This is a genomic window from Mesorhizobium sp. M1182, from assembly GCF_040318335.1.
Lineage (GTDB): Bacteria > Pseudomonadota > Alphaproteobacteria > Rhizobiales > Rhizobiaceae > Mesorhizobium.
Map to the genome: position 1 here is coordinate 1 of NZ_JAMYMD010000025.1, position 54,672 is coordinate 54,672.

At 63.0% G+C, this 54,672-nt stretch carries 62 protein-coding genes, 1 tRNA gene and 1 pseudogene (1 of these 64 only partly in view); 34 read left to right on the plus strand and 30 right to left on the minus strand.

What is annotated here, in order from left to right; all coding sequences use genetic code 11:
- Positions 1-307: 307 nt before the first annotated feature.
- Positions 308-808 carry a protein-export chaperone SecB gene (secB, locus tag NKH33_RS23820; protein WP_023675917.1) on the minus strand — a complete coding sequence of 167 codons (501 nt, stop codon included), beginning with the start codon at positions 806-808 and terminating at the stop codon, positions 308-310.
- Positions 809-921: 113 nt separating this feature from the next.
- Positions 922-1,413, minus strand: a complete 492-nt coding sequence (locus tag NKH33_RS23825) for an FxsA family protein (protein WP_023675916.1) — start codon at positions 1,411-1,413, stop codon at positions 922-924.
- A gap of 199 nt (positions 1,414-1,612) precedes the next feature.
- Here NKH33_RS23825 and NKH33_RS23830 point away from each other — a divergent pair.
- From NKH33_RS23830 to NKH33_RS23845, 4 genes and pseudogenes are all read left to right on the plus strand, one after another.
- Positions 1,613-2,320 (plus strand): annotated as a pseudogene (locus tag NKH33_RS23830) (Tim44/TimA family putative adaptor protein).
- 23 nt (positions 2,321-2,343) lie between these two features.
- A complete protein-coding gene (mltA, locus tag NKH33_RS23835) occupies positions 2,344-3,450 on the plus strand; it encodes a murein transglycosylase A (RefSeq protein WP_352500824.1) in 1,107 nt (368 codons plus the stop codon).
- On the plus strand, positions 3,447-3,983 hold the full coding sequence (locus NKH33_RS23840; protein WP_352823293.1) for a Smr/MutS family protein: 537 nt from the start codon (positions 3,447-3,449) through the stop codon (positions 3,981-3,983). Before mltA ends, NKH33_RS23840 begins: the two co-directional genes overlap by 4 nt.
- A 53-nt stretch (positions 3,984-4,036) precedes the next feature.
- Positions 4,037-4,405, plus strand: a complete 369-nt coding sequence (locus NKH33_RS23845; RefSeq protein ID WP_023675912.1) for a helix-turn-helix domain-containing protein — start codon at positions 4,037-4,039, stop codon at positions 4,403-4,405.
- 9 nt (positions 4,406-4,414) lie between these two features.
- On the opposite strand, the gene NKH33_RS23850 is transcribed toward NKH33_RS23845, so the two are convergent.
- From NKH33_RS23850 to NKH33_RS23860, 3 genes are all read right to left on the minus strand, one after another.
- Positions 4,415-5,032 (minus strand): transglutaminase-like cysteine peptidase, encoded by a 618-nt coding sequence (locus tag NKH33_RS23850; RefSeq protein ID WP_352473987.1) that lies wholly within the window; start codon positions 5,030-5,032, stop codon positions 4,415-4,417.
- 211 nt (positions 5,033-5,243) lie between these two features.
- Entirely contained in the window at positions 5,244-6,521 is a 1,278-nt protein-coding gene (locus tag NKH33_RS23855) for a polyhydroxyalkanoate depolymerase (protein WP_352921752.1), read from the minus strand.
- A 255-nt stretch (positions 6,522-6,776) separates the two neighbouring features.
- Positions 6,777-7,136: a septal ring lytic transglycosylase RlpA family protein gene (locus tag NKH33_RS23860; RefSeq protein WP_352473985.1), complete on the minus strand. Its 360-nt coding sequence runs from the start codon at positions 7,134-7,136 to the stop codon at positions 6,777-6,779.
- Between the two features lie 305 nt (positions 7,137-7,441).
- Here NKH33_RS23860 and NKH33_RS23865 point away from each other — a divergent pair, with 305 nt between their 5' ends.
- A complete protein-coding gene (locus NKH33_RS23865; protein WP_352473983.1) occupies positions 7,442-7,627 on the plus strand; it encodes a hypothetical protein in 186 nt (61 codons plus the stop codon).
- A gap of 59 nt (positions 7,628-7,686) precedes the next feature.
- Here NKH33_RS23865 and NKH33_RS23870 read toward each other — a convergent pair whose 3' ends face one another.
- From NKH33_RS23870 to tauA, 4 genes are all read right to left on the minus strand, one after another.
- Positions 7,687-7,875 carry a hypothetical protein gene (locus NKH33_RS23870; protein WP_352453651.1) on the minus strand — a complete coding sequence of 63 codons (189 nt, stop codon included), beginning with the start codon at positions 7,873-7,875 and terminating at the stop codon, positions 7,687-7,689.
- Between the two features lie 19 nt (positions 7,876-7,894).
- On the minus strand, positions 7,895-8,758 hold the full coding sequence (locus tag NKH33_RS23875) for an ABC transporter permease subunit (protein WP_352473980.1): 864 nt from the start codon (positions 8,756-8,758) through the stop codon (positions 7,895-7,897).
- Positions 8,755-9,528 (minus strand): taurine ABC transporter ATP-binding protein, encoded by a 774-nt coding sequence (locus NKH33_RS23880; protein WP_352686551.1) that lies wholly within the window; start codon positions 9,526-9,528, stop codon positions 8,755-8,757. The genes NKH33_RS23875 and NKH33_RS23880 overlap by 4 nt, the downstream gene beginning before the upstream one ends.
- A gap of 108 nt (positions 9,529-9,636) precedes the next feature.
- Entirely contained in the window at positions 9,637-10,650 is a 1,014-nt protein-coding gene (tauA, locus tag NKH33_RS23885) for a taurine ABC transporter substrate-binding protein (RefSeq protein ID WP_352921755.1), read from the minus strand.
- A gap of 197 nt (positions 10,651-10,847) precedes the next feature.
- Between tauA and NKH33_RS23890 the strand changes: the two genes are divergently transcribed.
- The 4 genes from NKH33_RS23890 to NKH33_RS23905 all read left to right on the plus strand — a co-directional run bounded on the left by NKH33_RS23890 (position 10,848) and on the right by NKH33_RS23905 (position 13,859).
- Positions 10,848-11,180, plus strand: coding sequence for a hypothetical protein (locus NKH33_RS23890; protein WP_352453655.1), 333 nt, complete (start codon positions 10,848-10,850; stop codon positions 11,178-11,180).
- A 147-nt stretch (positions 11,181-11,327) separates the two neighbouring features.
- Positions 11,328-11,780 (plus strand): RrF2 family transcriptional regulator, encoded by a 453-nt coding sequence (locus NKH33_RS23895; RefSeq protein WP_023675902.1) that lies wholly within the window; start codon positions 11,328-11,330, stop codon positions 11,778-11,780.
- A gap of 49 nt (positions 11,781-11,829) precedes the next feature.
- The gene (locus NKH33_RS23900; protein ID WP_352921757.1) at positions 11,830-13,176 is read left to right on the plus strand and encodes an FAD/NAD(P)-binding protein; all 1,347 of its coding nucleotides are present in this window, start codon (positions 11,830-11,832) and stop codon (positions 13,174-13,176) included.
- 329 nt (positions 13,177-13,505) lie between these two features.
- Positions 13,506-13,859: a winged helix-turn-helix transcriptional regulator gene (locus NKH33_RS23905; protein WP_352921759.1), complete on the plus strand. Its 354-nt coding sequence runs from the start codon at positions 13,506-13,508 to the stop codon at positions 13,857-13,859.
- A gap of 114 nt (positions 13,860-13,973) precedes the next feature.
- Here the strand turns inward: NKH33_RS23905 and NKH33_RS23910 are convergent, their stop codons facing one another.
- Together NKH33_RS23910 and NKH33_RS23915 are read right to left on the minus strand one after the other, a co-directional pair.
- The gene (locus NKH33_RS23910; RefSeq protein WP_352818069.1) at positions 13,974-14,621 is read right to left on the minus strand and encodes a cysteine hydrolase family protein; all 648 of its coding nucleotides are present in this window, start codon (positions 14,619-14,621) and stop codon (positions 13,974-13,976) included.
- A complete protein-coding gene (locus NKH33_RS23915) occupies positions 14,618-14,947 on the minus strand; it encodes a hypothetical protein (protein ID WP_352458586.1) in 330 nt (109 codons plus the stop codon). Before NKH33_RS23915 ends, NKH33_RS23910 begins: the two co-directional genes overlap by 4 nt.
- Before the next feature lie 157 nt (positions 14,948-15,104).
- On the opposite strand from NKH33_RS23915, the gene NKH33_RS23920 reads away from it, so the two are divergent.
- The 8 genes from NKH33_RS23920 to NKH33_RS23955 all read left to right on the plus strand — a co-directional run bounded on the left by NKH33_RS23920 (position 15,105) and on the right by NKH33_RS23955 (position 24,862).
- On the plus strand, positions 15,105-15,692 hold the full coding sequence (locus tag NKH33_RS23920) for a RidA family protein (RefSeq protein ID WP_352921761.1): 588 nt from the start codon (positions 15,105-15,107) through the stop codon (positions 15,690-15,692).
- Complete coding sequence (locus NKH33_RS23925; RefSeq protein ID WP_352542812.1) at positions 15,689-17,113, plus strand: pyridoxal-phosphate dependent enzyme; 1,425 nt, start codon at positions 15,689-15,691, stop codon at positions 17,111-17,113. Before NKH33_RS23920 ends, NKH33_RS23925 begins: the two co-directional genes overlap by 4 nt.
- Positions 17,110-18,291, plus strand: coding sequence for a cystathionine gamma-synthase (locus NKH33_RS23930; protein ID WP_352818075.1), 1,182 nt, complete (start codon positions 17,110-17,112; stop codon positions 18,289-18,291). Before NKH33_RS23925 ends, NKH33_RS23930 begins: the two co-directional genes overlap by 4 nt.
- 316 nt (positions 18,292-18,607) lie before the next feature.
- Positions 18,608-19,585: a GlxA family transcriptional regulator gene (locus NKH33_RS23935; RefSeq protein ID WP_352458590.1), complete on the plus strand. Its 978-nt coding sequence runs from the start codon at positions 18,608-18,610 to the stop codon at positions 19,583-19,585.
- A 303-nt stretch (positions 19,586-19,888) separates the two neighbouring features.
- Positions 19,889-21,193: a M24 family metallopeptidase gene (locus tag NKH33_RS23940; protein ID WP_352921764.1), complete on the plus strand. Its 1,305-nt coding sequence runs from the start codon at positions 19,889-19,891 to the stop codon at positions 21,191-21,193.
- A 20-nt stretch (positions 21,194-21,213) separates the two neighbouring features.
- The gene (locus NKH33_RS23945; RefSeq protein ID WP_352473544.1) at positions 21,214-21,891 is read left to right on the plus strand and encodes an isochorismatase family protein; all 678 of its coding nucleotides are present in this window, start codon (positions 21,214-21,216) and stop codon (positions 21,889-21,891) included.
- A 16-nt stretch (positions 21,892-21,907) separates the two neighbouring features.
- Positions 21,908-22,900: an alpha/beta hydrolase gene (locus NKH33_RS23950; RefSeq protein WP_352921766.1), complete on the plus strand. Its 993-nt coding sequence runs from the start codon at positions 21,908-21,910 to the stop codon at positions 22,898-22,900.
- Between the two features lie 321 nt (positions 22,901-23,221).
- Complete coding sequence (locus tag NKH33_RS23955) at positions 23,222-24,862, plus strand: ABC transporter substrate-binding protein (RefSeq protein ID WP_352921768.1); 1,641 nt, start codon at positions 23,222-23,224, stop codon at positions 24,860-24,862.
- A 139-nt stretch (positions 24,863-25,001) separates the two neighbouring features.
- Here the strand turns inward: NKH33_RS23955 and NKH33_RS23960 are convergent, their stop codons facing one another.
- Positions 25,002-25,388 (minus strand): hypothetical protein, encoded by a 387-nt coding sequence (locus tag NKH33_RS23960; RefSeq protein ID WP_352822486.1) that lies wholly within the window; start codon positions 25,386-25,388, stop codon positions 25,002-25,004.
- A gap of 777 nt (positions 25,389-26,165) precedes the next feature.
- On the opposite strand from NKH33_RS23960, the gene NKH33_RS23965 reads away from it, so the two are divergent.
- The 8 genes from NKH33_RS23965 to NKH33_RS24000 all read left to right on the plus strand — a co-directional run bounded on the left by NKH33_RS23965 (position 26,166) and on the right by NKH33_RS24000 (position 32,061).
- Positions 26,166-26,555 carry a hypothetical protein gene (locus NKH33_RS23965; protein WP_352921770.1) on the plus strand — a complete coding sequence of 130 codons (390 nt, stop codon included), beginning with the start codon at positions 26,166-26,168 and terminating at the stop codon, positions 26,553-26,555.
- 33 nt (positions 26,556-26,588) lie between these two features.
- Positions 26,589-27,029 carry a hypothetical protein gene (locus NKH33_RS23970; protein WP_352473549.1) on the plus strand — a complete coding sequence of 147 codons (441 nt, stop codon included), beginning with the start codon at positions 26,589-26,591 and terminating at the stop codon, positions 27,027-27,029.
- A gap of 113 nt (positions 27,030-27,142) precedes the next feature.
- The gene (locus NKH33_RS23975) at positions 27,143-28,138 is read left to right on the plus strand and encodes a Do family serine endopeptidase (protein WP_352921771.1); all 996 of its coding nucleotides are present in this window, start codon (positions 27,143-27,145) and stop codon (positions 28,136-28,138) included.
- Positions 28,139-28,175: 37 nt separating this feature from the next.
- Positions 28,176-29,582, plus strand: coding sequence for a lysozyme inhibitor LprI family protein (locus NKH33_RS23980; protein ID WP_352921773.1), 1,407 nt, complete (start codon positions 28,176-28,178; stop codon positions 29,580-29,582).
- Positions 29,583-29,669: 87 nt separating this feature from the next.
- Entirely contained in the window at positions 29,670-30,488 is an 819-nt protein-coding gene (locus NKH33_RS23985; protein ID WP_352921775.1) for an autotransporter-associated beta strand repeat-containing protein, read from the plus strand.
- 100 nt (positions 30,489-30,588) lie between these two features.
- Positions 30,589-30,996 carry a lysozyme inhibitor LprI family protein gene (locus tag NKH33_RS23990; RefSeq protein ID WP_023678958.1) on the plus strand — a complete coding sequence of 136 codons (408 nt, stop codon included), beginning with the start codon at positions 30,589-30,591 and terminating at the stop codon, positions 30,994-30,996.
- A gap of 116 nt (positions 30,997-31,112) precedes the next feature.
- Positions 31,113-31,613 carry a hypothetical protein gene (locus NKH33_RS23995; protein ID WP_352921777.1) on the plus strand — a complete coding sequence of 167 codons (501 nt, stop codon included), beginning with the start codon at positions 31,113-31,115 and terminating at the stop codon, positions 31,611-31,613.
- A gap of 76 nt (positions 31,614-31,689) precedes the next feature.
- Positions 31,690-32,061 carry a DUF4087 domain-containing protein gene (locus NKH33_RS24000; RefSeq protein WP_352473554.1) on the plus strand — a complete coding sequence of 124 codons (372 nt, stop codon included), beginning with the start codon at positions 31,690-31,692 and terminating at the stop codon, positions 32,059-32,061.
- Between the two features lie 129 nt (positions 32,062-32,190).
- Here NKH33_RS24000 and NKH33_RS24005 read toward each other — a convergent pair.
- From NKH33_RS24005 to NKH33_RS24045, 9 genes are all read right to left on the minus strand, one after another.
- Positions 32,191-32,275, minus strand: a tRNA-Leu gene (locus tag NKH33_RS24005).
- 73 nt (positions 32,276-32,348) lie between these two features.
- The gene (locus NKH33_RS24010; protein WP_352473555.1) at positions 32,349-32,969 is read right to left on the minus strand and encodes a 2,3-bisphosphoglycerate-dependent phosphoglycerate mutase; all 621 of its coding nucleotides are present in this window, start codon (positions 32,967-32,969) and stop codon (positions 32,349-32,351) included.
- A gap of 58 nt (positions 32,970-33,027) precedes the next feature.
- A complete protein-coding gene (gene dapB, locus NKH33_RS24015) occupies positions 33,028-33,861 on the minus strand; it encodes a 4-hydroxy-tetrahydrodipicolinate reductase (protein ID WP_352473556.1) in 834 nt (277 codons plus the stop codon).
- Complete coding sequence (locus NKH33_RS24020; protein WP_352921779.1) at positions 33,858-35,717, minus strand: ABC transporter ATP-binding protein; 1,860 nt, start codon at positions 35,715-35,717, stop codon at positions 33,858-33,860. Before NKH33_RS24020 ends, dapB begins: the two co-directional genes overlap by 4 nt.
- Positions 35,718-35,836: 119 nt before the next feature.
- On the minus strand, positions 35,837-36,862 hold the full coding sequence (locus NKH33_RS24025) for a glucokinase (RefSeq protein WP_352921781.1): 1,026 nt from the start codon (positions 36,860-36,862) through the stop codon (positions 35,837-35,839).
- A gap of 121 nt (positions 36,863-36,983) precedes the next feature.
- Entirely contained in the window at positions 36,984-38,075 is a 1,092-nt protein-coding gene (gene mepA, locus NKH33_RS24030; protein ID WP_502906760.1) for a penicillin-insensitive murein endopeptidase, read from the minus strand.
- 56 nt (positions 38,076-38,131) lie between these two features.
- Complete coding sequence (locus NKH33_RS24035) at positions 38,132-39,040, minus strand: SDR family oxidoreductase (RefSeq protein ID WP_352921785.1); 909 nt, start codon at positions 39,038-39,040, stop codon at positions 38,132-38,134.
- Positions 39,037-40,197 (minus strand): tRNA epoxyqueuosine(34) reductase QueG, encoded by a 1,161-nt coding sequence (gene queG, locus NKH33_RS24040; RefSeq protein ID WP_352458450.1) that lies wholly within the window; start codon positions 40,195-40,197, stop codon positions 39,037-39,039. Before queG ends, NKH33_RS24035 begins: the two co-directional genes overlap by 4 nt.
- On the minus strand, positions 40,178-40,870 hold the full coding sequence (locus NKH33_RS24045) for a glutathione S-transferase family protein (protein WP_023678968.1): 693 nt from the start codon (positions 40,868-40,870) through the stop codon (positions 40,178-40,180). Before NKH33_RS24045 ends, queG begins: the two co-directional genes overlap by 20 nt.
- 162 nt (positions 40,871-41,032) lie before the next feature.
- Between NKH33_RS24045 and NKH33_RS24050 the strand changes: the two genes are divergently transcribed.
- Positions 41,033-41,839 carry an undecaprenyl-diphosphate phosphatase gene (locus tag NKH33_RS24050; RefSeq protein ID WP_023678969.1) on the plus strand — a complete coding sequence of 269 codons (807 nt, stop codon included), beginning with the start codon at positions 41,033-41,035 and terminating at the stop codon, positions 41,837-41,839.
- 94 nt (positions 41,840-41,933) lie between these two features.
- A complete protein-coding gene (locus NKH33_RS24055; protein WP_352921788.1) occupies positions 41,934-43,184 on the plus strand; it encodes a flavin-containing monooxygenase in 1,251 nt (416 codons plus the stop codon).
- A gap of 307 nt (positions 43,185-43,491) precedes the next feature.
- On the opposite strand, the gene NKH33_RS24060 is transcribed toward NKH33_RS24055, so the two are convergent.
- The 4 genes from NKH33_RS24060 to rsmI form a co-directional block, all read right to left on the minus strand.
- Positions 43,492-43,728 (minus strand): metallothionein, encoded by a 237-nt coding sequence (locus NKH33_RS24060; RefSeq protein ID WP_254817997.1) that lies wholly within the window; start codon positions 43,726-43,728, stop codon positions 43,492-43,494.
- 83 nt (positions 43,729-43,811) lie between these two features.
- The gene (locus NKH33_RS24065) at positions 43,812-44,771 is read right to left on the minus strand and encodes a complex I NDUFA9 subunit family protein (RefSeq protein ID WP_352921790.1); all 960 of its coding nucleotides are present in this window, start codon (positions 44,769-44,771) and stop codon (positions 43,812-43,814) included.
- A 204-nt stretch (positions 44,772-44,975) separates the two neighbouring features.
- Positions 44,976-45,353 (minus strand): YraN family protein, encoded by a 378-nt coding sequence (locus tag NKH33_RS24070; protein ID WP_023678973.1) that lies wholly within the window; start codon positions 45,351-45,353, stop codon positions 44,976-44,978.
- Complete coding sequence (rsmI, locus tag NKH33_RS24075) at positions 45,346-46,272, minus strand: 16S rRNA (cytidine(1402)-2'-O)-methyltransferase (RefSeq protein ID WP_352921792.1); 927 nt, start codon at positions 46,270-46,272, stop codon at positions 45,346-45,348. Before rsmI ends, NKH33_RS24070 begins: the two co-directional genes overlap by 8 nt.
- A 176-nt stretch (positions 46,273-46,448) precedes the next feature.
- Between rsmI and NKH33_RS24080 the strand changes: the two genes are divergently transcribed.
- Both NKH33_RS24080 and NKH33_RS24085 read left to right on the plus strand, forming a co-directional pair.
- Positions 46,449-46,634, plus strand: a complete 186-nt coding sequence (locus tag NKH33_RS24080; protein ID WP_352921794.1) for a hypothetical protein — start codon at positions 46,449-46,451, stop codon at positions 46,632-46,634.
- Between the two features lie 7 nt (positions 46,635-46,641).
- Positions 46,642-46,827, plus strand: coding sequence for a hypothetical protein (locus tag NKH33_RS24085; RefSeq protein WP_352877014.1), 186 nt, complete (start codon positions 46,642-46,644; stop codon positions 46,825-46,827).
- A gap of 72 nt (positions 46,828-46,899) precedes the next feature.
- Here the strand turns inward: NKH33_RS24085 and NKH33_RS24090 are convergent, their stop codons facing one another.
- Genes NKH33_RS24090 through rph form a run of 5 tightly spaced genes read right to left on the minus strand, consistent with a single transcriptional unit; the run spans position 46,900 to position 50,210 of the window.
- Positions 46,900-47,223 (minus strand): low molecular weight protein tyrosine phosphatase family protein, encoded by a 324-nt coding sequence (locus NKH33_RS24090; RefSeq protein ID WP_352921796.1) that lies wholly within the window; start codon positions 47,221-47,223, stop codon positions 46,900-46,902.
- A gap of 4 nt (positions 47,224-47,227) precedes the next feature.
- Positions 47,228-48,391 (minus strand): radical SAM family heme chaperone HemW, encoded by a 1,164-nt coding sequence (gene hemW, locus NKH33_RS24095; RefSeq protein ID WP_352539789.1) that lies wholly within the window; start codon positions 48,389-48,391, stop codon positions 47,228-47,230.
- Positions 48,388-49,035: an RdgB/HAM1 family non-canonical purine NTP pyrophosphatase gene (gene rdgB / locus NKH33_RS24100; RefSeq protein WP_352614790.1), complete on the minus strand. Its 648-nt coding sequence runs from the start codon at positions 49,033-49,035 to the stop codon at positions 48,388-48,390. Before rdgB ends, hemW begins: the two co-directional genes overlap by 4 nt.
- 14 nt (positions 49,036-49,049) lie before the next feature.
- Positions 49,050-49,460 carry a VOC family protein gene (locus tag NKH33_RS24105; protein WP_352473571.1) on the minus strand — a complete coding sequence of 137 codons (411 nt, stop codon included), beginning with the start codon at positions 49,458-49,460 and terminating at the stop codon, positions 49,050-49,052.
- 33 nt (positions 49,461-49,493) lie between these two features.
- Positions 49,494-50,210 (minus strand): ribonuclease PH, encoded by a 717-nt coding sequence (gene rph, locus NKH33_RS24110; protein WP_352473573.1) that lies wholly within the window; start codon positions 50,208-50,210, stop codon positions 49,494-49,496.
- A 141-nt stretch (positions 50,211-50,351) separates the two neighbouring features.
- Here rph and hrcA point away from each other — a divergent pair, with 141 nt between their 5' ends.
- The 5 genes from hrcA to cysK all read left to right on the plus strand — a co-directional run.
- Complete coding sequence (gene hrcA / locus NKH33_RS24115; RefSeq protein WP_502893799.1) at positions 50,352-51,464, plus strand: heat-inducible transcriptional repressor HrcA; 1,113 nt, start codon at positions 50,352-50,354, stop codon at positions 51,462-51,464.
- A 36-nt stretch (positions 51,465-51,500) separates the two neighbouring features.
- Positions 51,501-51,698, plus strand: a complete 198-nt coding sequence (locus NKH33_RS24120) for a hypothetical protein (protein ID WP_023678983.1) — start codon at positions 51,501-51,503, stop codon at positions 51,696-51,698.
- Between the two features lie 100 nt (positions 51,699-51,798).
- On the plus strand, positions 51,799-53,154 hold the full coding sequence (locus NKH33_RS24125; protein WP_352921798.1) for a PQQ-dependent sugar dehydrogenase: 1,356 nt from the start codon (positions 51,799-51,801) through the stop codon (positions 53,152-53,154).
- Between the two features lie 87 nt (positions 53,155-53,241).
- Complete coding sequence (locus NKH33_RS24130; protein ID WP_352614746.1) at positions 53,242-53,859, plus strand: LysE family translocator; 618 nt, start codon at positions 53,242-53,244, stop codon at positions 53,857-53,859.
- Between the two features lie 165 nt (positions 53,860-54,024).
- Positions 54,025-54,672, plus strand: the 5' portion of a protein-coding gene (cysK, locus tag NKH33_RS24135) for a cysteine synthase A (RefSeq protein ID WP_023718844.1). It continues 333 nt past the right edge of the window; 648 of the gene's 981 nt are visible here — the first part of the coding sequence; it begins with the start codon at positions 54,025-54,027; its stop codon lies beyond the right edge, outside the window.

Below are 54,672 nucleotides of genomic sequence, written 5' to 3' on the forward strand. Positions count from 1 at the left end.
TCACCACCGTGCCATGGCCGCTCGCCCCTCAGAGCAAGCCCCGTTCTCTCTCCAAAACTTTTTGCAGAACCTTCAGCACACTATCTCATCGCGCTCGTGTCCTCGAATGGCATCCCGAACCTCCCGGCGCAAAGCGCGCCAAACTGTTCGCGATGTCCTCGCACACCTGTTCGCGATGTCTCCGGTCCAAACACCCCCTTGAGGGGGAGATGGCCGGCAGGCCAGAGGGGGGTACTGCCCCGCCGGCGTCTCAAACAAAAAACCCGGCTTCGCGCCGGGTTTTTCAAACGCTGCGAGCTAACCAGCTTCAGCTCACCTTGACCTTGGCGGCAGCCTGGTCCTCGGCCAACTTCTGCTGGAACATCTGCGCGAAATCGATCGGGTCTAGCATCAGCGGCGGGAAGCCCCCGTTGCGTGTTGCCTCGGCGATGATCTGCCGGGCGAACGGGAACAGCAGCCGCGGGCATTCGATGAACAGGATCGGCAGCATGTGCTCCTGCGGGAAGCCGCTGATGGAGAAGACGCCGCCATAGACCAGCTCGACGTTGAACAGCACTTCCTGGTCGAACGACGCTTTTGCGTTCAGCGTCAAATTGACGTCGAACTGCTTGTCCGAAAGCGGGTTGGCGTTGACGTTGACATTGATGGCGATGCCGGGAGCCTTGTCGCGGCCGCGCAACGAGTTCGGTGCGCCGGGGCTTTCGAAGGACAGGTCCTTCACATATTGCGCAAGCACGTTGAGCGAAGGCTGCGCCGCATTTCCATTACCGTTGGCTGCGCCGGTCGGCGCGTCGTCGTTGCTGGCCATAAGCTGTGGTCCTTTTGCCTGGGCAGCGTTGCTGACCGGATTGAAATTCGGGCGTTCGCTATCATGGCCGGCCCGACAAGACAAGTTTGCAAAAGACGCCGGTTGCCTTGCAGCTACTCGTCCTTGAGGCGGCGCCAGGGAGAACCCGGCCCGCGCGTATGGTCGTCGGCCCGCGAATAGTCGCCGTCGTCGAGATCGATGGTCTTGCCGCGTTGCCTTGCCCGCAAACCACTGCTGAAATCGGTTGCCAGCACGATGCGGCCTTTCAGCATCCGCCAGGCAAGATCGCGCACCGGCGGCAGGAACAGCAGAAGGCCGAAAATATCCGAGATGAAGCCGGGGATGATCAAAAGGATCGCTGCCAGCACGATCATGGCGCCATGCGCAAGCTGGCCGCTCGGATCACGCCCGGCATCCATTTCGGCACGGACCCTGGCCATGACGCCAAAACCCTGGTGCCGCAGCAGCAGGGCGCCGGCGACACTCGAGGCCAGCACCAAGCCGACTGTCGCCAGCGCGCCGACCTGGCGGCCGACAATAACGAAACCGGCTATCTCCAGCAGCGGAAGCGCGAGAATGAACAGGGGAAGCAGCGAAATACGCAAATCTTGACCGATCGTTTTCGATGTTTTGCCGGCCGGCGAGCAATCGCCGCTGGCACCAGAGCTGTTAGATAGGTATGGCTGCCTTTGATTTGAATGATTGCGCCATGCGTTCTATATGCTTTGGATACTGAACGCTATGTGATCGCGGCCCTTGCTTGGCCGCTGGTCCGGCCAAAGCAGGGATTGATTGGCGCAAGATATGGGCTTCTTCGACTTCGGCACGATTTTCTTTCTGATTGCGGCGGTGGTGATCTTCTTCCAGCTGCGCAACGTGCTTGGCCGACGCACGGGCAACGAGCGCCCACCCTTCGATCCATATACGGCAGCGCGCAAAAACGACAAGGATGCCGCCCAGAAACCCGAGAACGTGGTCTCGCTGCCGCGCAAGCGCCTGGCGGGAGAGCCGGCGGCCGATGCCTATGTGGCGATCGATGCCTTTGCCAAGCCGGACACCGATCTCAATCGGGGCCTGCGGGCGATCAAGGACATTGATCCGTCGTTGGATCGGAAGACCTGCGTCGACGGCGCCTAGATGGCGTACGTGATGATCGTCATGGCCTACGCCGATGGCGACCGTAAAACGCTGAAGAACCTTTTGTCGCGCGAGGTCTATGACGGCTTCGTCGCGGCCATCGGCGACCGCGAGGCGAAGGCCGAAAAGATCCAGTCCTCCTTCGTCGGCATCGACAAGGCCGACATCGTTTCGGCCGAGATGAAGGGCAGCGAGGCGCACATCACGCTGCGCATCGTCAGCGAACTGATTTCGGCGACCCGCGACAAGGCCGGCGCCGTCATCGACGGCGATCCCGAAACCGTCGCCGAGGTCAAGGATGTCTGGACCTTCGCTCGTGACGCGCGCTCGCGCGATCCGAACTGGAAGCTCGTCGCCACCGAAGAAGAAGACTGAACTGGACGGCGGCGGAGGCTGTCGTGTCGCTTTCTCGAGCCTTCAGCGAAAAATCCTTTGGCGAATTGCCGGGCTGGGGCGAGGACGACCATCTCCCTGCCTTTGACGCCTTTCGCCGGTCGGCCTTTCATATCCTGACCAAATCCTACCGCTCCGGCGCGCTCGGCGTCGATTACAATGGCTTTGCCGACGCCTATGCCGAAGCGCGCACCGTTTCGCCGGCGAATCGGTTGCAGGCCCGAAGCTTTTTCGAGCGCCATTTCGTTCCGGCCCGTATCGATGCCGAAGATGGTGGCCCCGGCCTGGTCACCGGCTTTTATGAGCCGGAGGTCGAAGCCTCGCCGGTGCGAACGGAGCAGTTTCCGGTGCCATTGCTGGCCCGCCCGGCCGACCTTGTCGACATCGACGACGGCAATCGTCCTTCCGGCATGGATCCTTATCTCGCCTTCGCACGTGCGGCGCCGAACGGCCCGGTCGAATATTTCGACCGCGGCGAGATCGAACGCGGCGCGCTTGCCGGAAAAAGGCTGGAAATCGCCTGGCTCGCCGACAAGGTCGACGCCTTCTTCATTCACGTGCAGGGCGCGGCACGCCTCAAGATGACCGACGGCAGGCTTCGCCGCATCACCTATGCCGCCAAATCCGGCCAGCGCTTTACCGGACCGGGCAAGATCTTGAGCGAGGAAGGCGAGATCCCGCTGGAGAAAGTGACGATGCAGTCGATCCGTGCCTGGTTCAAGGCGCATCCGGAACGCGTCGACGAGATCCTTTGGCGCAACCGCTCCTACATCTTCTTCCGCGAGATGGGCGTCGACGACCCAGAGCTCGGCCCGATCGCTGCCGCCAAGGTGGCGCTGACCCCCGGCCGCTCGATCGCCGTCGACCGACTGCTGCACACGTTCGGCACGCCCTTCCATATCGATGCGCCGTCGCTGACCGCTTTCGACGGAAAACCGTTCCGGCGGCTGATGATCGCGCAGGACACCGGCTCGGCGATCACCGGGCCGGCCCGCGGCGATCTGTTTGCCGGGTCGGGCGATGCTGCCGGCGAGATCGCCGGCGTTATCCGCAACGCCGCAGATTTTTATGCGCTGATCCCCCGGCCGCTGGTTTCAGGAGCAGGCCGATGACCCGGCGCATCGACAGGCTGAGCGAGGACGACCGGGTGCTGTGGAACCTGGTGGCGCACACGGCAAAACCGCTGAAGGGCAGAACCGCCGTCGAAATTCCGCACGTCGGGCCGGAGATCGACGAGACCAGGCAGGCGCCGCCGCCGGCACAGGTCGCGGGCAATGCTGCCACGGCTGCAAAGCCGAAGGCGCAGCATGTCTCCCACGCACTCGACGAACCGACGCTGGACAAGCTGTCGAAGGGCCGGCTGCCGATCGAGGGCCGCGTCGACCTGCATGGCCTGACGCAGGACGAAGCCTATTCGCTGCTGTTTTCCTTTCTGCACCGGGCGCATGCCGGCGGCATCCGCTACGTCCTGGTGATCACCGGCAAGGGCTCTTCGTCGGGCGGCGATGGCGTCTTGCGGCGCGCCGTGCCGTCATGGCTGTCGACACCCGCCTTCCGGCCCCTCGTCTCCAGCCACGACCATGCCGCCCGCAAACATGGCGGCTCGGGCGCGCTCTATGTCCGCTTGCGGCGGGCGCGCTCATGAGGACACGCCGATGAGGGACGCACCTATGAGGATGCACCCATGAAGGTGCGCTTGTGACCCCATTCGGCGAAAAGCTTCGCGTGCTGCGAAACGAGCGCGGCGTCAGCCAGAAGGACATGGCCAAGGCGATCGGCGTCAGCGCAGCCTATCTCTCGGCGCTGGAACACGGCCGCCGCGGTGCGCCGAGCTGGACGCTGATCCAGAAGATCATCGGCTATTTCAACATCATCTGGGACGACGCCGAGGAACTGGCGCGGCTGGCCGAAACCTCGCATCCGCGTGTCAAGCTCGACACGTCGGGCCTTAGCCCGGCGGCGACCGAGCTTGCCAATCTCCTGGCCGACAACATCGAAAAGCTCGACGAAGCCGAGCTTCGCCGCATCATTGCGTCGATCCGCGCCGCGCTGGCACGACCGAAATGAGTTGCCTTGTTACTGGACCGAGCCGACCAGCACCTGCTGGCCGCCGCGGATCGAGACCCAGCGGCCGGTATTGTCGATCGCCTGCCGCTTGAGGAAACGATAGCCGGTCTGGTCCCAGGAACGGACCTGGTCGGTCAGATTGTCGAGGATATAGTCGCCCTTGTCGGTGCGCACCGTCAGCACGGCGTGGCCTTCGCCATCCGGCTTGCGCACGACGGTCATCAGCAGATCGGAAAACGAGACGCCCAGCCGATTCAGCTCACGGCGCTTTTCCAGGACATAGTCCTCGCAATCGCCGACGCCCTTGTCGGGATAGGCCCAGACCTCGTCCTTGCCGTAGATGTCGAAGTCGCTCTCCGGCTTGACGGCGGCGTTGACCCTTGTCGTGACGCTGAGCAGCTTGCGCCACAGCGAGCCGGTCAGGCTGGCGGGCGACAGATCCTTCGGGCGGATCGAACATTCGGACGCGTAGCTCTTGCAGAAATCATAATGGCCGATCGGCTGCGAGGTCGGGCCACCTGTTATCATCGGGCTGGCTGCCGAGGCCGAACCGGCCCAACCTGCCGCCACAGTAAGTCCGGCCAGCGCACACAGGCGCAGCGTTCTCGCCATTGGTGAGGAAATCATTGTCCCCGCTTGTCCCTTGTTGTTAACGAAACGTTAAGGGGTATTTACAGTCCGTGTCAATTATGAGGATGGATTGATTTTTGCGGCATGGTTACCCGCGTGGCGCCAACGCGACTATTGTGCAACAGGTCGACCGGCCGCACGGCCCCGCCAACCGATGATTTTGGATTGACCGACCTGATGCGGATTGACAGGCATCATCACTGGTCGCCTATTTCTTGCCGGTCCTGACCAGCTTGGGCTTGACCGCAACACGGTTCTGACGGCCGTAGCTGGTAATGAAGTCGACGATGCGCGGCACGATTTCGGAGCGGAAGCGCGAGCCGTTGAACACACCATAGTGGCCGACCGCCGGCTGCATGTAATGGGCGTGCCTGTCGGCCGGGATGTTGATGCACAGGTCGTGCGCAGCCTTGGTCTGGCCAAGGCCGGAAATGTCGTCGTTCTCGCCCTCGACCGTGAACAGGGCGACATTGCGGATCGCCGAAGGGTCGACCGCCACGCCGCGATGCGTCATTTTGCCCTTGGGCAAGGCCTGGCGGACAAACACGGTGTCGACGGTCTGCAGGTAGAATTCCGCCGTCAGATCCATCACCGCCAGATATTCGTCGTAGAACTCGCGGTGCTTCTCGGCATTGTCGCCGTCATGCTTCACCAGGTGCATGAAGAAGTCCTTGTGGGCGATGATGTGGCGGTCGAGGTTCATGCTCATGAATCCCGAAAGCTGCAGGAAGCCGGGATAGACCTCGCGGCCGAAGCCCGGCACCGGCCAGGGCGCGCGCATGATGACGTTGTCGCGGAACCAGTCGATGCCCTTTTCCTGCGCTAGCAGATTGACCGCCGTCGGATTGCGGCGCGTGTCGATCGGCCCGCCCATCAGCGTCATCGTCGAGGGCACGAACGGATCACCCTTGGCTTCCATCAGTGCCGCCGCCGCCAGCACCGGCACCGAAGGCTGGCACACCGCCATCACATGGGTGTCGGGACCCAGCGCATGCAGCATGTCGACGATGTAGTCGATATAGTCGTCAAGATCGAAGCTGCCGTCGGCCAGCGGCACCATGCGGGCGTCGACCCAGTCGGTGATATGCACGTCGGCATAGGGCAGCATCGCCTCAACCGTGCCGCGCAGCAGCGTCGCGTAGTGGCCAGACATCGGCGCGACGATCAACAGCTTCGGATCCGGTCGGCGCCCAGCAGGAACCGCCCGCTCGAAACGGACCAGGTTGCAGAACGGCCGCGACCAGACGGTATGTTCGCTGACCTCGACGGTTTTCCAGTCGACCACGGTCTTGGTCAGGCCGAATTGCGGCTTGCCGTAGCGGCGCGTCGTGCGCTCGAACAGTTCGGCCGTTGCCGCAACCGAGCGACCCCAGGACGTGTGTGAGACCGGGTTGAGCGGATTGGAGTAGAACAGGCGCACCGCATCGGCATAGAGGCGCGCCGGCTGCAAGGCGGCGTGGTTCAGTTCGTAGAGCTGGTAGAACATCGAGAACCCCGCTGCCGACTGCGATCGAAGGGCCGACGAGCAGCGCCGAGCCTTGAATGCCTTGCGGGGAAGTTAGCAACAATCTGCTGCGATGCAATACGTCAACTTGCGTGATTTAGGCTCGTTCTTTCGTCCAAGGCGTTGAGAATCCGCCTGGAACGGCAACAGCCGGCTCAATGTGCACCTGCGAAGGCCTGGCAGGCAGCACGGCTATTGGGGACGAGCGTCGGAGGCGGTGTCCGGCCGTGGCGGCCGTTAGACCCGTGCCATGCAGACGGCCGTATGGCCCGAGCTGATGAAGCCAAGCTGACTGGCGGCGCCCTTCGACAGATCGAGCATCCGCCCCTTGATGAACGGGCCGCGGTCGTTGATGCGCACGACGACACTGCGGCCATTGTTGCGATTGGTCACCTTCAGCTTGGTGCCGAACGGCAGGCTGCGATGCGCGGCAGTCAGCGCCGACGGGTTCATGCGTTCGCCGGAAGCGGTTCTGGAATGCAGTGAGTACCAGGAGGCACGGCCGCACTGCGCGGCGGCGCTGGCAGTGGATGCGCCGACCATCAGGCCAGCCGCGATCGTGGCCGCGACAAGCGCGGTCTGGTTGCTTTTGTTCATGTGTTGGGGACTGGCTCCGTTGACAGACCCGCAGCGGTTAGGGACGAATGAGGCAGCAAATGCGGCAATGATCTGTCGGTTCCATGGCAATGTTACACGTTTGGAGTCGACGCGAAACAATTTGTCAGAGATTTCCCGCAGCGCGGCACAGCTTCCTTGATGATCTTTTCACCGATCTCCGCATGTCTTGCGCAGGATCAGAGGTTAGCATCTAAGTAGAAGTTGGCGTGATTGGGCTGCTTCTTTTAGCTGTTCCATTTCGGCCGGAATGCGGCTGATGATCGACTTGGAAGGGAGTTCTAGCGATGAGATTGATCAAAAATCTGCTGGCCTTGATTGTGCTCGCCATCGGCGTGCTGTGGTCATTGCAAGGCATCGGTTGGGTCCAGGGCAGCTTCATGACCGGCCAGTCGCAATGGCTCTATGCCGGCATCGTGACCGCGCTGGTCGGCCTGGTCGGTCTGGCCTGGGCAAACCGTTCGCGCGGTTGAGCAGGCGTCCATGCTCAGGCGCCCGCCGGAGCAGCACACAGCGGACCCGTGGCGGCCGCTCACCGCGACCAGTACTGCCAGCCCCAGTAGAAACTTTCGTCGCGCGGCGGCAGGCGGTTGCGCTCGGCATCCAGCTGGACCGGCGTCGGCGTTTTGCGTTCGCCGTCAGGCGGCTGTTTGTCTCCGGCCTTGATCAGGCGGAGCCAATGGCCGAAATGCGCAAACAGTACAGCGGTGGAATGGGGCATCGTCACGTCTCCGGTCCGGTTACTCCCGCCCCGCCCACGGGACGAGAACCCGCTCGATCCTGCGGATGATGAATTCGAGCACGAAGGCAATGGCAGCGATCACCAGTATGCCCATCACCACCACGTCGGTGACGAGGAACTGGGCAGCGGACTGGATCATGAATCCAAGCCCGCGCGTCGCGGCCACCAGCTCGGCGGCGACCAGCGTCGACCAGCCGGCGCCGAGCGCGATGCGCAGCCCGGTCAGGATCGAGGGCAGCGCGCTGGGCAGGATGACGTGCCTGATCACCTGGCGCTGCGTGGCGCCAAGCGAGCGCGCTGCATTGATGCGCTCCTGCGAGACGCCGCGAACACCCGATGCCGTCGACAGCGCAACCGGCGCCAGCATGGCAATGGCAATCACCAGGATCTTGGACGGCTCGCCAATGCCGAACCAGATAATGATCAGCGGCAGATAGGCGAGCGGCGGGATCGGCCGCAGGAATTCGAGCAGCGGATCGAAGATGCCGCGCCCGATCGTGCTGATGCCGATAGCCAGCCCGATGGGAACGCCGACGAAAACGGCCGCGACCAGCGCCGCAAACACCCGCCACAGGCTGGCGGCGATATGCTGGAGCAGCGTTGCGTCGACAAAGCCGTCACGGGCGACGACGACAAATTTGTTCCAGACTGCCACAGGCGACGGCAGGAAAACCGGCGACACCAATTGCAGGCGGGCCGATGCCGTCCACGCCGCCAGCATCATCAGAATGGTGATCGCGCTAACCACGCGGGCCGAAACGCGGCTGCGTCTCGGCCGCGGCCGCGACCATGGCACCGACAGCGCGTCGGCTCCGTCGTCGACCTTGCGCTGCGGCCGCTCGGTATAGGAGGTAACGGTCATGCTGCCTCCCCTTCGAAGATCGCGTCGGTCAGCTCGCCCCGCGCTGCGGCGAAGGCGGGATCGGCCTTGATGCTGCGAATGGCCTCGCCGGCTGCATAGCGCCGGCTGAAGCCGGTCTCGAAGCTCCACACCACCCGGCCAGGGCCGGGAGCGAGCACAATGATACGGGTTGCCAGCACCAGGGCTTCCTCGATGCCGTGCGTGACCATCAGCACGCCGACCTGGCTTGCCGTCCACAGATCGAGCAGCGTTGTCTGCATGCGTTCGCGTGTCAGCGCATCGAGCGCGCCCAGCGGCTCGTCGAGCAGCAGGAATTGCGGCTCGGCCGCCAGCGCCCGGGCCAGGCCGACCCGCTGGCGCATGCCGCCGGAAAGCTCCCAGATGCGCTTGTCGCCGGCGCCGTCGAGTTTCACCAGCGCCAGAAGGTCGTCGGCAGTCCGCGCCCGTTCCGCGGCCCTGACACCGCGCAGCCTGAGCGCAAAGGCGACATTTTCCCGCGCGGTCAGCCACGGAAACAGCGCGTCGTTCTGGAACACGACGGCGCGGTCAGAGCCTGGCGCCGTGATCGGCCGGCCGCCAATCGTGGCGCGTCCGCGCACAGGCTCGACCAGGCCCGCAGCGACGTTGAGCAACGAGGTCTTGCCGCAGCCGGAGCGGCCGACCAGGACAACGAAGTCATCCTTGGCGATCTCAATCGACACATTTTCGACCGCCGGCGCCGGCTGACCGTCATAGTGGACCGAGACCTTGTCGAGCACGAGATGCGTCATGGGAACCTCGCCGATATTCCGAATCTGTCTGCCCCGAAGCCGCTCCTCGCAAGCGGTTCGGGGCAGGGAGCACGCGGCGTCAGGGAAGGAGAACCGCGCGCGTTGGCGTCAGTTCGAGGCAAGCGCTTCGCTGACATATTTCGACGACACGTATTTCGAATAATCCGGCAGCACGGCGTCGATCTTGCCCTGCTCCTTGAGGAAGGCCGATGTCGCCTCGACCGCCTTGACCGTGCCGCCACGGAGGAACTTGTCCGAGGCTTGCTCCTCGAGCGTCGGGAAGACATAGCCCCTCAATAGTTGCGGCACGTCCTCCAGCTTGGCGCCGGTGATCGTGGCGATCTTGGCCGCTTGCGGCGACGTCACCGACCAGGCGTCCGGCTTGGCCAGGAACTCGGCATAGGCTGCGCCCGTTACTTTGACGAAGTCGCGCACCGCTTCCGGGTTCCTTTCGGCGAAGTCGGTGCGCACGATCCAGGCGTCGAAGGTCGGCGCGCCCCAGGCGGCGACCTGGGAGGAATCCAGCACGACCTTGCCCGTCGTCTTGATCTGGCCGAGTGCCGGATCCCATACATAGGCGGCGTCGATGTCGCCGCGCGCCCATGCCGCCGCGATCTCCGGTGGCCGCAGATTGAGAATATCGACCGACTTCGGGTCGACACCCTCATGCTTCAGCGCGGCAAGCAGGCTGTAATGCGTCGTCGAAACGAAGGGCACCGCCACCTTCTTGCCGGCAAGGTCGGCGGCCTTCTCGATGCCGGCGCCGTTGCGGGCGACAAGGGCCTCGGATTCGCCGATCAGCCCGACAACGAAGATTGTCTGGATTGGAAGCTCGCGGCTCGCCGCCGCCGCCAGCGGGCTCGAGCCGACATAACCGATGTCGACCGAACCGGAAGCGATCGCCGCGATCACGTCGGCGCCGGAATCGAATTTCCGCCAGTCGATTGTCGCCTTGGTCGCGCTCTCATAGGCGCCGTCGGCCTGCGGCACCTTCGAGGGTTCGACCACCGTCTGGTAGCCGATAGTGATCTTGAGGTCCCGCGCATCGGCCGGGCCGAGGAAGGCGGCGCCCGCCAGAGCCGCCGAGGACAAGAGAACGATACGTCGCGAAATGGTGGACATGAAAGGCTCCTGGAAACGAGAAAAACCCGGATTGCGTTTCATAGTCATCTAACTCTATCATTCTTGTAGAGTTAAATCCTTCCAATCGGTGCGGTCTTGTTAGAAAAAGTCATCTGGCTATGGCAGTTCCCGCGCTTCTGGGTGACGGCCCGGGTGAGAACCATCGTCCTTGCCCGGGAACCTCTTCCACGTCGTCCATGCGCGCAACAACGATTTTCCCGTTTTCGCCCCTGCATCGGCAAATCCATGCTGTGGATGGCCAAGAAATTGGAATCAAGTTCCCTGTGTTCGCGGTTAAGTCTAGTATCCTTATCGACATTGAAGGATTGGAGAGGACGATGAGCGACGCCACCCTCCTTGTTGCCGCGCGCGGCATGCTTTGGCCTTCAAATTCAGGGGCAGAAGCTGCTGTCGGTATTCTCGCCGATCGGGACATTCCTGCCGCCGGCCCGTTTGCCGGTGCGCCATTCGCGGCGGCTTCTGTGCTTCCAAGAGCACAAGCCCCGGCCAAAATGGCCATTGCGGCGTGAAAACGAAGCAAAATCAACGTTTCTCGGCTTGTATATCATGTCACTAGAATTTATCTGTAGTGACAGCTTGGACGCGGCGGGGAGGCACGCCAGGCGTTTCGCAACCGGTGGCCTTGCGTCATCGCATGACAGAGAAACGTGCGGGTTATGCTCACGAAAAAAGGTAAATACGGCCTCAAGGCGCTCGTCCATCTGGCGCGCCTGCCGGTTGGACAGCTCGCCTTCGTCAACGACATCGCCACAGGAAACAATATTCCGAAGAAGTTCCTCGATGCCATCCTTGGCGAATTGCGCAATGCCGGTTTCGTTCAGAGCCGCAAGGGCAAGGAAGGCGGCTACCGGCTGGCACGCCCAGCGGACGAGATCAAGGTCGGCCACGTCGTGCGCGTGCTCGACGGGCCGCTTGCCCCCATTCCTTGCGCCAGCCGCACCCAGTATCAGCGCTGCGAAGACTGCAACGAGGCGACATGCCAAGTCCGACACCTGATGCTGGAGGTCCGGCAGGCCATCGCCGAGGTGCTGGACCAGCGCAGCCTCGCCGAAATGCGCGACATCGCCGGCGACGAGGATTTTTCGGCGGCGTTGAAAATCCAGGCCTGAACCAATCTCTCCTGAGCCGGCGACGATCGCCAGGACAGCTGGTGTGCGCATGACCATGCGCGCTACGCCAAGTTCGATCATCATTGTCGGCGGCGGTGCCAGCGGCGTCGTGCTTGCCGCTCATCTGCTGAAGTCGCCCAATCCCGATCTACGTGTCAGCCTGATCGAAAAACGCCCGCATTTTGGGCAAGGCATGGCCTATTCAACGCTGCTGTCGGCGCATGTGCTGAATGTCAGCGCGTCGGGCATGAGCGCCTATGCCGACGATCCCGGCAATTTCTCGCGCTGGCTGCTTGAACGCGGCCTGGCAACGCCGGAACAGGCGCCGGTCTATGCGCCGCGCAGCGTCTACGCCCGCTATCTCAAGGAGTTGCTCGACGAGCTCGAGGCGCGTGAGCAGCAGACGGGCCGGCTGCGCTTGATCCGCGAGGAGAGCCTGTCGATCTCGCCGACCGCGTCAGGCGTCGAAGTGGCGCTGGCCAACGGCACCAGCGTGGTTGCGCATCTTGCCGTGCTCGCCACCGGCCACGACGAAGAGCCGGGGGCGGGGCAGGGGCATGCGATCAGGATGGGATCCGAGGCGGACACTGTGCTCGACCCCGAAGCCCGAGTCCTGGTGCTGGGCACCGGCTTGAGCATGGTCGATGCCTTCCTGTCGCTCGAGCAGCGCGGCCACCGCGGCGCGATCGTCGCGGTGTCGCGGCGCGGCCTGCTGCCTTCGCCGCATCGCAAGGGCAATCCGATCAAGCTCGACGTTGCCGACATTCCGCTCGGCACCCAGCTTTCCTATTTCGTCGGCTGGTTCCGCGACCTGATCCGGGAAAACCAGAAGGCCGGCATCGACTGGCGCGACGTCGTCGACGGTCTGAGACCCTTCAACCAGAAGATCTGGCAGAATTGGCCGTCCTCGGCCAAGCGCCGCTTCGTCGAGCACACCAAGGCCTGGTGGGACATCCACCGCCATCGCATGGCGCCGGAAGTCTACGCCCGCGTTGCCGAGGCGGTGCAAGCGGGCCGCATCCGCCTTGTCGCCGGGCGCGTCGTCGAGATCGCCGCCGGCGACGGCTTCAGCCTACAGGTCCAGTCGCGCCACACGCAGCAGCTCGAAAGGTTCGACGTCACCCGCATCTATGATTGCACAGGCATCGCCAGGGACATCTCGACCACCTCGAACAGCGTGGTGCGGTCGCTGGTCGAGCGTGGACTGGCACGGCCGGATCCGCTGCGCCTCGGCCTCGACGTGACCGCGAACTGCGAGGTCATCGCCGGCGACGGCACGGTATTCGCCAATATCCTCGCCGTCGGGCCACTGACGCGCGGCACCTTCTTCGAAATCGACGCCATTCCCGATATTCGCGTGCAGTGCGCGCGGCTGAGCAAGCGCTTGCTCGGATGAGGCCGCCTCTGTCTTGACGCGATCTCGGATGCAAGACCGCTGTCGCCGGGTGAAAAGATCTCGACCGCATAGCCGCGTTCGGTGAAGGCGAACCAGGGGTGCGGGAGCTCGCTCCACCAGAGCCGACCAGCAGCCTGTGGTGGTCGAGACAGCCAGGCGATGACGCCACACGTTTCGGCCGTCTCGCATCGACCGGATTGATGTCGCGCACGCTCGTCTTCGTTCTCCTCCATGGATTTTGTAGTCGGCGAGGCCGTGAGCCGCGACCCTGGCCAGATGGCCGGGCAAATTCTGCTTTCGTCGTCACCGTGCCTTGCCTACCATGGCGCATGACCCAACGCGGAAGACTCTACGGCTGTCCGGTCGAGTTCGCGCTCGACGCGCTCGGGGGCAAGTGGAAGACGGTGATCCTGGCGCGCATCAAGGAACAGCCGATGCGCTATTCCGACCTGCGCCGGCTGATTCCCTCACTCTCGGACAAGATGCTGACGCAGCGCCTCGCCGAGCTTGTCGAGATCGGCTTCGTCACGCTCCAGACGTCGCCCGACGGCAAGGGGCGCTACGCCTTGACCGGGCGCGGCGAAGGTCTCGCCGCCACGCTCCAGGCGCTCTACGACTGGGGCAGCGTGCACGGCCGCGCCGAGGGCGTGCGTTTTCGCACCGACAGCGCAGCCACCACCTAGATCAATTCCGGGAAAAGCGCGGAGCGGTTTTCCGTCCGTAATGTGTGAAGACAAAGCGATGGAGCGGTTCGGCGTTGCCGTGAAACGGTGGGTCGCGCGGCAAGCCGATTGCCCTCAACCCGCGCCGGCAAGCGCGCTGCAGAAGCTTGCGACGTCGGTGACGACGGCTTCGCCGAGGAAGCGTAGCGTTGCCATCGAGCGGTCGCGCGCTTCGCGGTTGCCGAAGCCACAGGCATCCTCGATTACCACGGCGACAAAGCCATTGTCGGTCGCCTGGCGAACGGTCGGCTCGATGCCGATCTCCATGGCGATGCCAGCGAGCGCTATCGTGCGCACGCCGCAATCGCGCAAGGCAAAGCCGAGCGCGGTGGAATCGAACGCCGACATCGTGAGCTTGTCGAATACCGCCTCGTCCGCGCGGGGGTCCAGCTCGGGCACGATCCGCGTCGCTTCGGCGTCGCGCGGGAACCACGGCTCGACCGTGTCGGGGCTGTCGCGCCGCTGCCAGGCCATGGCGGTGCGCAGCTGCGTCGCGCCCATCCATTTGCGCGGCAGCGACAGGTGGCGCGTGAACGCCACCCGCATTCCGGCCCCGCGCGCCGCTTCCAGCACCGTGCCGGTACGCTCGACGATGGTCGCGGCGCCGGCCACCTGCCGGCAGATGCCGACCTGCATGTCGTAGACCACCAGCGCCGTGCGGCGCGGATCGCACCACTCAGCCAGGCTGGCCGGGATTTCGATCCCGTCGCTCGACCGGATCATGCCGCAGTCCGGTCCCATGGCTTGGCGATATCGACCGTCGGATCGAACAGGAATTCCAGCGGCAATGGCGCGTCGAAGGCGATGAAGTGCCATTCTAGCAGCCCGGCCTTGGACAGCGGGAAGTCCTCGGTGTAGCGCCGCGCTTCCGCGACGCTGTCGAGCTCGAAGACGATGATGACGCCGCCAATATCGGCGCGCGCATAATTCTCGCGCACGATCCCCGCCTTCCAGAGCCGCCAGACATTCGACACTTCGTCGCGCAGATAAGGCCGCAAATCGTCGAGCGTGACGCCGGGCTTGAAATTGTCATAGGCAAGAATCTTCATCGGCCGTTCCTTGTATTGCTGTTCGCCCAGCGCCGGGTAGCATGGCCGAATCGGCGGCCGCAACGAACGAGATGGTGCGTTGAAACGCCCGCACGATTGCCGTTGATCCTATGGGCGGCCGCGGGATAATTTTTGCTGAAGAGGAGGAAAAAGTGCGGTGACCATCGAAAGGCTGAACCCCGAGGGCATGCACAGCAATCCGGCCTATTCACAAGGCGTGTCGCTGCCGGCATCCGCGCGCATCGTGCTGGTCGGCGGCCAGAATGGCGTCGACGCGCAAGGCCGGATCGTCGCCAGGGACGATCTCCCTGCGCAGACCGCTCAGGCGCTTTCCAACCTGGCAAAGGTGCTGGAAGCCGGTGGGGCAAAGCCTGAAGACCTCGTCAGCCTCTCGGTCTATATCCGGCGACCTGGACATAGGGCCGGCCTTCGGCGCCTGGATGGCGTTCTGGGCAAACCGTGGCGCGCCGCCGATCATCAAGGTGCTGCGCGTCGCCGGCCTCGGCAATCCGGATTTTCTGATCGAGATCGAAGCCCAGGCCGCGATCGCCTGAACCCTAAGCGGGTTCTGCAAATCTTTTGCCCCTGCCTGCAGGCCGACGAAGCTTTCGCGAAATTCCATTCCCCTGCTGGCGGCCGGATTGGCACGATCTATCTTCTTTCCAACTGCAAACGGCTGGAAAAGACGGTAGGTTGCCGTCTTCCAGGGCGGTTGCTCATTCTGGCAACGGAGCATCTGACATGAGCAAGCACAAGATCGTGGCATCGGACGATGCATCGTCCCGCCTGCGCCCGCCTTATGCCTCGGTTCTCGACCTGATCGGGCAGACGCCGGTCGTCGAGCTGACCAAATTCGACATCGGCAAGTGCCGGCTGTTCATCAAGCTCGAAAGCCAGAATCCCGGCGGCTCGATCAAGGACCGCATCGCGCTGTCGATGATTGCCGCCGCCGAAAAACAGGGCAAACTGAAGCGCGGCGGGACGATTGTGGAGGCGACCGCCGGCAACACCGGTCTTGGTCTCGCCCAGGTCGGCATCCCCAAGGGCTACCGCATCATCCTGGTCGTCCCCGACAAGATGTCGCGCGAAAAGATCCAGCATTTGCGGGCGCTCGGCGCGGAGGTGCGGATGACGCGTTCCGATGTCGGCAAGGGTCATGCCGAATATTATCAGGACATGGCCGAAAAGATCGCCGCCGAGCTGCCCGGCGCCTTCTATGCCAACCAGTTTGCCAACCCGGCCAATCCGCTGGCTCATGAAACCACGACCGGACCGGAAATCTTCCAACAGCTCGAAGGCGACGTCGATGCGGTTGTCGTCGGCGTCGGCTCCGGCGGCACGCTGACCGGGCTCGGCCGCTACTTTGCGAAAGTCTCGCCAAAGACCGAGATGATTTTGGCCGATCCGGTCGGCTCGGTGCTGGCGCCGTTGATCAAGACCGGCAAGATGATAGAGGCCGGGAGCTGGACCGTCGAAGGCATCGGCGAGGATTTCGTCCCGCCCAATGCCGATCTGTCGCTGGTCAGGAAGGCCTATTCCATCCCCGACAAGCAGAGCATGCTGGCGGTGCGCGACCTGCTTTCGAAGGAAGGCATCCTCGCCGGCTCGTCGTCCGGCACGTTGCTTTCGGCAGCGCTCCGCTATTGCCGCGAGCAGACCGTGCCGAAGCGCGTCGTCACCTTCGTCTGCGACAGCGGCAACAAGTACCTGTCGAAAGTGTTCGACGACTTCTGGCTGGCCGAGCAGGGCCTTGCCGAGCAGGAGCAGCATGGTGATTTGCGCGATCTGGTGATGCGTTCGCACCGCACCGGCGACACCGTGTATGTCGGTCCGGACGAAAGCCTGCTCAACGCCTATGGCCGTATGCGCCGCTCGGACGTCTCGCAGCTGCCGGTGCTGGACGAGGGCAAGCTCGTCGGCATCATCGACGAAAGCGATATCCTCGCCAAGGTCGAAGGCCCCTATGACAGCCGCTGGGACCGCTTCAAGGCTCCGGTCAGTACGGCCATGACCTCTACCCTGCACACGCTGCAAGCCAGCCAGACGCTGGACGCGTTGCTGCCGGTGTTTGATCGCAACGAGGTCGCCATCGTCTTCGACGGCGACGAATTCATCGGGCTGATAACACGCATCGACCTGATCAACCATCTGAGGCGCGCCCGATGACCGTCAAAGCCACCGTATCGGGCAAAAACCGCCTCGCCTTTTCGACGCGCACCATCCATGGCGGCCAGAGCCACGACCCGACGACGGGCGCGGTGATGGTACCGATCTATGCCACTTCGACCTACGGTCAGCAGAGCCCGGGCGTGCACAAGGGCTTTGAATATGCCCGCAGCCAGAACCCGACCCGCTTCGCCTTCGAACGCGCTGTGGCCGATCTCGAAAGCGGCACAGCCGCCTTCGCCTTCGCTTCGGGGCTGGCGGCGATCGCCACTATTTTCGAACTGCTCGATTCCGGCACCCACATCGTCGCCACCGACGACATCTATGGCGGCACGTTTCGGCTGCTCGAGCGGGTGCGCAAGCGCTCCGCCAACCTCCAGGTCGACTTCGTTGACTTCACCGATCTTGCCGCGGTCGAGGCGGCGATCCGCCCGGAAACCAAAATGCTCTGGGTCGAGACGCCGACCAACCCGCTGCTGCGTGTCGTCGACCTCGAAGGCGTCGCAGCACTTGCCAGGCGCAAAGGCGTGCTCTCAGTCGCCGACAACACTTTCTGCAGCCCCTATCTGCAGCGGCCGCTGGAGCTCGGCATCGACATCGTGGTCCATTCGACGACAAAATACCTCAACGGCCATTCCGACATGGTCGGCGGCGTCGCCGTGGTCGGCGACAACAAGGATCTCGCCGACCGGCTGAAATTTCTGCAGAACGCCATCGGCGCCATTTCCGGGCCGTTCGACAGTTTCCTGGCGCTGCGCGGACTGAAGACGCTGGCGCTGAGGATGGAGCGTCATTCGTCGAACGGCCAGAAGATCGCGCACTGGCTGGAAAGCCGTCCCGACATCCGCCGTGTCATCTATCCCGGCCTGCCCAGCCACCCGCAGCACGCCATCGCCAGGCGGCAGATGCACGCCTTCGGCGGCATGATCACGGTCGAGCTCGACCGCGACCTCGCCGGCACCAAACGCTTCCTCGAACATACGCAACTGTTCACGCTGGCCGAAAGCCTCGGCGGCGTCGAAAGCCTGATCGAGCACCCGGCGCTGATGACGCACGGCTCGATCCCGGCGAAAAAACGCGCCGAGATCGGGATTTCGGATTCGCTGGTAAGGCTGTCGGCCGGGATCGAGGATGGCGACGATCTGATCGCGGATCTGGATCAGGCGCTGGCCAGTTGAGCCGGATAGCGAGACGTCGGCGGGACAGCGCCCCCCTCCGCCCTACCGGGCATCTCGGCCACGAGGGGGGAATTTGGCCGTCATCTTGCGCTTTCGCCAACCTCCAACGCTGAAATACGGACGGGACGGCGAAGCTGCCGTCTCCCCGCTTGTGGGGGAGATGTCCGGCAGGACAGAGGGGGCGTGAAGGATCACGAACGAGCGGCGCTTATTCTGCATCCATATCCATGTGTCTTACATTCTATTCCGTTGACCTTGGCGCCATCTGGCAGAATTGTAGCTTCCTGATCCACCTTGCTGCCTGGCTCCGGAAGCTATGAACAACCGACAACGCAACCAACCGACGGCAAGCGATACCCCGCTCACCTTCGCCATCCTGGTCTTCCCAGGCTTTCCGATGATGGCGTTCAGCTCGGTGATCGAGCCGCTGCGCGCGGCGAACGTGCTGGCCAAGCGGGACTGGTACCGCTGGATCATCGTCGGCGCCGCCGAAGGCCCCGTCGAGGCCTCGAATGGCGTCGTCATTCAGCCCGGCTTTTCCGCCCATGACGCGCCGAAGGTCGATCGCATCGTCGTCTGCTCAGGCGGTGACGCCGATCATCTCGTCGCCGAGGATGCCGTGAGCTGGATCCGCAAAAGCCTGCGCGGCGGTGCCCATATCGGCGCGGTGGCGGATGCCGCCTTCTTCCTGGCTCGGGCCGGCCTGCTCGACGGTCATGCCTGCACCTTGCACTGGACCAGCCAGGCTGCCTTCACCGAAGCGTTTCCGGACATCGAGCTGAGGCGCGATCTCTATGTCATCGACCGCAAGCGCTTCACTTCGGCCGGTGGCGTCGGCAGCCTCGACATGATGCTGGAGATCATCACCGGCGATTATGGCGCCGAACTGGCCGCCGGCGTCGCCGAATGGTTTGTGCACAGCCCGCTACGCTCCAGCGTCGACCGCAAGCTGATGCCGCTCAGGCTGCGGACCGGCGTGCAGAACGAACTGGTGCTGTCGGCCATCGCCATCATGGAGGATGCGGTGGAGGAGCGGCTCGGCATGGCGGAACTGGCGGGGCGACTTGGTATCTCCTCCGATAAGCTCGAACGCAATTTCCGCTCCGAACTCAGTATCTCGCCCAACGGCTATTACCGCCGCCTGCGGCTGAAGCGTGCCGCCGACCTCCTGGCGCATTCGACGCTGATGGTGCGCGACGTGGCGCTGGCCTGCGGCTTCGCCTCGATGTCGAGTTTTGCGCGGGCGTTTCGGGAGGAGCATGGCCATGCGCCGAAGGTGATGCGGAGGCATTAGGTATTTCGGATGTTGGCGGGACAGCGCCCCTCTCTGCCCTGCCGGGCATCTCCCCCACAAAGGGCCACAAAGGGGGGAGATTGGCCGTCGCCTCCGCTTTCGCCAATTGCCAACATCGCGAGAGTAGCGCCATCGGCGAAGCTGCCGATCTCCCCCCTCGTGGGGGAGATGTCCGGCAGGACAGAGAGGGGCGCGAAGGATCGCCGGCGCGTCGGGGCTGCGGCATCCGGCACAACATCTGCGGTATCTCGCACAGCCTCTACGCGGCGCATGGCCCATCCTCGCCGCTTCCAGGAGGCACCCATGAGCATCGTCGTTTTTGACCCCGACAGCACCGAGGATGTCGACTTTAGGGATCGCATGCGCCATCCGGCGGCGGCGGATCCGGCCGGCGGCATGTGGCTGTCGGACACCGAGCCGTCCTTCATCGACGCCGACGCGCTGCGCAAGGGCCGGCTGGCCAGGCTGCGCGCCTGGATGCGCGAGGCCGGCTATGGCGGCGTCGTTTTGTTCGACCCCTACAACCAGCGCTACGCCACCGGCTCGCGCAACATGTTCGGCTATTTCCTGCGCAACTCGACGCGCTACTTCTTCATCCCCACCGAAGGGCCGATCGTGTTGTTCGAATATCCGCAGAGCTACCATGTCTCGATGGTGCTCGACACGATCGACGAGGCGCGTCCGTCCAAGCTGGTCTGGTCATCGGTGTCAGGCCGCGACGACGAGACCGCCGGCCCGTTCGCCGATGAGATCGCCGAATTGCTCAAGGCGCATGGCGGCGGCTCGATGAAGCTCGGCCTTGACCGCTGCAGCCATCTGCAGGCACTGGCGCTGGAAAAGCGCGGCTGCGAGGTGCGGGATTGCCAGGGCGAGATTTTGGCGGTGCGTGCGGTCAAGACGCCCGAGGAAGTAAAATGCCTGCAGGTGTCGACGGCTGGCGCCGAGGCCGCCGTCTATGCCGTGCGCGAGGCGATCAAGCCCGGCGTTTCCGAAAACGACCTGTTCGCCATCATGTATGGCGAGGTGATCCGGCAAGGCGGCGAGTTCATCGAAACCCGGCTGCTGACCTCGGGCCAGCGCACCAATCCGTGGTTCAACGAGGCGAGCGGCCGCAAGATCAGGCCGGGCGAACTCTTGGCGCTCGATACCGACACGATCGGCTGCTACGGCTATTATTCGGATTTCTCGCGTACCTTCCGCTGCGGCCCGGGCAGGCCGACGGATTACCAGAAGTCGCTCTACAAGATGGCGCACGACCAGGTTCAGCACAATATCGGGGTCGTCAAGCCGGGCATGGCATTTCGCGAGATTGCCGAAAAGGCCTGGAAGATACCGGACCGCTTCGTCGACCAGCGCTATACCTCGGTCATGCACGGCGTCGGCATGCATGGCGAGACGCCGTTCATCGCGCATGCCATGGACTACGAGACCTATGGCCGCGACGGTGTCATCGTGCCCGGCATGGTGGTCAGCGTCGAAAGCTATATCGGCGAGAAGGGCGGCCGTGAGGGCGTCAAGCTGGAGGACGAGATCCTGATCACCGAGACCGGCACCGAGCTTCTGTCGCGCTTCCCTTATGAGGACGAGTTCCTTGACAGGCAGGTTTGAGTGCTGACAGGCAGTTTTGCATGAAAAGCCCGATCTCGATCAAGCGCGGCAAGGTGGCGGCGGTGTTCATCGATCTCCAGGAGGAGCATCGGCGGGACAAGCGCTATCTGGTCGAAGGCTATGGCGATATCCTCGCCAACGTCCAGCGGCTGCAGACAGCAGCACGAGCCAATCATGTGCCTTTGTATCACTGGGCCTATATCGTCGATCTCGCCACGGCGCGGCCGTTCCACCCGGTCGAGGCCAGCGGCAAGTCGGCATTTTCCGACAAGGACGATCCGCTGACTGCCATCTGCGCGGAAGTAGGCCCGGCGCCAGGCGAGATGATGCTGGTCAAGACCGATGCCAGCGCCTTCCGCGCGGGGCCTGCCGCCGAACGGTTGAAGGCCGATGGCATCGAGTGGCTGGTCGTTGCCGGCGTCTGGACCGAGGCCTGCATCGATGCCACCGTCAAGGATGCGGTGGCGCTCGGGTTTCGAGTGCTGCTGGTCAAGGATGCCTGCGGCAGCGGCAGCACGGCGATGCACCAGACGGCCATCCTCAACCTCGCCAACCGGCTCTATGGCGGTGCCGTCACCACCACCGACGGCGCCTGCCGGCTGCTGGCAGGCGAGACGGTCGATGCCTGGCAGGTCGAGGGCTCGGTGCCGCTGCGTTTCAGCTATGAAAACGCCGCCCGCCTCTATGCCGAGCTCTGAGCGGGATCGCGCAGCGATGGTCACCGAGGCCGATCGACCCGGAACGAGAGGGCGCGGAAAATACCAGACGCTGCTCGATCCGGAGCTGTGGGCCTATATCGATCGGGTCAACGAGTGGTATCCGCCCGAAATCGTCTACATGCCGATCGACAGGCAGCGGGCGGTCTATGATGCCATGTGCCGGGCGTTTCGCGAGCCCTATCCACCCGGCGTCAAGGCCAGCGACAGCGCGGTTCCTGCCGGCGACCGTGCGATCCCGGTCCGGCGTTACCAGATGGCGGGCACGGCGCCGCAGGCGATGGTTGTCTATTATCACGGCGGCGGCTTCGTCCTTGGCGGCCTCGACAGCCATGACGACATCTGCGCCGAGATATGCGCCGGCACCGGCTTTGCCGTGCTGTCCGCCGATTACCGGCTGGCGCCCGAGCATCTGCATCCGGCCGCCTTCGACGATGCGCTGGCCGTATTCGAATGGGCGACGGCGACGGCCGGCCTGCCGATAGTGCTCTGCGGCGAAAGCGCCGGCGGCAATCTGGCCGCTGCGGTGGCACAGGCGACACACCGCCATCCTCGCCATGCGATCGGCCAGGTGCTGATCTATCCCGAGCTCGGCGGCCCGGAACCAGTTGGCAAAGAGAGCGCCGGCTCCTGTGTCGAGCACGCCGAAGCGCCGCTGCTGACGTTGCGCGATATCGAATTCTATCGCAACGTGCGCTCCGCAAAGGCACAGTCGCCCGACGATCCGACCTTTTCGCCACTCCGAGGCAGCAATTTCTCCGGCCTGCCGCCGACCTTCATCATCACGGCCGAGTGCGATCCGCTGTCCTCCGACGGCGAGGCCTATCGCGACTGCATCCTCGCCGCCGGCGGCCGCGCCTGGTGGCGCGAGGAGCCGCGTCTGGTGCACAGTTTCCTGCGCGCCCGCAAAACCGTTCCGCGCGCCGGTGAAGCCTTCGCCCGCATCATTGCGGCCATCGCCGCGCTTGGCAAAGGCGACTGGCCTTACTGAGGTTGCGAAGGCCCCCTCATCCGGCCGCTTCGCGTCCACCTTCTCCCCGCTGGCGAGAAGCGCCTGGCATCAACGCAGGCGACCTCCTCTCCCCCCGGGGGCGAGGTCGGATTGCCCCGAACTGCCCTTCGCAATTCGGTTGGCGATCCGGGTGAGGGGGACCTTCCGCTTGCGGAACAGCGCACAAGAACTGCGGAAGTCCGAACACTCCCCCACGGGCGCTCGCCCTATCATCCCCGAGGCAATGGCGCTCCGGCGATCGCATCCGTCCCCCGCGTTTGGCGATCGGCAGAGGTGCCCAACAACAGGGGAATGACGACAATGAAGTTCATGCTGACCGATCGAAAACTGCATCCGCAGGCCGAGCCCGTCGCCGATGGCTTCAAGAAAGGCCAGATGAACCGGCGCGAATATCTCGCCACCATGGCTGCGCTCGGTGTCAGCGCTGCCGGCGCCCTGGCGCTTGGCGGGCTTGCTCCGTCACCGGCCAGGGCCGAGGAGGCGAAGCGCGGCGGCGTCTTGCGCGTTGCCATGAATGTCAAGGGCTGGAAGGATCCGCGCACCTTCGACGGCGTCGAGATGTCCAACGTCGCCCGCCAGTGCAACGAATATTTGGTGCGCTGGAAGCGCGACTTCACCTTCGAGCCATGGCTGCTCGAGAGCTGGGAGACCAGCGACGACGCCCGCGTCCTGACCCTGCATGTCCGCAAGGGCATCACCTGGTCGAACGGCGACACCTTCAACGCCGACGACGTGATCCACAATCTGACGCGCTGGTGCGATGCGTCCGTCGCCGGCAATTCGGTCGCCGCGCGCATGGGCGCACTGGTCAACGCCGATACCAAGAAGCCCGTCGACGGCGGCATCGAGCGCGTCGACGACGTCACCGTGCGGCTCAATTTGCCGAAGCCCGACATTTCGCTGATCGCCGGCATGGCCGACTACCCGGCGCTGATCATGCACCGCAGCTATGAAGGCGACGGCGATCCGCTGAAGGCATTGGCGATCACCACCGGGCCTTGCGAACTCGTGGCATGGGATGCCGAGGTCGGCGCCGAAGTCCGCCGCAAAGACAAGCCATGGTGGAAGGGCGAGTTCTACCTCGACGGCATCAAATGGGTGGACTACGGCTCCGACCCCAATGCGATGCTGTCGGCCTTCGAATCGGGCGAGATCGACACCGACCACGAAACCGCCTCCGACACGGTTGCGCAGACCGACTCCATGGGCCTGAGCAATTCGGAAATCGCCACCGGCTCGACCATCGTCGCGCGGTTCAATATCGGCAATCCGCCCTATGACGACATCAAGGTGCGCCGCGCCGCCCAGCTCGCCGTCGACAACGCCGCCGTGCTGAAGATCGGCATGGACAACCGCGGCAAGCCTGCCGAGAACCATCATGTCGGGCCGATGCATCCCGAATATGCCGATATCGGCCCGGCCGTCCGCAACATTGATCAAGCCAAGGCCCTGCTCGCCGAGGCCGGCAAGGCCGACCACGAATACGAACTCATCTCGGTCGACGTCGACTGGCAGAAGAGCACCGGCGATGCCATCGCCGCGCAGATGCGCGAGGCCGGGCTGAAGATCAAGCGCACCGTGCTGCCGGCCGCGACCTTCTGGAACGACTGGAGCAAATATCCTTTCTCCTGCACGGAATGGCTCGGCCGGCCGCTCGGCGTCCAGGTGCTGGCGCTCGCTTATAAGTCTGGCGCCGCGTGGAACGAGAGCGCCTACGCCGATCCGGAATTCGACAGTCTGCTCGACAAGGCGCTGGCGATGCCCGATCCCGGCGCCCGCAAGGAGCTCATGGCCAAGATCGAACAGAATCTCCGCGATTCCGGCATCATCATCCAGCCCTACTGGCGCTCGGTCTACCGCACCTACCGCAAGGGGGTGCATGGCTGCGAGCAGCACCAGTCGCTCGAGCAGCATTTCGAGAAGGTTTGGCTCGAGGCGTAGCCTTGCAGACGACCAATTGTCGGGGCCAGCGCCGCTCCTTCTTCCTTCTCCCCTTGTGGGAGAAGGTGGATTGGCGCGCAGCGCCAAGACGGTTGAGGGGTGCGGACGGAGTGCCGTCAGTATCAAGCTGGAACACTCCTCATCCACCTTCTCCCACAAGGGGAGAAGGAAGAGCCACGCCACGCCTTGAAATCTCCAATCCAAGCCGCACGGTCTCCCGCACCAGCAGGTCCAGATCGTCGCGCCGGGTGCGGTGGTTGTTGATCGCCACCCTGAGGCTATGCTGGCCATGCACCGTCGTGTCGGAAATGGCGGCGATGCCTTCTTCCTGCAGCCTCAGCATGATCTCGGTATTGAGCGCTTTCAGGCGCTCCCCGCCCAGTCCGTCCGCGCGGTAGCGAAAGCACACGATGTTGATGCTCACCGGCGCCGCCAGTGCGAGTGCTGGTTCGGCCGCGATCAGCGCGCCGAGATAATGCCCTTGCGCGATGTTCTGGTCGATCAGCCGGCTCCCAAAATCGCGCAAGCTGTGTGCGCTGCTCGCCTATCTGGCGCTGGCGCCGCATCCGGTCGGCCGCAGCCGCCTCTGCGAGCTTTTGTGGGATGTGCCGCCCCCACTGCGCCCCTATTTGGCACTCCGCAGCGTTGAAAAGTCGGGCAAAGGGGCGCGTTTCTTTCGGCCCTCGCAACGGTTGGCTGGGTTCGAAAAAATACTACAATAGATCGCGATTAGGGCGATCGTATAAGATGTGCTATCGTCGCGCCTTTTTTGTAGAGCTGGCGCAAAATTCACAACAACATAGAATATTGCTTGTACTAACTCGGCTTAATGAGAACAAAACTAAGGAAGCATTCCGGAATCTTGCTGCTGGTCACATTTCAGTATCTGCTAAGATAGCCCGTGCTGATTCCGAATTATTAAGCATTTGCAAAATTCAATCCTGCGATATTGGGATTTGTCCTTGTCATAGGCTGACACGGATGCATTTCTTGGAAGCACAGCCGCGTCAGCGGATCGTTGAAACATGCTTGGGCGGACGGGGCACTAAGCATGGAGAGGAATATTGACACTCGCTAATGCGGCGGCCCCGGCCGGGAGCGTTCGACCCGACGCAAGAGACTACGGCAACCGTCGGCTAAGTCGTCGAATGCATCGCCCACAGCCTGGCTCTCGTTTGATGGCCGGCGAAGCTTTGCCCTCCTCCGATTGGCGCCAGCCTTCGCGGCAAAAGCGGGGATCGCCGCCTGCAATGGCCTTCCGATATGGACGATGTCCGCCGCCAGCCAGTCGGAGGAATGAATCATGAAATTCGTAATCTATGCGACCTTGGCCACAGCTTTGATGGCGACCGCCGGTTGTACCACCGACGACTACGGCGGTTGTCGCGGAAAGGGCTGCCTGGCTGATCGGCCCCATAAAGGTGGCCGACAGATTGACTATCGGCCGCAGTTCGACAGGAACGGCAATCCCAACTTCGATACCAGGGGCCGTTACATCGGCTGCCATGGGCTCGGATGTAAAGTCGACGATCCTGATGACGGGGATCAAAGTATCGACGACAGACCGCAGTACGACAGAGAAGGCAATCCCAACTTCGATACGCAAGGCAACTACCAAGGCTGCCGCGGCATCGGCTGCGAGGTCGATACACCGGACGATGACAATTCATCCGACGATGACGATTCCGATTAACGGACTCGGGGGCGAACAAGGAGGAAGCCAATCATGTCTGAATTCAGCGGCCTGGTCCGGCGACATGCCAAAATCGTTATGGTCGGCCTTGCGGGGTTGGGAATGGCGCTGACGTCCGCTTTCGCTGCGAATAACGCCTGTGACGGTATAAAGGTCGAAGTGACGAAGGCGCGCAAGCAGGAATATGCCCCTCTAGTCGTCTCGGCGATGACCAATAAGTTCAAGCCCGCTCAGGCAAAGTTCTTCACGATCATGGAGAGCGGCAGCTGGAGCGCCGCCTACGTCTCCACGCCGGTGAGCGACGACGGCGTGATGTTCTTCCAGACAGTCGACGGAAAGAAGCAGTTTCGCGACGTGTGGGGCGGCTATGCCGAGCCGTCGGAAAAACCTGAACTGGTATCCTGGGCGAAGAAGCTCGGAGCGCCGCAAGACCTGGCAAAGTGTTTTGCCGAGGAAGTTACGGAACGACGGTGATGATCGCTGGAAATTGCCGCTGACCGTTGGTGCAGGGGGAGAATGATTGGTGAGCGCTCCGGGGCGCCGGGGCTCTGAGATCGACTCCAATCATCAGCTGCAGGATGTGCAAAATGCAAACCGTTCGAAAATCCAGACTGATAATGCAGCTCGCCCGTGCATTGGCAACTTCAGTGAAAATGACGGCTGTTGTGAGTGTAGCTGTCCCGCACACGATCAATGTTGCGTATGCCAGCAAATATGATCTGCCGAAACCCTATGTTTCCCGGGCTCTTAACGCGGTTCTGATACCGATCAATCACGCCTCTCGGCACCGCTACCAGATCCCGCCCAAGCTTCGCGGCGTGTATGTCCTGGCCGTTGCACCCCACGGTGTTGCCGCGCGGCAAGGCATCCGACCGGGTGACGTGCTTGCCACAGTGCGGCATCAGCCGATTTCGACGCCGCGCGATGTCGATAGGTTCGTTTGGGCCGCCCTTGCCGCGAGTGCCACCAGTTTCCTGTTTGGCGTGAACCGCGGGACAGAAGTCACAGACGTCGTCGAGGTCAACACCAACATCACCGTCAACAACTTCAACACCAACATCTCGGTCAACAATATCTCCCAATGGACGAGCGTCGACAATCGAGAGGAATGGACGCAGATCGTCGATGAGTATGACGAGGAGATGGAGACGGGCCTCAATGACACAAGCTATCGCGGGGACGACTCGCTGCCTGGGGACGCCAGTCCAGACGCAAATGTGTCTTCTCCCGATGCTGACGACGACGATACCAGCACCGACACTGACGACAATAACCCGGCCGACAGTACCGACGACAACAGTTCCGATCAGGACGATTCGAGCGATCAGAACGACGATGAAAACTCAACAGACGGTGATGATGACAAGAACAGCACCGACACCGACGACGATAGCACGGATGACGATGCGTCGGATGACAGCACTGACAACAATGATTCCGATGATCAGGACGATTCCAGCGATCAGAATGACGATGACGACCCGTCGGCAGATGGTGAAGACGAAAACAGCACCGACAGTAATGACGATACGTCGGATGACAGTAACGACGCTGACGGATCGGACGATGACAATGCCAACTAGCGGCGACCGTGCCGGCAGTTCTAGACCGAGGACATCGATGAAAACCGCGATGCTGACCGCTGCCATCGTTCTGGCCATGCCGGCTTTCGCATTTGCCCAGGACAAGTGCAACGACGCCGCCAAGGATCAGTCCGCCCCGAACGAGTGCGCCGATGCCGCGTCCAGGAAATCCGACAAGAAGCTCAACGAGCTTTACAAGCAGATCGAAGGCCGCCTGAACGACGACGCGGATATCAGGACGCTTCTCGTTCAAGCACAGCGGGATTGGGTCAAATTTCGCGACGCAGAGTGCAGTTTCCAGACCGCAGGAGCGGCCGGAGAAAGCGCAATTCCAACGCTCATCGCGGAGTGTATGGACGGCCTGACGCAATCCCGTGTCAAAGATTTCGAGGGTTACCTGCAATGCAGGGAAGGCGATGCGAGCTGCCCCGTTCCGGCAGCGAACACATTACATGCCGTACCTGCCGTGGCCGAGGAGAACGGCCAGACCGGCCTTGCCCAGGCTGCCGACCCGATACCCATTCCATTGCAACATGTTGTTGGGCACCTCGGAACCGGCAGCGATGAAGTCATCTACCACAAACTCGGGATTGCGTTGGGCATCAATGGTGCCAAGCCTCGTCTGTTCGAATTCGACACCGGGTCGGATGAGTTCAACGCTGAGATCGATTCGAGTGTCCCTGGCGTAGAGCCGGTGCGCGGCAGCAAGCCCGAAATGTACCCCTATGGAAACGGCACCTATGGAGGTTGGGTACAACAGGCCCGGGTCGACAGCCTGTCCTATTACGATCCAGATGATCCCTCGGAGCCTGCCGTAACCTTTGACGGCGGCTTTAGCGTAGGTCGGGTGGTGGATTACGTCTTCACCAAGGATTTCGGCGACTTCGAGGATGCGAATGTGACGCAAAAGCCCGTGGGCCACCATGGCGATACGCCGGTTTATGCGGATCTTGATGCGCGCAAGAGCATGAAGAATGGCGAACCCGGTAACGAGGCGCCGTTTTACGGCGTCTTTGGAGCCGGCGATTTTATCGATAAGGGGGACCAGACCGCCGCTCCTGGCAGTCAGACGCAAAGCGGCTATGTGGTCTCCGCCAATGCAAATCTTGGAAAGAGGACGACACCGGGCTGCGCTCCCTGCCTGACGCTGAATTTGTCCCCCAGTCTGAGATCCCAGTTTACGGCCCTGATACCGTGGGGCGAACTGGATTACGAATTCCTCCAGAGACGATTCCCGCGATCAGGCGCGAATGCATCCAGTCAGTACGAAGGGTCTTACCGTTATAAAATTTCCTTTGATCATAAGGGAAAGAAGCAATCGGTTGATTTCAGTGGACCTGTTTTATTGGATACAGGCACGACAAGCTTTATTTATATTACAACAGAATCTATTTTGAATAAGCTTCAGTCGGGAGGATTTCATATTGCTGAATTTGGTGATTAGATAGTCGACTTCAAGTTTTTTGGATTCGATGATGGTATAAATAACCGTGAATATGATGATGTCGACATTCTCCGCCAAAGCGATGAGATGAAAGTCGGCGGTCTCATTCTCGGTCTGCCATTCTTCGAGTCCAATTCCATAATGAATGATCTGGAAAACAGGACGACCGCATATTCACCTTATTTTGTCAGCGCTGCTAACTTTACGACAGACGCGGCTGCCAAGGATCAAGTGCAGCTGAATCGCGCGACCAGCGATGCTGGAAGCAACGGATGGCTCGGACTGGCCGGCATCGTCTCCGGCGCCGGCGACTTCACGATCGAGAAGGACGCGGACGTGCGCATGACCGGGGCCAATACCTACACGGGCACAACCCACATCGCGGCCGATGGCTATCTTACTCTGGCCGGGCCGGGCAGCATCGAGCATTCCTCGCGCGTCATAGTCGACGGTGTGCTCAACATCGATCAGAAAGGAAACCACCTGAAGCCCTGGGGAGTGGCGCACTCCCTGAACGATACGGCCATTCGCAACCTTGGCGGTAAAGGCGAGGTCTATCTGGGCGCGGGCAGACTGATCCTGACAGCAGCCGACGGGCAATTTGATGGAACCATCGCGGACTTTGATGACGCCGGCGACAGCGGCGGCCTCGTTGTTGCCGGTGGCAAGCTGACGCTGAGCGGCAAGAACAAATATTCGGGCATGACGGAAGTGGTGGCGGGAGCGGAGTTGCACGTGACCGGCTCTTTGACCGGTGACGTTTCCGTCTCGGGACTGCTTGTCGTTGACGGAGAGGTCTCCGGCGAAGTCATGGTCAAGGAAGGCGGCACGCTGACCGGCTCAGGAAAGGTCGGCAACGTCACGGTCGCCGAAGGTGGCAAAGCTGATCCAATGAAAACCAGATAATCGGGCCATGGGCCGATCGTGGCAATAACGGACAGCTGACGAGAACATAGGGCGGGGCTGAGCAACTTAAGAGCTTGACTGCAATCGGAAAGGGAAATCGATGAAAATAGCGATATTGACTGCTGCCGTGGTTCTGGCTGCGCCGACATTCGCCCTTGCCAAGGACAAGTGCGCCGATGCCAAGGATCAGGCCACCATGAATCAGTGCTTCGGTGCCGAGTTCCAGAAATCCGACAAGAAGCTCAATGAGCTTTACAAGCAGATCGAAGCCCGCCTGAAGGACGATGCGGATACCAAGAAGCTTCTTGTTCAGGCACAGCGGGATTGGGGCAAGTTTCGCGACGCGGAGTGCAGTTTCCAGACCGCAGGCGCGGCCGGAGGAAGCATGATGCCAATGCTCATCGCGCAGTGCATGGACGGCCTGACACAATCCCGTGTCAAAGGTTTCGAAGGCTATCTGAAATGCCAGGAAGGCGACATGAGCTGCCCTGTTCCGGCCGCGAACTGACACGTGCCACAGCTGATCTGATCACGATGATGTCGGCGGCGAGCGTGATGTCGCCGCCAGACATGAAAGGATGCGAGGGCATCATCATTGCGTAAGGGACTTGAGGGAGGTGGATTGTGAAACGCTATGGATCGTCGCTCGCAATGACGATTGCGGCATCTGTACTGTTGGCATGTGTCGTGCCGGCAACAGCCCAGACTGACATGAGCTTCGACGTCAACGTCACGCTGTCCAAAAAGGCAGCTGCCAAGCTCGCGGCTGAAAAGGAGGGGATCGTTGTCTTCGCCTCCTATTACGGCGACCCCAAGCCGAGCGCCGCGAAGCACGCCAACGAAGTCGGCCTGATCGATCTCACACCGCACGACGAAGAGGTGGAGATACCGGGCACAGGCGGCCACGCCCGCATCAGCGGCGCCAAGGTCGACGCAAAGCGTCTCGACTGGCTTGCCGGCCCTCCCGATGTCAACGTCAACGTTGCGTCGGCGCGCAAGAGCAGCTCGGTCAATCTGATCGGCTGCGATTTCATCGACGGTCCACTCAGCAACGTCCAAAGGGCGCCCGTGACGCTTCATTGCGGATTGATCGAAGAACATGTGGACACGAAGTTGAAGCCATAAGGCTCGCAAAAGTCATGCGTCCCCGGCGCCAACGGATCGGCGGCACGACCTGACCTACTTCAGGGAGGAGATATTCATGCGCCCACTGTTCGCTATCTGTGTCTGCCTGGCTATCATGTCCTTGTCTGCAGCCGCCCATGCCGAGCGCCGTTGTGGCTGGTACTCCAGCCCGACCCCCGGCAACCTCGTCCTGACCGACAGTGACGGGGATTGGTGGATCCAGATGCAGGGACGCCCGGATCCCAAGGGCATCGACAATGTGCCGGCCTTTGACGAGCGGCAATTCGTCGAGACCAATGTGCCTGGTTCGGGTCACGGCTACGGATGTGCGTGCATGAACGTCGTAACCAACGCCAAGCAACAGAAGATCACCAGAGTGATCTCGGGCCAAATCCTTCCGCTGCTGCGCTGTCGCAACGACAGATCGCTGCCTAACCCGGACGGATAATTGTTGGATATCTTGTGGATACCATGGCTGACGGTAGGCAGCCTAGAGCATTGGATCAAGAAAAAGCCCGGCAAACCGGGCTTTTTCTTGGGTCTCTGAAACCGCATCAATCGGTTCGAAACGGGAATTTGGTGCCCAGAAGAGGACTCGAACCTCCACTCCTTGCGGAACACGGACCTGAACCGTGCGCGTCTACCAATTCCGCCATCTGGGCTGGTGCGCGCTCATTAAGCGGGCGAGGGATGAGTGTCAACGCGCTTTTTTGAAAGCCGCGTTCCTTCTCCGGCTCAATGCTCCAGCACTTCCTTCGACGCCACCGTGGAATCGGCGTTGAGCGTGTAGATGATCGGCACACCGGTGCCGAGCTCGAGCTTGACGATCTCCTCGCCCGATTTGCCGTCCAGCGCCATGATCAGCGCGCGCAGCGAATTGCCGTGCGCGGCCACCAGCACGGTGCCGCCGCGCAGCACATGCGGTTGCAGATCGTGCAGGTAATAGGGCCAGACGCGCGCGCCGGTGTCCTTCAGGCTTTCACCGCCGGGCGGCGGCACGTCATAGGAGCGGCGCCAGACATGCACCTGCTCCTCGCCCCATTTCTTGCGCGCATCATCCTTGTTGAGGCCGGAGAGATCGCCATAGTCGCGCTCGTTCAGCGCCTGGTCGCGAATGGTCTCGAGATCGCTCTGGCCAACGGCGTCGAGAATATGCTGGCAGGTCTTCTGCGCCCGGATCAGCGACGACGTGAAGGCGATGTCGAACTTCATGCCGCGCGCCCTGAGCTTGGCGCCGGCCGACTTGGCCTCGGCATGGCCCAGTTCGGTCAGGTCGACGTCGCGCCAGCCGGTAAATAGGTTCTTCAGGTTCCATTCGCTCTGGCCGTGGCGCACGAGCACGAGAGTTCTCGACATATTTGCTCCTTCAAATCTTGTGGATCAGCCAAGTCTGTGGATCAGCCAAATCTGTGGATCAGCTTGTCAGGCCGAGCACGTCCCGCATCGAATAGAGGCCCGGCTTGCGGCCGCGCGCCCACAGGGCTGCCTTGACCGCGCCGCGGGCAAAGATCGCCCGGTCCTCGGCATGATGGGCAAGCGTGATGCGCTCGCCGGTACCGGCCAGCACGACACTGTGGTCGCCGACCACCGAGCCGCCACGCAAGCTGGCGAAACCGATCGAGCCTGCCTTGCGCACACCGGTATGGCCGTCGCGCACGCGAACATCGTTGCCGGCAAGTGCTACGCCGCGCCCGGCAGCGGCGGCCTCGCCGAGCAGCAGCGCCGTGCCCGACGGCGCATCGACCTTGTGCCGGTGGTGCATTTCCAGGATCTCGATGTCGAAATCGTCGGCATCGAGCGCGCGCGCCGCCTGCTCAACCAGCACCGCCAGCAGATTGACGCCGAGGCTCATATTGCCTGACTTGACCACCGTCGCGTGCCGCGCCGCCGCCGCGATCCTGGCATTGTCTTCAGCCGAGCAGCCGGTGGTGCCGATGATATGGGCGATGCGCGCCTGCGCCGCGTAGCCGGCGAATTCGACGGTCGCCGCCGGCGTGGTGAAATCGAGCACGCCGTCGGCCTTGGCGAAGGCCGGCAGCGGATCGTCGCCGATCGCCACGCCGAGCCTGCCGACGCCGGCCAGCTCGCCGGCATCCTTGCCGAGATGTGGCGAACCGGCCGGCGCGATGGCGCCGGCGACACGCGCGCCCGGTATCGTGTGGATGGCGCGGATCAGCGCCTGGCCCATGCGGCCAGCCGCGCCCACCACCACCAGGCCCATTTCACTCACGGTCGGCGTGTCGCTCATGAATGTCTCCCGACCGCCTTTTTCGCGTGATCATTTTGCGCCGCAGTCTGGATTGGCTTGGCGTCATCGACAAGCCCCAGCCCTTTCCTGCCTTGCACCCGATGGAACCGGGCATAGACGCTGTGCGGGTCGGCCATCAGCGAGGCATGCGTGCCCTGTTCGACCAGCCGGCCCTGCTCCAGCACGATGATATGGTCGGCATTGACCACCGTCGACAGCCGGTGCGCGATGACAATGGTGGTGCGCCCCTCCATGACATGGATCAGCGCTTCCTGGACGCGGGCCTCGGCCTCGTTGTCGAGCGCCGAGGTCGCTTCGTCGAGCAGCAGGATCGGCGCTTGCCGAACGATGGCGCGTGCAATCGATACGCGCTGGCGCTGGCCGCCCGACAGCGTCACGCCATTCTCGCCGACCGGCGTGTCGTAGCCTTGCGGCTGCTGGCGAATGAAATCGTGTGCCGCGGCCTGTTGGGCGGCGCGTTCAATCTCTGCGTCGGTGGCGCTCAGCCTGCCGTAGCGGATGTTGTCGCGGATGGTGCCATCGAACAGATAGGGCTGCTGCGATACATAGGCGATCGAGCCGCGCAGCGAATGCTTGGTGACCTTTGAAATGTCCTGGTCGTCGATTTCGATGCTGCCCGACTCGACGTCGTGGAAGCGCTGCAGCAGCGCAACCAGCGTCGTCTTGCCGGCGCCCGAGGCGCCGACGATGGCGGTCACCTTGCCGGCGGCGGCGACAAAGCTCAGGTCCTGCAGGACCGGCGCCTCTTCGACATAGCGGAAGGACACGTTGTTGAAGCGCACTTCGCCAGAGGTGAATTTCGCCTCGGCGGCTGCCGGCACGTCACCTTGCTGCGGCTCGAGATCGAGAAGCTCGTAGATCATGCGCGCATTGACCAGCGACTTTTCCATACCGACCTGCATGCGCGCCAGCCGCCTGGCCGGATCATAGGCAAGCAGCAGGGCGGTGATGAAGGCAAACACCGCGCCCGGCGGCTGGCCGCCGACGGTCGCCCGGTAGCCGGAATAGGCGATGACGCCGGCGACCGCGAAGCCGGCCAGCATTTCGGAGATCGGCGTCAGCCGCTCCGAGACGCGGGCGATCTTGTTTGCCCGCTGCTCGGCGCCCGCGACGAGGCCGCCGATGCGGCGCGACAGCTCGTCTTCCAGGGTGAAGGCCTTGACGATAGCGATGCCTTGCGTCGCTTCCTGCATGGCGCCGATCAGCCGCGAGTTGATCTGCACCGATTCACGGGTGATGCGACGCACCCGGCGCATCAGATAGGTGACACTGTAGATCAAGGGCGGCCCGATCAGCAGCGACATCGCCGAGAGCATCGGGTCCTGCCAGATCATGACGCCAACCAGCGCGACAAGCGATACGGCATCGCGCGCCAGCGATGTCAGCGTCATCGACAGGAGATCGCGGATGCCGTTGACGTTCTCGTTGATCTGCGCGGCGAGCCGGCCCGAGCGGGTGTCATTGAAGAAGCCGACGCCGAGCTTCATCAGATGGTCGAAGATGCGGCGTTGATAGCGCGCCACCAGATTGTTGCCGATTTTGGCCAGCGTCACTGCCTGGCCGTAGCTGGCCAGGCCGCGCAGCATAAAGGCGGCCAGGATCGACACGCTGATCAGCGCGATAAGATCGCCGCGCCGTTGGTAGAAGATCTGATCGATGACATCCTTCATGATCCAGGCGGTGAAGGCGGTCGTCGCCGCGATCGTCACCAGGCACAGCACGGCAAGAACATAGTACCAGCGATAATCGCGGCTGTTTTCGGCGATGATGCGGCGGATCACCGCCACGATCTCGCTGGGACGGACTTTCCCTTTGGTTGGTGCTGGAAGTGTCAAGTTGGAGCGCTTTGTGGTTTCGGTTCGGCCGGGCTGCAATTCGGCAACCTCTTAACGCCCCGATGGCGGCTTGCCTATGGCCGAGGACGGCGAAACTTCGTCGCGGCGCAGCTTGTATCCTAAACCCGCCAGCGCCGCCCCGCCGTCTGCACGCCGAACAGCGACGGATTTCTGGCATAGGCGGCCAGCCCTAAAAGCGCCGCCAGCGGATGGGTGATGACATAGGCCGGCATGCTGCGCATCAGGGCGCTGTGCGGCGCCTTGTCCTCGAAGGCGGCGCGGAAATTGCCGGTGCGCAGTGCCGGCAGGATTTTTTGCGCGATGCCGCCGGTGAGAAACACGCCGCCGCGGCTCATGAACACCAGAGCGAGATCGCCGGCGGTGCGCCCCAGGCAAGTGACGAAGATCGACAGCGCCTCTTCGGCCACCGGATCGTTCTTTGCCAGCGCCGCGGCGGTGACCTCGGCAGGCGTTGTAAAGGGCGACGGCTTGCCGTCCGCCCTGGCCACCGCCCGGTAGGCATTGACCAGGCCGCGTCCGGACAGGATCTGTTCGCCGGAGATGCGGCCCTCGAGCTTCTCGATATGCGGAAACACCTGGAAATCGCGCGGCGAGCGCGGGCCGATATCCATATGGCCGCCCTCGCCGGGTACCGGTATCCAGTGATGCAGCGCATAAACCAGCCCGGCGACACCGAGCCCGGTTCCCGGGCCGAGCACCACCCGCCCGGAATTCGGTTCCGGCTCGTCACCGCCGATCTTTTCCATATGCTCTTCACCAAGCGCGACGACAGCCAGCGCCTGTGCCTCGAAATCGTTGAGCACCACGACGTCGCTGAGGCCGAGACTGGCGAACATCTGTCTTGGTTTGACGATCCATGGGCAATTGGTAAGCGGGATTTCGTCGCTCTCGACAGGGCCTGCCACCGCCAGCACAGCTGAATTCGGCCGGACCGACGAGCGGTCGAGCACGGCCGACTGGATCGCCTCGTCGATCGTATTGAAATTGGCAGTCTGGACGATGGTCGGCTCGCCGGCTTCGGAATTCGCGTCGAGCACGATGGAGAAGCGTGCATTGGTGCCGCCTATGTCACCGATCAGGATCGGAAATCGCAACAGAGTGTCGTCGTCGCTTACGCCTGGCATGCTCTCGTCCGTTCCCGACGCGTATCGCCGTTCTCTCGTTGACTAGCGCATGACCGCAAAAAGGGAAATCGGTTTTCGAAGTGGAGATGCACGGATGCAGACAGCGAACACGCTGCCCGCATCAGTGCCCCGGTCGTGGCCGCGGCAGCGGAATGCCGAACTCGGGGGTCGCCATAAAGGCGTTCGCCGAGGCCGGAAGCGCTGCCGCGCCGGCTGCGACCGTCGGCGGCGGCGAAGGTTCTGCCGCGAGAGCGGGTTCTGCCGCGATCGGTACGCCGTCGCCATAGTAGGTGACTGCTTCCGCCGAGGGCGGAGCCGGCGCGTCGAGCACGAACTGGCATTGCCTGGGCAGGTTCGCCATCGTCATCACGTCGCGTGCCTTCGGCTTGTCCGGGTTCTTGTTGGGGCGCCACGGCCCCTCGGTGAACCACCAGGCCAGCGCCTGGTCGCAGCCATCGCCCGCCGCCGTCGCTTCCTGCGCCTTGCAGGCGGGTGACCCAGGCTGGCAGCCGATGCGAATGTGGAAGTGGTAGTCGTGGCCCCAGAACGGCCTGACCTTGCGCAACCAGCCGCGGTCGCCTTTGACGGTGTCGCAGAGCTTCTTCTTGATCCCTGGATTGACCAGGATGCGCTCGACTTCGGGATAGCTCGCGGCGCGCTTCAACAGCCGCGTATGCATCGGCGTCCACACGCCGTCCTTCACCAAGTGGGTTTTTTCATCGACCATCAAGGTAGCGCTGATGTTTTCGCGCTCTTCGGCCGAGAGCTTGCGGTCGGGCATCGGCGTCAGCCAGATGTCGGCGTCGAGGCCGATCTGGTGAGAGGCATGGCCGGTCAGCATCGGCCCGCCGCGCGGCTGCGAAATGTCGCCGATCAATAGGCCCGGCCAGCCGTCGGCGGCAGCGTCGCGCGACAATTTCTCGATCAGCGCGATCATTGCGGGATGACCCCAGCGGCGGTTGCGCGACGGCCGCATCACCTCCCAGTGCCGGCCGTCCATGGGCAGGGCGACGCCGCCGGAAAAACAGCCTTTGGAGTAGAAGCCGATCGATTGCGCTGCTGCGAGTGCCGGCAGCTTTTTGGCGCCAAACAGGTCTTTTGCCCGTTGCTCGGCGCTCGCCGTCTGCGCTGCAAGCGTCAGGCCGGCGACGGCCAGAGCTGCCGTCAGCAGCAGTGTTTTGCCCGGCAAGGCTCGCTTTAACGTCTTTCCCAAGCTGGACCCCTCCGCGATTTGAACCGCATCATACCATAGCCCGCGCAACGTATCGATCATGACCGTTTCATCGGGCTGCGCGCCTCGCCGTCGCGCCAGTCGCCGCTCGCCCACATGGCATCGAGCGCCGAGCGATAGTCGGGAAAGCGAAAGCCATAACCGGCCGCCTTGATCGCCGCGTTGGCGACACGCTTGTTCTCGCCGTAGAAGGACCGCGCCATGGGCGAAAGTTGGGCGGTCTCGAACGGAATTTCGGGCGGCGGCTCAATGCCCATCAATCGGGCGGCATAGGCGACGACGTCCTGCGGCGGCGCCGGCAGGTCGTCGGTGACGTTGAAGATGCCGCCGCGATTGCCTTCGGCCAGATGCCAGAGCGCGCCGGCAATGTCGTCGCAATGGATGCGGTTGAACACCTGGCCCGGCTTGACCAGCCGGCGGGCGGTGCCGTTTTCCAGATTGACCAAGGCGTTGCGGCCTGGCCCATAAATGCCGGAAAGCCGCAGGATCGCCACCGGCCGGCCGGTGTCGTGGCCCAGTTTCAGCCAGTCCTGCTCGGCGGCAACCCTCATCGCTGATCGCTTCGATACTGGCCGGCATTCGGCGGCCTCATCCACCCAATTTCCGCCATGATCGCCATAGACGCCGACGGTCGAGAGATAGGCGATCCATTCGAGCTCCGGCATGTTGGCCGTGACCACCTCGCGAGCCGCACCCAGCACCGGGTCGCCGGCCTCGTCCGGCGCGATCGAGACGACGAGATGGGTTGTCTTCCCAAGCGCATCGCCGATTTCGGAGGTCAGCGTGCCATCGAAACGCAGCGGCACGATACCGGCTTGCCGCAGCGCCGCGAATTTTTCCAGCGACCGTGTTGTACCGAAGATCGCTGTGTCGGCATCCTTGTTGGCGCGGGCAAAGGCCTTGCCCGAATAACCGGCGCCGAAGATGAAAATCTGCTGTTTGGTCACGTATGTGCCTCGATCGGCTTTGGCAGGGCCAGAAGCCATTCGCCTCTCACCGCCTCGTCATCTTCTGCTTGCAAAGCGGCTGCGGCACGTTCGGCAAACTCCCGACCCGGCACCAGCCGCGACAGCGCCCATACCGCAGCTCCGCGAACCAGGGGCGAGGCGTCGTCGAGCAGCGCGCGAACGGCGCCGGCCAGCGACAAGTCCTGGGAATTGCCGGCCGCTATCAGCACGTTGCGGATAAAACGGGCGCGGCCGATGCGCTTGATCGGCGAGCCCGAAAAAAGCACGCGGAAGGCAGCGTCGTCGAGGCGCAGCAGCTCGGCGATCGGCGGTTCGCGCAAGTCCGCGCGGGCGGCAAGCTTTGCCTCCGAAGCGGCTTGGGCGAACTTGTTCCACGGGCACGCGGCCAGGCAGTCGTCGCAGCCATAGATACGATTGCCGATCCTTTCCCGGAACTCATGCGGGATCGGTCCTTTGTTCTCGATGGTGAGGTATGAAATGCAGCGCCGCGCATCGAGCCGGTAAGGCGCCGGAAAGGCGTCCGTCGGGCAAACGTCGAGACAGGCGCGGCAGGAGCCGCAATGGTCGTCCTCAGGCGCGTCCGGCACCAGTTCGGCCGTCGTGAAGATGGTGCCGAGGAACAGCCAGGAGCCATGCGTTCGGCTGACCAGGTTGGTGTGCTTGCCTTGCCAGCCGAGGCCGGCCGCCTCGGCCAGCGGCTTTTCCATCACCGGCGCGGTGTCGACAAACACTTTCACGTCCCCGCCGGCGCGCGCCACGATCTTGCCGGCGATCTCCTTCAGCCGGCCTTTCATCACGTCATGATAGTCGCGGTTCTGCGCATAGGCCGAGATCGCGCCGCGGTCGCGCTTTGCCAGGATGTCGCGTGGGTCGTGGTCGGGGCCGTAATTCATCGCCAGCACGATGATCGAGCGGACCTCTGGCCAAAGCGTCGTCGGTTTGCCTCGCCGCTCGAGCGTTTCGGCAATCCAGCCCATCGAGCCGTGAAAGCCGTCGGCAACGAATTCGGCCAGCCGTTCCGGCGCCTGCGGAATCGCATCGGGCGTGGTGACGGCAACGGCGTCGAAGCCGGCATTCCGCGCCTCGCGGTCGATCAGCGCGCGCAGCTTTGCCGTATCAGAAATCGAGGTCCGCATAATGTGACACCGGCGACAGGCCGCGCACCCGGTCGGACAGAAGCGGCCGGAACGAAGGCCGTGATTTCACCCTTGTATACCATTCGCGCGCGGCGCTGTGTTCGCGCCAGTCGATCTCGCCGAGATAGTCGAGCACCGACAGTGCTGCCGCCGCCGCGAGATCGGCATAGGTGACCTTGTTGCCGGCCAGCCAATGACGGGTGCCGGCCAGCCAGTTGGTGTATTTCATGTGCTGGCGGATATTGGCGCGGGCGGCGCGGATCGCCGCCGAATCGGGCGATCCGCCGCCTGCCGTTTCCGGCATGACCGGCTTCAGAACGCGTTCGCGCACCAGATGCCGGGTAACCTCGCTTTCCGCCTTGTTGAGGTACCAGTCGGTCAGCCGGCGGATTTCGGCGCGCTCCATCGGATCCTCGGCGAACAGCCGCTTGTCGCGCTTGAGTACGCCGCGCGTCTCGTCGAGATATTCGGCAATGACCACTGCGCCGACGATCGGCACGTCGCCTTCGGCGAGCAGGATCGGCAGCGTGCCGGCCGGGTTCAACGCCAGGAACTCCTTGCGCCGCGTCCACGGCTTCTCTTCGATCAGCGCCAGTTCCTCGCCATACTCGCCAAAGGCGAGGCGAACGAAGCGGCAGCTGGCGAACATCGGATGGTGGAAAAGCGTCAGCATGGTCCCGCGATAATAGAGCGCACTGGCAAATCGCCGGCTGCGCCGGTAAGTCTTGGCCGCCCGATTCAGCGGGCTGTCAGGGTGCTGCGACCTATAGGGGGAGTTCCGCGCCATGACAAGCAAGCCCTTTTCTCAAGCCCTCACTCCAACGCCGAGGTTGCCATGGAAAGCCAGACCGTCGTCGAAGCGCTGCTGCTCGGCCTGCTCGAGGGCCTGACCGAGTTTATTCCGGTGTCTTCGACCGGTCATATCCTGCTCGCCGGCCATTTCCTCGGTTTTCATTCGACCGGAAAGGCCTTCGAAATCCTGATCCAGCTCGGCGCCATATTGGCGATCCTCAGCGTCTATTTCCGCCGTCTCTGGAAGATGCTGCTCGAGCTGCCCTACGATCGGCTGACGCGGCATTTCGTCCTTGGCATTCTCATCGCATTCCTGCCGGCGGCCATTATCGGCGCACTGGCGCATGATTTCATCAAGACGGTGCTGTTCGAATCGCCGCGGCTGATCTGCATCATGCTGATCATCGGCGGTGTCATCCTGCTGCTGGTCGATCGCATGAAGCCGAAGCCGTATTACCACGATGTCGAGCGGTTTCCGACCAGACTTTATCTGCAGATCGGGCTGTTTCAGTGCTTGTCGCTAATCCCCGGCACGTCACGCTCGGGCTCGACCATCGTCGGCGCGCTGCTGCTCGGCGTCGACAAGCGGGCGGCGGCGGAGTTCTCCTTCTTCCTTGCCATCCCGACGATGGTCGGCGCCTTCGCCTTCGACCTGTTCAAGAACCGCAATGTGCTAAGCAGCGCCGACTTGCCCATCATCGCCGTCGGCTTCGTTGCCGCCTTCGTCACCGCGCTAATCGTCGTGCGCTTCCTGCTCGACTACGTCTCGCGCCATGGCTACGCGCTGTTCGGCTGGTGGCGGCTGGTCGTCGGCATCGTCGGGCTGGCGGGGCTGGCAATCTGGGGGTGAGCCGGCGCGGATAGCGCAATCCCAGCCGGAACTCTATTCTTGCCCGAAGCCGAGCCATACGATCTTGTGGACGTATGGTTGGCAGGGGGAATGCATGAGCGAAGTTCTTGACGCCCTCGTTATTGGCGCCGGTCCGGCGGGACTCGGCGTCAGTTACTTCTTGAAACGGCAGGACCGCGACCACCGTGTGCTCGATCGAGGCCGGATCGGCGAGACGTGGCGAACGCAGCGGTGGAACTCGTTTCGACTGAATTCGCCGACCATTCGCTCCATCTTACCCGGTGATTCCTACGAGGGGCCCGAGCCGTGGGGCGCGATAAGCCACCACGAATTTGTCGCGTATCTCGAAGGCTATGCCGACCGGCACCGCCTGCCGGTAAGCACCCAAACTCCGGTGCAAGAGCTGACGAGAGACGACGGGATCTTTCGCATCACCACGACGGACGGGGCATTTCTGGCGCGCAACGTGGTGATCGCCACCGGCGACCAGAATCGGCAGGTCCGGCCAGCAGGGTCGGCGGATTTGCCAACCGCAATTGGCCAAGTCGATTCCTCGGCTTATCGCAACCCGGCCGAGTTCGAGAGTGGCGCGGTGCTGGTGGTCGGCAGCGGCCAGTCGGGCGGCCAGATCGCCGAGGATCTGGCGTTGGCAGGACGTGTGGTCTTTTTGGCGACCAGCCGCAACGGCCGTTGGGTGCGGCGCTACCGCGGGGGCAACATACTTAAATGGCTGACGCTGTCCGGTTTTCTCGACGTTCCGCGCAAGGAACTCGTCCTCCCCTCCGGCAAGCTGCAGGCCCGCGCGCTGGTCGGCGCGACCCATACGATCAGCCTGCAATCGCTGAGCGCGCAGGGCGTGGTGCTGCTCGGCCGCTTCAGGGGTGTGGAGAACGGCAACCTCGTCTTCGGCGACGAGCTCGACGACCATATGCGATTTGCCGACGAAGTCTCCGCGAATGCCAAGCGCCTGGTCGACGGGTACATTGAGCGCGCCGGCCTCGATGCGCCACTGGCCGAGGATGATCCGGCCGAGACGGTTGACCCGCGCTTGCCCGATCCTCCGATCCGCTCCCTCGACTGGATGGCAAGCGGCATCAGATCAGTGATCTGGTGCACGGGCTTCACCGGCGATTTCTCATGGGTCCGGCTCCCCGGCGCGCTCGATGCAGCCGGCCAGCCCGTCCACGAGGACGGCGTCAGCGCTATTCCAGGTCTCTTTTTCGCCGGCCTCGATTTCGGATCGACGCGGAAGTCGGGCACCATACCGGCCATTCCAGAGGAGGCGGCCGCTGTCGTGGAGCGACTTGTCCAAGCGGGAGCCGACTTGCCACGGAACGGCGTCTAAACGAGCCGTCGAACGCGGGTTCTTGAACGTGCAAGAACATGACAGCTCTGGCGCGATCAAGACGACGCACGCTGCCTTTTGTCGAAGCGCACCGACAATTTTCCGTAGTCCATTGGTGCGACAGCCAGAAATCGCGGGCACCTTCGATACGGGGCTCCGATTCGCGGCCGACTGCATCCATTGCCTCCATCAGCGTGCGGCGGCCTTGACCTCGGCTGGTCGTCGTCGTGCTGACAGCACTGGCCATATGGGATGAGCCGGCGCAGTCGTTCGGAATGGTCGACCTGGAGACGCCAAAGGAGGTGCGTCAAGGCGCACGATCGGTCAGCGCGCTCGCGCCTTCCTCCGCGGCGCAATGTGCGCAGCAGTAGATGATGTCATCCTGTTCGACGCCATGTCCGATGATCCGGCATCCGCAATGCGGACACGTCGGAGCAAGTTTCTGGACCGCGCATTCGAAGCTGTCGAACGTGTAGGTCTCGTCGGCCATCGTCACGTTGAAAGCCTTGTCGTAGTCATTCCCGCATTGATCGCATCTGGCCATAGTTCTTTTCCTTCTTTCACTGGCTTCAAGCTCGACCAACCTGTCGCGCGGCGATAGGTTCCCGCCAGGATCAGGGGGCCGTCCTAAGCCGGAGACGAGAGCGAGCCTACGCGACGGCGCTGTTCGATCACGCGGATCACCTCGTCAATATCCCGCGGCTCGATGTCGAGTTCCTTCAGGCCAGGCGCGTCGATTGCTGCCACATTGTCCTGACGCATAAGATCGATCTGGTTGCGCGTTATGGGGGCAGCAGCCGGGAGGAGTTCCGCGACGCCAGCCAAGGCGTTCCATACCGCAAACGGCACCGGCATCAGCTTGACGTGCGTATCGAGCTGTCGGGCGATCTCCCGAAGCAGTTCCTTATAGGTATAGATACGCGGGCCACCGAATTCGAATATGGATGAACCCTGGGTTCGCCCGTCGATCAGCCGGCTCACTGCTTCTGCGACGTCTGCCACATAGACCGGCTGAAGCCGTGTGCCACCATCGCCGAACAGCGGATAGACCGGCAGGAGGCGTATCATCCTCACAATGGTCGTGAGGAAAGCGTCGTCAGGTCCTGTCATGACGGCGGGACGCACAATGAAAGCGCCGGGAAATGCACTTTCCACGGCACCTTCTCCGCGCCCACGCGCCCTTATGTAATTCGAATCCGATTGAGGATCGGAGCCGATCCCTGAAATCTGGACGAACTGGTCGATCGCGCGGTCGCGCGACGCGGCAGCGAGATCGGCCGCGGCTTTCACATGCACGCGTTCAAAGGTCTGGACGCCGTGCTCGACGTAAAGACTGACAGCATTCACGACCGCCTGTGATCCGGTGATGGCCGACCCGATCGAGGACGCATCCAAAATATCCGCCTCGACTGCTTCGGGCATCCTTGTAATCGAGGAAAAGACCAGGGGCACGCGAGCCGGATGGCGAGATGCGGCGCGCACCGTGAAACCTCTTTCCAGGAGCCGCTTCACAATCCTGCGCCCGAGAAAACCAGTTCCGCCGAACACGGTGACGATCCGTTCCGGGTTGAGATCGTCGGGATCCATTTGCCTCGCCATCCCTTTGTCCTCGCATAGCTGCCACGAGGACTGCCCTGGCCGGCATTTGAACCAGCCCGTCGAACATCAGGACGATTGAGGAACAACGCAGGAACGCTTTTGTTCCAGTCAGCGCTGGGCGGATGCTTGACAGATCGGCAAACCATGATCTGAACCGCAGGCGCAGCAAAATGGCCCCACTTCGAGAATGGCCTAGTTTCGCCCGTAAAACACATTCTCGACATGCACCGGCCAGCGCCACGGCAGCACCGCCACCATGTCGAAGCGCACCGATAATTTTCCGTAGTCGGATTGGCGCGACAGCCAGAAATCGGCGGCGCCTTCGATGCGGTGCTCCGATTCGCGACCGACGGCTTCCATTGCCTCCATCAGCGTGCGGCGCGCCTTGACCTCGACGATCAGCACCAGATCGCCACGCCGCGCGATCAGGTCGATCTCGCCGAACCTGGTGCGGTGGCGGCGGGCAAGAATTCGGTAGCCTTTCAGCATCAGCGCCGCCGCCGCCAGCCATTCGCCGTGATGGCCGCGCCGGTAGGCCTTTTGCCGGCTGGCGCTCGGCCGTTCAGCCATCGCCGTCTCCGCCGGCCCCGTCTCTTCCGGCATTCTTGAGGTCGAGCAGCCGACGATAGAGCGCCTGCTTCTGGCCACCCGTCATCTTGGCGGCTTCCGCCGCTGCCTTGGAGGCCGGCATCTCGGCGGCGAGCGAAAGCAGCAGCCGGTCGATGTCGGCCGGTTCATCAGCGACCGCATCGGCCGGACCGACGCAGATGACGATTTCGCCTTTCGGCGTGTCGGCTGCCGCGTAGTGGCTGGCAAGCGACTGCAAGGTGCCGGTCCGCATTTCCTCGAAGGTCTTGGTCAGCTCGCGGCCGATCGCCGCCTTGCGGGCACCGCCCAGCACCTCGACCATGGCACTGAGCGTCTCGGCCAGCCGGCGCGGCGATTCGAAGAAGATCAACGTTGCCGGCATCGCCTTCAGCGCTTCCAGCCGCGTCAGCCGCTGCCCGGTCTTCACCGGCAGGAAGCCGGCAAACAGAAACGCGTCCGAGGGCAGGCCGGATGCCGTCAAAGCCGCAAGTGCCGCTGATGGGCCGGGGATCGGCACGACACGAATGCCGCGTTCCAGCGCCTCACCGACCAGCCGGTAGCCGGGGTCGGAGATGAGCGGCGTGCCGGCATCCGAGCTCAGCGCTACGCTTTGGCCGGCCAGCAGCGCCGCGATCAGCTTCGGTCCGGCCTCGCCGGCATTGTGCTCGTGGTAGGCGGTGGTGCGGCGGCGGATGCCGTAGCGGTCGAGCAGCACGCGGCTGACACGTGTGTCCTCGCAAGCGACGATATCGGCGGCGGCGAGCGTTTCCAGCGCGCGCAACGTGATGTCGGCGAGATTGCCGATAGGCGTCGCCACCAGGTAGAGCGCCGGCTCGAGCGGCCGGGCGGCGATTTCGGTCTGCCCGACCACATAACTGCGTTTGGCCGATTCGCCGGTCACCTGCACAACTCCGTTCGACCCTGTTTGGCACGGCTCACGCTTGGTTGCAAAAGCCTGGGTTGCAAAGGCCCTGGTTCCAAAAGGGATACCGACGTGGACCAGCCGCCATGCCTTCGCCATAGTAGGGAACGAAACCGTTGCCGGCGAATTTTACACCTGATCTCGGGAGGAGCAGGATGAACAGCCTGACGATACAGGACGTTTTCGAACCCTACTATGCCGGCCGCAAACGCTTCGCCGCGCCATGCGACAAGAACCTGCCTGCCGAAGCCGCAGATGGCAGAGCCAAGAACCCGCTTGCACGCCAGCGATCGGCAGAGAGCAAGCCCGCAAACGAAACCGACCGCACGATGGAGCACTGACCGGACGATGCCCAATCGCTTCGACATTTTCATCACCCGCCTCGAAACAAAAAGCGCCCGCGATGGCGCAGCGTCACATTCCGCAGACGACCAGCACCACGCCTCACGCGACAAAAGCGAGATCAAGCCGGCCCGTTCCGGAGAGACCAGCGAAAAAGATCGCGCCAAACACCGCCACAAGCACGAGGCTTGATCACCGCAGACCTTCGCGATTGGTCGAGACAGCTCTCGAAAGCGCGGTTGCGCATGCTCCGCGATGTATGATTCAACCCAGATACTTCGAGACACGCGCCTCCAGCAGGCCCACCAGAGCCGGGTCCATGAATGCATAGTCGTCGGGAATATCGAGGCAGATTACTCGAGCCTTTTTCAGGCTTGTCTTGAATTTCTGCTGCAGTTTGGCGCGGTGCATTTTTTCCATCACGAAGATGATGTCGGCCCAGGCGACGAGTTCATGCGTCAACGGAATGTCGGCATCGTGATTAGTGCCGGCCGAAGCGACCTGGATGTCCCGCCGCTTGGAAAACACCTGCTCCGCCGTCGGGCTGCGCAAGCGATCCTGGCTGCAGATGAAGAGAACGTTCTTCAACGTGCTATCTGGCCAAGTCCGCCACGACCGCATCGAGCACGATCATGCCGGCCGGCGTGGCGCGCAGGCGCGCATTGCCGATCGGCGCCACCAGGCCTTCGTCCTGCAGTACCGACAGCCGTGCCGTCGACAGGCCGCGCCCTGAAAATGCCTCGTAGCGGGAAAGGTCGATGCCTTCCGCCAGCCTCAGCCCCATCAGCAGGAACTCGTCGGCCTCTTCCGACCGCGTCAGGATCTCGCCGCCGGTAACGCCATGGCCCTTGGCCTCGACCAGATTGGCCCAAGTCTCCGGCATTTTCTCGGCGATCGTCACCACGCGCCGGCCATTTTCGACGAACCGGCCATGCGCGCCGGGACCGACGCCGACATATTCGCCATAACGCCAGTAGGTGAGATTGTGCCGGCTTTCGGCGCCGGGCCTGGCATGGTTGGAAATCTCGTAGGCCGGCAGTCCGCGCGCGGCGGTGATCTCCTGTGTCAACGCGTAGAGATCGGCGGCAAGCTCATTGTCTGGAATGATGAACTTGCTTGCCGCATGCAGCGCATGGAACGGCGTGCCTTCCTCGATGGTCAGCTGATAGAGCGACAGATGGTCTGCGGCGTGGCCGATCGCCTGCTCGAGCTCCGCCTGCCACGCTTCCGGCGTCTGACCGGGCCGCGCGTAGATCAGGTCGAACGACAGCCGTGGGAATATCTCGCGCGCCAGGCCGATCGCATGCAGGGCCTCATCGACATTGTGCAAACGGCCGAGGAAGCGCAGATCCTTGTCGTGCAGCGCCTGCACGCCAAGCGATACCCGGTTGACGCCGGCCGCGCGATAGCCGCGAAAGCGCTCGGCCTCGACGGAGGAGGGATTGGCCTCCAGTGTCACCTCGATGCCATCAGGCACCGTCCAGTTCTTCGCCACTGCATCCAGCACCGCCGCCACGGTCTGCGGTTTCATCAGCGATGGCGTGCCGCCGCCAAGAAAGATACTGGTCACCTCGCGCGGCCCGGTGCGGCCGCGCATCGTCGCCAGCTCGGCCTCGAAGGCGCGGGCAAAACGCTCCTGGTCGACCGGCTGGTGGCGGACATGGCTGTTGAAGTCGCAATACGGGCATTTGGCCGCGCAGAACGGCCAGTGGACGTAGACGCCGAAACCAGGCCTGCGGTCGAGCAGCATGGTCATACGGCGGCCAATCGGGCTTGCGCGAATTTCTGGAAGGCGCGGGCACGGTGCGACAATGCGGTTGGCTGGCCGGGCTTCCAGCCATGCTTGTCCTTCGCGCTCATCTCGCCGAAGGTCTTCTCGAACCCATCGGGCAAGAACACCGGATCGTAGCCGAAGCCGAGCTCGCCGCGCGGCGGCCATACCAGCGTGCCCTCGACCTCACCGCGAAAATATTCCGCCTGGCCATCGGGGAAGGCCAGGCAGATGACCGCGACAAAGCGGCCCTTGCGCTGGGCAGGCGTGATCGCGCCAACTTCTTGCAAGGCCACTTCCGTGCGCTGCATGGCCATGCCGAAGTCGCGGGAGCCGTCCGGCGTCTCAGCCCAGTTGGCGGTGTAGACGCCGGGTGCGCCGTCGAGCGCATCGACACACAGGCCGGAATCGTCCGACAGCGCCGGCAATCCAGTGGCCTTGGCGGCGGCCAAGGCTTTTATGAGGGCGTTCTCCTCGAAAGTGGTGCCGGTCTCGTCCGGTTCCGGCAGGCCGTATTCCTTTGCGGACTTCGCTTCAATGCCGAATGGCGCCATCAGATCGGCGAATTCTCGCAATTTGCCGGCGTTGTGGCTTGCGACGATGATCTTATGCCCATCAAGCGAATGAATAGTTGGCGAATGCATCAGATGCCCCAAATTCGTGGCTCGGCGAATTCGATCGAATTGCCGGAGGGATCGCGAATATAGATCGAGCGGCCGCCTTGCGGCCACTCGAACTCGCTTTCGATGGCGATTTTCTTCGCCTCAAGATGCGCTTTCCAGCGTGGGATTTCATCCGCGCTTGCGGCGAAGCAAAGATGGCCCTGGCCGACCGCGCCATGCGGCGGCACGGGCAGCTTGGCGTCGGCCCGCGGCGGCACTTTGGTGGCCTCGGCATTGAAGATAAGCAGCACGCCGTCGCCGCAGCGGAAGAAGAGATGCCTGCCATCGACCTTACCGAGCAGATCGAGCCCGAGCACGCCCGAATAGAACCGTTCCGCGGCAGCAAGGTCGGTCACGTAGAGTGCTGATTCCAGGATTGCGGAAGGAGTCACAGGATCGCCAATCTCATCAATATTGGACCGCAGCTAAGCCACCGCCATTTGCTGCAAGCTGACCAGGCGCTGAATGCCTTTCTTGGCGAGCCCCATCAGCGCCGCGAACTGCTCTTCCGAGAACGGCTCGCCCTCGGCCGTGCCTTGGATCTCGACGATGCCGCCCTTGCCGGTCATGACGAAATTGGCGTCGGTGCCGGCCGAGGAATCCTCGATGTAGTCGAGGTCGATGACCGGCTGGCCATCATGGATTCCGCAGGAGATTGCCGCAACGTGATCCTTCAGCACCTTGCTCAGGCTCGCCATCTGGCGGGCTTCCATCCAGCGCAGGCAGTCGTAGAGCGCCACCCAGCCGCCGGTGATCGAAGCGGTGCGCGTGCCGCCGTCGGCCTGGATCACGTCGCAGTCGACGGTGATCTGCTGCTCGCCGAGCGCCTGCAGATTGACCACGGCGCGCAGGGAGCGGCCGATCAGCCGCTGGATTTCCAGCGTGCGGCCGCCTTGTTTGCCGGACGAAGCCTCGCGGCGCATGCGCTCGCCGGTCGAACGCGGCAGCATGCCGTATTCCGCCGTCACCCAGCCCTTGCCGGAGTTGCGCATCCAGCCCGGCACCTTTTCCTCCAGGCTGGCCGTACACAGCACATGCGTGTCGCCGAACTTCACCAGGCACGAGCCTTCCGCATGCTTGGAGACGCCGCGCTCGAAGGAGATGGGGCGCATTTCGTCGAATTGGCGTTTGGAAGGGCGCATTCAGGCTTCTTTCTTCGGAGTCTTGGCCGGGGAATCTTGGCCGGCTTGTAGCCGCACGGGGCGTGAGGCGCAAAGGAAAATGGACCGGTTGCGCCGACACCGCGGAAGTCTATATCTTCGGGGCGGAGGTTTTGGCTCGAAATGACAAAGGCAGTCGATCCCGGTTTGCAGTCGCACGTGCTCCCCTCGCACGCGCTGCAATCGCCCGCGCTTCAATCGCTCGACATGCGTTCGCGCGACATCTTCCGGCGCATCGTCGATTCCTATTTGAGGGATGGCGAGCCGGTCGGTTCGCGCAGCCTGTCGCGCATCCTGCCGTCGTCGCTGTCGCCGGCCACCATCCGCAACGTGATGAGCGACCTTGAGCATCTCGGCCTGATCTATGCGCCGCACATTTCGGCTGGCCGGCTGCCGACCCAGGCAGGCCTGCGCTTCTTCGTCGATGCTTTCATGGAACTTGGTGACCTCTCCGACGAGGAGCGCCGCACCATCGAGGCCCAGGTGCGCGCCTCCGGCTCGGGCGCGACGCTGGAGCATATGCTGACCGAGGCCAGCCAGATGCTGTCCGGCATGTCGCGCGGCGCCGGCCTCGTGCTCGCCGCCAAGAATGAGGCGGCGCTTAAGCACATCGAATTCATCCAGCTCGAGCCGACCAAGGCGCTGGCCGTGCTGGTCTCGCAGAACGGCGACGTCGAAAATCGCGTCATCGATCTGCCCGCCGGCATCACCATCTCGCAATTGCACGAAGCCTCTAACTTCCTCAACGCCCATATCCGCGGTCGCACCCTGGCCGAGGCGCGGGTCGAGATCGCCCGCATCAAGGAAGAGACCAGGGCGGCCCTCGACACGCTGTCGCAGGATCTGGTCGAGAAGGGCCTGGCGGTCTGGGCAGGCGCTGAAAGCGGCGTGCCTGGGCGGCTTATCGTGCGCGGTCGCGCCAATCTCCTGGAAAACGTCACTGCCCAGGCCGACATAGAATTGCTGCGGCATCTGTTTGAGGATCTGGAGACGCAGGATGGGCTGATCCAGCTTCTCGACCTCGCCGAGGCAGGCCCAGGCGTGCGCATATTCATCGGTTCGGAAAACAAGCTGTTTTCGCTGTCTGGCTCCTCGCTGGTGGTGGCACCCTATCGCGACAAGGACGCGCGTGTCGTCGGTGCGCTCGGCGTCATCGGGCCGACGCGGCTGAATTATGCGCGCATAGTACCGATGGTCGACTATACGGCGCAGCTGATTTCGCGCATGCTGAGCTAGGAGCCGCCGCGGGCCTGCCGCAAGGAGGAGAAAAGAATGGCGCTGGAATCGTTCAAGGCCCAGATCAGTCTGCTGCTCGAAGAAATGATCAACCAGCCAGAGGATCAGCACGAGGTACAAGAGCAGTTGCGCGAGAAGCTGCAAGAGATGCGGGCGATGGGTTTACCGCTGCCGGCCGATCTGGTCGCGCTGGAAAAGCGCCTCGACGACGACTTTTACGCCTCTGGCAACTGAACGGGTTCGGCTTCAAATCCTCGTGTGCTGGACGGCCGCTTGGAACGATCAATGCCTGATGCCGTTTGCCCCTGTTCGAGGCGAATCCCGGAGGACGTTGATGATCCGACCTGGCGGCTTTGCGGCCTTGGCCGCTGCCCTCCTTGTTGCGACACCGGCAGCCGCCCAGCAGGCGGACCAGAATGTGCTCAAAGGCGAAGCCGCGTTTGGCGATTGGCACGCCGACAGGCCTGGCGTCCGACGCCTGATTGGGCCGCGAGACATGCCGGCAGCCGACCCCGCCCAATCCGCTTCGAACGGCGCCGGCGTGGCGGAACGGCCCGAAAGCGCCAAGCCAGAATTGCCGTCGGGCTTTTCGGCTGAAATGATCGCATCCGGCATCGTCAATCCACGTGTCGTGCGCGTCGCTCCGAATGGCGACCTGTTTGTTGCCAACAGCCATGCCGACCAAATACGCGTCTATCGTCTCGCCGAGGGCAGCGCCAGGCCCATCGAGAAAGCGATCTTCGCCAAGGGGCTCAATTATCCCTACGGCATCGCCTTCTATCCGCCAGGAGACAAACCGCAATGGGTTTATGTCGCGAACAGCGACAGCATCGTCCGCTTCCCCTATCGCGATGGCGACCTGAAGACATCCGGTAAACCAGAAACCATTGTCGCCCAAATCCCGTCGGGTGGTCACACGACCCGCGACATCGCCTTCTCGCAGGACGGCAAAACGCTTTATTTGTCGGTTGGCTCCGCCTCGAATGTAGCCGAGGATATAGGCAAGGAGCCGGATAGCGGTCTCGACGCCTGGGCCAAATCAAAGCCGCTCGGGGCGGCCTGGGGCTCCGAGGACGGCCGTGCCGATGTGCTCGCCTTTGACCCGGATGGGAAAAATCCCCGAACTGTCGCCACTGGCCTGCGCAACTGTACGGGCATGACCGTGCAGCCCGCCACCGGCGCATTGTGGTGCGTCGTCAATGAGCGCGACGAACTCGGCGACAATGTGCCGTTCGAATTTGCAACGGTGGTCAAGGACGGCGGATTCTATGGTTGGCCTTGGTACTACATCGGCAATAACGAGGATCCGCGCCATCAGGGCGAGCGGCCAGACCTCGCCGGCAAGGCCACTGTCCCCGATGTATTGATGCAGGCGCATTCGGCGCCGATGAATATAGCCTTCTACGACGGCAAGAACTTCCCGGCGGATTATCAGGGTGACGCCTTCGTCGCCATGCATGGTTCGTGGAACCGTGACGCTAGGACCGGCTACAAGGTGGTGAGGCTCAAATTCAGGGATGGCAAGCCGACAGGCGAATATGAGGACTTCATGACCGGCTTCGTCATCTCGAACGACGCCGTCTGGGGCCGCCCGGTCGGTGTCGCGATGGCCAAGGATGGCTCCCTGATCGTCACAGAGGACGGTAACGGCACCATCTGGCGCGTTACCTACGAAGACGGCCGCTCCTGAACGGCGGTGTCGCCTGCTGCGCTGGCGCAATCGAATCCGGCCCGAGGGAATTCACCCAACTTCAACATTGTGCGACAAGCGCCAATCGTGACACTCACCGGGTTCCTCGCCTATAGTGCTGCCCTCGGCATCGCCGCGGCCATCCCCGGCCCAGGCGTCACCGCGCTTGTTGCGCGTGCTCTGGGTTCCGGCTTCCACTCGTCGCTGGCCATGTCGTTCGGGCTGATGCTCGGCGACCTGACCTATCTCACTGCCGTGGTGCTCGGCCTGGCTTTCGTCGCACAGACTTTCGGCATGGTCTTCCTGGCCATCAAATGGCTGGGCGTCGCCTACCTCGCCTTTCTTGGCTGGCGTTTCTGGACGAGCGGCATCACGCCCGAAACGGTGGAGGCGAAGAAAGGCAAGGGCGGCTTGGCATCCAGCTTTGTAGCCGGCCTTGCCGTCACGCTCGGCAATCCGAAGACGATGATCTTCTATCTTGCCATCACCCCGACCATCGTCGATCTGAAGACGATCACGCTGGCCGATTACGGCATCCTCGTCGCGCTCACCATCGTCGTCCTGCTCGTCGTGCTGGTGCCCTATCTGGCGCTGGCGGCCAAGGCGCGCTGGTTCCTGAAGTCGCCGCGGGCGCTGAGGGCACTCAACCGCACCGCCGCCGGCTTTATGGTCGGCGCGGCGGCGGCAATTGCCGCCCGCCAATAGATCTCTTTCGCCAATCCGCCCAAGGATTGCCACGCCTTGCAAAGGCGGGGGTACTCAGCACGAACTTCACTCGGATATTTTTCGATCGACAGCCTATCTTGCGCGGTGGATGGCTCTATCCTATGCCCGCGCGACTCTTGCCGCTTTACCTCTGGGAGGAAATCAATGAACAAGCCCGCCACCCCCACACACGTGCCCGGCCGCGGCCGCATCTACAATTCGATCACCGAGACAATCGGTGACACGCCGCTGGTGCGGCTTGATAAATTCGCCAGGGAGAAGGGTGTCGTCGCCAATCTGCTGGCCAAGCTCGAATTCTTCAACCCGATCGCCTCGGTCAAGGACCGCATCGGCGTGTCGATGATCGAGGCATTGGAGGCTTCGGGCAGGATTACGCCCGGCAAGACCACCCTCATCGAGCCGACCTCGGGCAATACCGGCATCGCACTCGCCTTTGCCGCCGCTGCCAAGGGCTACAAGCTGATCCTGACCATGCCGGAAACCATGTCCGTCGAACGCCGCAAGATGCTGGCTCTGCTCGGTGCCGAACTGGTGCTGACCGAAGGCCCGAAAGGCATGAAGGGCGCCATCGCCAAGGCGGACGAGCTGGCGGCAACGCTGCCCGACGCTGTCATTCCGCAGCAATTCGAAAACCCGGCCAATCCGGAAATCCATCGCCGCACCACGGCCGAGGAAATCTGGAACGACACCCATGGCGAAGTCGATATCTTCGTTGCCGGCATCGGGACCGGCGGCACCATCACCGGCGTCGGCCAGGTGCTGAAGAAGCGTAAGCCCTCGGTGCATGTCGTC

Coding starts and splice junctions, on each gene's coding strand:
- secB (WP_023675917.1), bottom strand. CDS start 808: ATGGCCAGCAACGACGACGCGCCGACCGGCGCAGCCAACGGTAATGGA.
- NKH33_RS23840 (WP_352823293.1), top strand. CDS start 3,447: ATGACCCGGCGCATCGACAGGCTGAGCGAGGACGACCGGGTGCTGTGG.
- NKH33_RS23850 (WP_352473987.1), bottom strand. CDS start 5,032: ATGATTTCCTCACCAATGGCGAGAACGCTGCGCCTGTGTGCGCTGGCC.
- NKH33_RS23855 (WP_352921752.1), bottom strand. CDS start 6,521: ATGTTCTACCAGCTCTACGAACTGAACCACGCCGCCTTGCAGCCGGCG.
- NKH33_RS23860 (WP_352473985.1), bottom strand. CDS start 7,136: ATGAACAAAAGCAACCAGACCGCGCTTGTCGCGGCCACGATCGCGGCT.
- NKH33_RS23865 (WP_352473983.1), top strand. CDS start 7,442: ATGAGATTGATCAAAAATCTGCTGGCCTTGATTGTGCTCGCCATCGGC.
- NKH33_RS23870 (WP_352453651.1), bottom strand. CDS start 7,875: ATGCCCCATTCCACCGCTGTACTGTTTGCGCATTTCGGCCATTGGCTC.
- NKH33_RS23875 (WP_352473980.1), bottom strand. CDS start 8,758: ATGACCGTTACCTCCTATACCGAGCGGCCGCAGCGCAAGGTCGACGAC.
- NKH33_RS23880 (WP_352686551.1), bottom strand. CDS start 9,528: ATGACGCATCTCGTGCTCGACAAGGTCTCGGTCCACTATGACGGTCAG.
- tauA (WP_352921755.1), bottom strand. CDS start 10,650: ATGTCCACCATTTCGCGACGTATCGTTCTCTTGTCCTCGGCGGCTCTG.
- NKH33_RS23890 (WP_352453655.1), top strand. CDS start 10,848: ATGCGCGCAACAACGATTTTCCCGTTTTCGCCCCTGCATCGGCAAATC.
- NKH33_RS23895 (WP_023675902.1), top strand. CDS start 11,328: ATGCTCACGAAAAAAGGTAAATACGGCCTCAAGGCGCTCGTCCATCTG.
- NKH33_RS23900 (WP_352921757.1), top strand. CDS start 11,830: ATGACCATGCGCGCTACGCCAAGTTCGATCATCATTGTCGGCGGCGGT.
- NKH33_RS23905 (WP_352921759.1), top strand. CDS start 13,506: ATGACCCAACGCGGAAGACTCTACGGCTGTCCGGTCGAGTTCGCGCTC.
- NKH33_RS23910 (WP_352818069.1), bottom strand. CDS start 14,621: ATGATCCGGTCGAGCGACGGGATCGAAATCCCGGCCAGCCTGGCTGAG.
- NKH33_RS23915 (WP_352458586.1), bottom strand. CDS start 14,947: ATGAAGATTCTTGCCTATGACAATTTCAAGCCCGGCGTCACGCTCGAC.
- NKH33_RS23925 (WP_352542812.1), top strand. CDS start 15,689: ATGAGCAAGCACAAGATCGTGGCATCGGACGATGCATCGTCCCGCCTG.
- NKH33_RS23930 (WP_352818075.1), top strand. CDS start 17,110: ATGACCGTCAAAGCCACCGTATCGGGCAAAAACCGCCTCGCCTTTTCG.
- NKH33_RS23935 (WP_352458590.1), top strand. CDS start 18,608: ATGAACAACCGACAACGCAACCAACCGACGGCAAGCGATACCCCGCTC.
- NKH33_RS23940 (WP_352921764.1), top strand. CDS start 19,889: ATGAGCATCGTCGTTTTTGACCCCGACAGCACCGAGGATGTCGACTTT.
- NKH33_RS23945 (WP_352473544.1), top strand. CDS start 21,214: ATGAAAAGCCCGATCTCGATCAAGCGCGGCAAGGTGGCGGCGGTGTTC.
- NKH33_RS23950 (WP_352921766.1), top strand. CDS start 21,908: ATGGTCACCGAGGCCGATCGACCCGGAACGAGAGGGCGCGGAAAATAC.
- NKH33_RS23955 (WP_352921768.1), top strand. CDS start 23,222: ATGAAGTTCATGCTGACCGATCGAAAACTGCATCCGCAGGCCGAGCCC.
- NKH33_RS23965 (WP_352921770.1), top strand. CDS start 26,166: ATGAAATTCGTAATCTATGCGACCTTGGCCACAGCTTTGATGGCGACC.
- NKH33_RS23970 (WP_352473549.1), top strand. CDS start 26,589: ATGTCTGAATTCAGCGGCCTGGTCCGGCGACATGCCAAAATCGTTATG.
- NKH33_RS23975 (WP_352921771.1), top strand. CDS start 27,143: ATGCAAACCGTTCGAAAATCCAGACTGATAATGCAGCTCGCCCGTGCA.
- NKH33_RS23980 (WP_352921773.1), top strand. CDS start 28,176: ATGAAAACCGCGATGCTGACCGCTGCCATCGTTCTGGCCATGCCGGCT.
- NKH33_RS23985 (WP_352921775.1), top strand. CDS start 29,670: ATGAAAGTCGGCGGTCTCATTCTCGGTCTGCCATTCTTCGAGTCCAAT.
- NKH33_RS23990 (WP_023678958.1), top strand. CDS start 30,589: ATGAAAATAGCGATATTGACTGCTGCCGTGGTTCTGGCTGCGCCGACA.
- NKH33_RS24000 (WP_352473554.1), top strand. CDS start 31,690: ATGCGCCCACTGTTCGCTATCTGTGTCTGCCTGGCTATCATGTCCTTG.
- NKH33_RS24010 (WP_352473555.1), bottom strand. CDS start 32,969: ATGTCGAGAACTCTCGTGCTCGTGCGCCACGGCCAGAGCGAATGGAAC.
- dapB (WP_352473556.1), bottom strand. CDS start 33,861: ATGAGCGACACGCCGACCGTGAGTGAAATGGGCCTGGTGGTGGTGGGC.
- NKH33_RS24025 (WP_352921781.1), bottom strand. CDS start 36,862: ATGCCAGGCGTAAGCGACGACGACACTCTGTTGCGATTTCCGATCCTG.
- queG (WP_352458450.1), bottom strand. CDS start 40,197: ATGCGGACCTCGATTTCTGATACGGCAAAGCTGCGCGCGCTGATCGAC.
- NKH33_RS24045 (WP_023678968.1), bottom strand. CDS start 40,870: ATGCTGACGCTTTTCCACCATCCGATGTTCGCCAGCTGCCGCTTCGTT.
- NKH33_RS24050 (WP_023678969.1), top strand. CDS start 41,033: ATGGAAAGCCAGACCGTCGTCGAAGCGCTGCTGCTCGGCCTGCTCGAG.
- NKH33_RS24055 (WP_352921788.1), top strand. CDS start 41,934: ATGAGCGAAGTTCTTGACGCCCTCGTTATTGGCGCCGGTCCGGCGGGA.
- NKH33_RS24060 (WP_254817997.1), bottom strand. CDS start 43,728: ATGGCCAGATGCGATCAATGCGGGAATGACTACGACAAGGCTTTCAAC.
- NKH33_RS24065 (WP_352921790.1), bottom strand. CDS start 44,771: ATGGATCCCGACGATCTCAACCCGGAACGGATCGTCACCGTGTTCGGC.
- NKH33_RS24070 (WP_023678973.1), bottom strand. CDS start 45,353: ATGGCTGAACGGCCGAGCGCCAGCCGGCAAAAGGCCTACCGGCGCGGC.
- NKH33_RS24080 (WP_352921794.1), top strand. CDS start 46,449: ATGAACAGCCTGACGATACAGGACGTTTTCGAACCCTACTATGCCGGC.
- NKH33_RS24085 (WP_352877014.1), top strand. CDS start 46,642: ATGCCCAATCGCTTCGACATTTTCATCACCCGCCTCGAAACAAAAAGC.
- hemW (WP_352539789.1), bottom strand. CDS start 48,391: ATGACCATGCTGCTCGACCGCAGGCCTGGTTTCGGCGTCTACGTCCAC.
- rph (WP_352473573.1), bottom strand. CDS start 50,210: ATGCGCCCTTCCAAACGCCAATTCGACGAAATGCGCCCCATCTCCTTC.
- hrcA (WP_502893799.1), top strand. CDS start 50,352: ATGACAAAGGCAGTCGATCCCGGTTTGCAGTCGCACGTGCTCCCCTCG.
- NKH33_RS24120 (WP_023678983.1), top strand. CDS start 51,501: ATGGCGCTGGAATCGTTCAAGGCCCAGATCAGTCTGCTGCTCGAAGAA.
- NKH33_RS24125 (WP_352921798.1), top strand. CDS start 51,799: ATGATCCGACCTGGCGGCTTTGCGGCCTTGGCCGCTGCCCTCCTTGTT.